Annotated in this window: 54 protein-coding genes and 2 pseudogenes (2 of these 56 cut by a window edge); 20 read left to right on the top strand and 36 right to left on the bottom strand. The window is 60.1% G+C overall.

Annotated features, from left to right (window positions below; translation table 11 throughout):
- Positions 1–170, bottom strand: partial view of a succinate dehydrogenase, cytochrome b556 subunit gene (gene sdhC, locus ACIOVD_RS16910; protein ID WP_095167532.1) — the 5' portion only. It extends 205 nt beyond the left edge of the window; 170 of the gene's 375 nt are visible here — the first part of the coding sequence; it begins with the start codon at positions 168–170; its stop codon lies off the left edge, out of view.
- A 363-nt stretch (positions 171–533) separates the two neighbouring features.
- On the opposite strand from sdhC, the gene gltA reads away from it, so the two are divergent.
- Positions 534–1,823, top strand: coding sequence for a citrate synthase (gltA, locus tag ACIOVD_RS16905; protein ID WP_401129168.1), 1,290 nt, complete (start codon positions 534–536; stop codon positions 1,821–1,823).
- A gap of 714 nt (positions 1,824–2,537) precedes the next feature.
- On the opposite strand, the gene ACIOVD_RS16900 is transcribed toward gltA, so the two are convergent.
- The 3 genes from ACIOVD_RS16900 to ACIOVD_RS16890 form a co-directional block, all read right to left on the bottom strand.
- A complete protein-coding gene (locus tag ACIOVD_RS16900; RefSeq protein WP_095172029.1) occupies positions 2,538–4,196 on the bottom strand; it encodes a cation acetate symporter in 1,659 nt (552 codons plus the stop codon).
- Positions 4,193–4,504 carry a DUF485 domain-containing protein gene (locus ACIOVD_RS16895; RefSeq protein ID WP_095143815.1) on the bottom strand — a complete coding sequence of 104 codons (312 nt, stop codon included), beginning with the start codon at positions 4,502–4,504 and terminating at the stop codon, positions 4,193–4,195. Before ACIOVD_RS16895 ends, ACIOVD_RS16900 begins: the two co-directional genes overlap by 4 nt.
- A gap of 218 nt (positions 4,505–4,722) precedes the next feature.
- Positions 4,723–5,571 (bottom strand): glycine betaine ABC transporter substrate-binding protein, encoded by an 849-nt coding sequence (locus ACIOVD_RS16890; protein ID WP_095172027.1) that lies wholly within the window; start codon positions 5,569–5,571, stop codon positions 4,723–4,725.
- Between the two features lie 287 nt (positions 5,572–5,858).
- Here ACIOVD_RS16890 and ACIOVD_RS16885 point away from each other — a divergent pair, with 287 nt between their 5' ends.
- Positions 5,859–7,454, top strand: a complete 1,596-nt coding sequence (locus ACIOVD_RS16885; RefSeq protein WP_401129165.1) for a glycosyl hydrolase family 17 protein — start codon at positions 5,859–5,861, stop codon at positions 7,452–7,454.
- Between the two features lie 33 nt (positions 7,455–7,487).
- Here the strand turns inward: ACIOVD_RS16885 and ACIOVD_RS16880 are convergent, their stop codons facing one another.
- Positions 7,488–7,856 (bottom strand): hypothetical protein, encoded by a 369-nt coding sequence (locus ACIOVD_RS16880; protein WP_401129163.1) that lies wholly within the window; start codon positions 7,854–7,856, stop codon positions 7,488–7,490.
- Positions 7,857–8,079: 223 nt separating this feature from the next.
- Here ACIOVD_RS16880 and ACIOVD_RS16875 point away from each other — a divergent pair, with 223 nt between their 5' ends.
- Positions 8,080–9,378 (top strand): serine/threonine protein kinase, encoded by a 1,299-nt coding sequence (locus ACIOVD_RS16875; protein ID WP_401129161.1) that lies wholly within the window; start codon positions 8,080–8,082, stop codon positions 9,376–9,378.
- A complete protein-coding gene (locus ACIOVD_RS16870; protein ID WP_095172020.1) occupies positions 9,371–10,159 on the top strand; it encodes a VacJ family lipoprotein in 789 nt (262 codons plus the stop codon). The genes ACIOVD_RS16875 and ACIOVD_RS16870 overlap by 8 nt, the downstream gene beginning before the upstream one ends.
- Positions 10,160–10,227: 68 nt before the next feature.
- On the opposite strand, the gene ACIOVD_RS16865 is transcribed toward ACIOVD_RS16870, so the two are convergent.
- On the bottom strand, positions 10,228–11,142 hold the full coding sequence (locus ACIOVD_RS16865; protein WP_095172018.1) for a DUF808 domain-containing protein: 915 nt from the start codon (positions 11,140–11,142) through the stop codon (positions 10,228–10,230).
- A gap of 133 nt (positions 11,143–11,275) precedes the next feature.
- Between ACIOVD_RS16865 and ACIOVD_RS16860 the strand changes: the two genes are divergently transcribed.
- Positions 11,276–11,881: a TetR/AcrR family transcriptional regulator gene (locus ACIOVD_RS16860; RefSeq protein ID WP_320333923.1), complete on the top strand. Its 606-nt coding sequence runs from the start codon at positions 11,276–11,278 to the stop codon at positions 11,879–11,881.
- A 127-nt stretch (positions 11,882–12,008) separates the two neighbouring features.
- On the opposite strand, the gene ACIOVD_RS16855 is transcribed toward ACIOVD_RS16860, so the two are convergent.
- Both ACIOVD_RS16855 and ACIOVD_RS16850 read right to left on the bottom strand, forming a co-directional pair.
- Positions 12,009–12,467, bottom strand: coding sequence for an REP-associated tyrosine transposase (locus ACIOVD_RS16855; protein ID WP_401129158.1), 459 nt, complete (start codon positions 12,465–12,467; stop codon positions 12,009–12,011).
- 279 nt (positions 12,468–12,746) lie between these two features.
- Entirely contained in the window at positions 12,747–13,187 is a 441-nt protein-coding gene (locus ACIOVD_RS16850) for a heme-binding protein (protein WP_095169937.1), read from the bottom strand.
- A gap of 268 nt (positions 13,188–13,455) precedes the next feature.
- Here ACIOVD_RS16850 and gcl point away from each other — a divergent pair, with 268 nt between their 5' ends.
- From gcl to ACIOVD_RS16810, 8 genes are all read left to right on the top strand, one after another.
- A complete protein-coding gene (gene gcl / locus ACIOVD_RS16845) occupies positions 13,456–15,231 on the top strand; it encodes a glyoxylate carboligase (RefSeq protein ID WP_095169938.1) in 1,776 nt (591 codons plus the stop codon).
- Positions 15,232–15,385: 154 nt separating this feature from the next.
- On the top strand, positions 15,386–16,168 hold the full coding sequence (hyi, locus tag ACIOVD_RS16840) for a hydroxypyruvate isomerase (protein WP_182343913.1): 783 nt from the start codon (positions 15,386–15,388) through the stop codon (positions 16,166–16,168).
- A gap of 164 nt (positions 16,169–16,332) precedes the next feature.
- On the top strand, positions 16,333–17,223 hold the full coding sequence (locus tag ACIOVD_RS16835; RefSeq protein WP_320333922.1) for a 2-hydroxy-3-oxopropionate reductase: 891 nt from the start codon (positions 16,333–16,335) through the stop codon (positions 17,221–17,223).
- Between the two features lie 173 nt (positions 17,224–17,396).
- A complete protein-coding gene (locus ACIOVD_RS16830) occupies positions 17,397–18,677 on the top strand; it encodes a glycerate kinase (RefSeq protein ID WP_095169941.1) in 1,281 nt (426 codons plus the stop codon).
- A complete protein-coding gene (gene pyk, locus ACIOVD_RS16825) occupies positions 18,667–20,082 on the top strand; it encodes a pyruvate kinase (RefSeq protein WP_095169942.1) in 1,416 nt (471 codons plus the stop codon). Before ACIOVD_RS16830 ends, pyk begins: the two co-directional genes overlap by 11 nt.
- A gap of 163 nt (positions 20,083–20,245) precedes the next feature.
- Positions 20,246–21,160, top strand: a complete 915-nt coding sequence (locus tag ACIOVD_RS16820; protein WP_159994430.1) for an urea transporter — start codon at positions 20,246–20,248, stop codon at positions 21,158–21,160.
- Between the two features lie 21 nt (positions 21,161–21,181).
- Entirely contained in the window at positions 21,182–22,006 is an 825-nt protein-coding gene (locus ACIOVD_RS16815; protein WP_095169944.1) for an ion transporter, read from the top strand.
- 92 nt (positions 22,007–22,098) lie between these two features.
- On the top strand, positions 22,099–23,097 hold the full coding sequence (locus ACIOVD_RS16810; RefSeq protein ID WP_095169945.1) for a sulfate ABC transporter substrate-binding protein: 999 nt from the start codon (positions 22,099–22,101) through the stop codon (positions 23,095–23,097).
- A 58-nt stretch (positions 23,098–23,155) separates the two neighbouring features.
- Here the strand turns inward: ACIOVD_RS16810 and ACIOVD_RS16805 are convergent, their stop codons facing one another.
- From ACIOVD_RS16805 to ccmA, 11 genes are all read right to left on the bottom strand, one after another.
- Positions 23,156–23,554: a RidA family protein gene (locus tag ACIOVD_RS16805; RefSeq protein WP_401129153.1), complete on the bottom strand. Its 399-nt coding sequence runs from the start codon at positions 23,552–23,554 to the stop codon at positions 23,156–23,158.
- A 108-nt stretch (positions 23,555–23,662) separates the two neighbouring features.
- Positions 23,663–24,073 carry a hypothetical protein gene (locus tag ACIOVD_RS16800; RefSeq protein ID WP_095169947.1) on the bottom strand — a complete coding sequence of 137 codons (411 nt, stop codon included), beginning with the start codon at positions 24,071–24,073 and terminating at the stop codon, positions 23,663–23,665.
- 15 nt (positions 24,074–24,088) lie between these two features.
- On the bottom strand, positions 24,089–25,297 hold the full coding sequence (gene ccmI, locus ACIOVD_RS16795) for a c-type cytochrome biogenesis protein CcmI (RefSeq protein WP_401129151.1): 1,209 nt from the start codon (positions 25,295–25,297) through the stop codon (positions 24,089–24,091).
- Positions 25,290–25,763, bottom strand: coding sequence for a cytochrome c-type biogenesis protein (locus tag ACIOVD_RS16790; protein WP_095169949.1), 474 nt, complete (start codon positions 25,761–25,763; stop codon positions 25,290–25,292). The genes ccmI and ACIOVD_RS16790 overlap by 8 nt, the downstream gene beginning before the upstream one ends.
- Positions 25,760–26,296, bottom strand: a complete 537-nt coding sequence (locus ACIOVD_RS16785) for a DsbE family thiol:disulfide interchange protein (protein ID WP_095169950.1) — start codon at positions 26,294–26,296, stop codon at positions 25,760–25,762. Before ACIOVD_RS16785 ends, ACIOVD_RS16790 begins: the two co-directional genes overlap by 4 nt.
- Positions 26,293–28,281 carry a heme lyase CcmF/NrfE family subunit gene (locus ACIOVD_RS16780; RefSeq protein WP_159994422.1) on the bottom strand — a complete coding sequence of 663 codons (1,989 nt, stop codon included), beginning with the start codon at positions 28,279–28,281 and terminating at the stop codon, positions 26,293–26,295. Before ACIOVD_RS16780 ends, ACIOVD_RS16785 begins: the two co-directional genes overlap by 4 nt.
- A gap of 3 nt (positions 28,282–28,284) precedes the next feature.
- Positions 28,285–28,740, bottom strand: a complete 456-nt coding sequence (gene ccmE, locus ACIOVD_RS16775; protein WP_159994420.1) for a cytochrome c maturation protein CcmE — start codon at positions 28,738–28,740, stop codon at positions 28,285–28,287.
- On the bottom strand, positions 28,737–28,913 hold the full coding sequence (ccmD, locus tag ACIOVD_RS16770) for a heme exporter protein CcmD (protein WP_095169953.1): 177 nt from the start codon (positions 28,911–28,913) through the stop codon (positions 28,737–28,739). Before ccmD ends, ccmE begins: the two co-directional genes overlap by 4 nt.
- Positions 28,910–29,665, bottom strand: coding sequence for a heme ABC transporter permease (locus tag ACIOVD_RS16765; protein ID WP_095169954.1), 756 nt, complete (start codon positions 29,663–29,665; stop codon positions 28,910–28,912). Before ACIOVD_RS16765 ends, ccmD begins: the two co-directional genes overlap by 4 nt.
- Positions 29,666–29,742: 77 nt before the next feature.
- The gene (ccmB, locus tag ACIOVD_RS16760; RefSeq protein ID WP_095169955.1) at positions 29,743–30,411 is read right to left on the bottom strand and encodes a heme exporter protein CcmB; all 669 of its coding nucleotides are present in this window, start codon (positions 30,409–30,411) and stop codon (positions 29,743–29,745) included.
- Entirely contained in the window at positions 30,408–30,989 is a 582-nt protein-coding gene (gene ccmA / locus ACIOVD_RS16755) for a cytochrome c biogenesis heme-transporting ATPase CcmA (RefSeq protein WP_237234965.1), read from the bottom strand. The genes ccmB and ccmA overlap by 4 nt, the downstream gene beginning before the upstream one ends.
- A 261-nt stretch (positions 30,990–31,250) precedes the next feature.
- On the opposite strand from ccmA, the gene ACIOVD_RS16750 reads away from it, so the two are divergent.
- Complete coding sequence (locus tag ACIOVD_RS16750; RefSeq protein ID WP_401129146.1) at positions 31,251–32,816, top strand: flagellar hook-length control protein FliK; 1,566 nt, start codon at positions 31,251–31,253, stop codon at positions 32,814–32,816.
- Complete coding sequence (locus ACIOVD_RS16745; protein ID WP_095169958.1) at positions 32,813–33,142, top strand: EscU/YscU/HrcU family type III secretion system export apparatus switch protein; 330 nt, start codon at positions 32,813–32,815, stop codon at positions 33,140–33,142. Before ACIOVD_RS16750 ends, ACIOVD_RS16745 begins: the two co-directional genes overlap by 4 nt.
- Before the next feature lie 518 nt (positions 33,143–33,660).
- Here the strand turns inward: ACIOVD_RS16745 and ACIOVD_RS16740 are convergent.
- The 14 genes from ACIOVD_RS16740 to flhA all read right to left on the bottom strand — a co-directional run bounded on the left by ACIOVD_RS16740 (position 33,661) and on the right by flhA (position 47,859).
- Complete coding sequence (locus ACIOVD_RS16740) at positions 33,661–34,053, bottom strand: DUF2802 domain-containing protein (protein WP_095169960.1); 393 nt, start codon at positions 34,051–34,053, stop codon at positions 33,661–33,663.
- Positions 34,054–34,539: a chemotaxis protein CheW gene (locus ACIOVD_RS16735; RefSeq protein WP_095169961.1), complete on the bottom strand. Its 486-nt coding sequence runs from the start codon at positions 34,537–34,539 to the stop codon at positions 34,054–34,056.
- Positions 34,540–34,615: 76 nt separating this feature from the next.
- A complete protein-coding gene (locus ACIOVD_RS16730) occupies positions 34,616–35,458 on the bottom strand; it encodes a CheW domain-containing protein (RefSeq protein ID WP_401129143.1) in 843 nt (280 codons plus the stop codon).
- A gap of 1 nt (position 35,459) precedes the next feature.
- The gene (locus ACIOVD_RS16725) at positions 35,460–36,248 is read right to left on the bottom strand and encodes a ParA family protein (RefSeq protein WP_095169963.1); all 789 of its coding nucleotides are present in this window, start codon (positions 36,246–36,248) and stop codon (positions 35,460–35,462) included.
- 43 nt (positions 36,249–36,291) lie between these two features.
- Positions 36,292–37,185: a flagellar motor protein MotD gene (gene motD / locus ACIOVD_RS16720; protein ID WP_159994414.1), complete on the bottom strand. Its 894-nt coding sequence runs from the start codon at positions 37,183–37,185 to the stop codon at positions 36,292–36,294.
- A gap of 15 nt (positions 37,186–37,200) precedes the next feature.
- Positions 37,201–37,941: a flagellar motor protein gene (locus ACIOVD_RS16715; RefSeq protein WP_095169965.1), complete on the bottom strand. Its 741-nt coding sequence runs from the start codon at positions 37,939–37,941 to the stop codon at positions 37,201–37,203.
- Complete coding sequence (locus ACIOVD_RS16710; protein WP_401129140.1) at positions 37,941–39,107, bottom strand: chemotaxis response regulator protein-glutamate methylesterase; 1,167 nt, start codon at positions 39,105–39,107, stop codon at positions 37,941–37,943. Before ACIOVD_RS16710 ends, ACIOVD_RS16715 begins: the two co-directional genes overlap by 1 nt.
- A gap of 51 nt (positions 39,108–39,158) precedes the next feature.
- Complete coding sequence (locus tag ACIOVD_RS16705) at positions 39,159–41,348, bottom strand: chemotaxis protein CheA (RefSeq protein WP_401129138.1); 2,190 nt, start codon at positions 41,346–41,348, stop codon at positions 39,159–39,161.
- A 14-nt stretch (positions 41,349–41,362) separates the two neighbouring features.
- Complete coding sequence (locus ACIOVD_RS16700; RefSeq protein ID WP_095169968.1) at positions 41,363–42,151, bottom strand: protein phosphatase CheZ; 789 nt, start codon at positions 42,149–42,151, stop codon at positions 41,363–41,365.
- A 22-nt stretch (positions 42,152–42,173) separates the two neighbouring features.
- Entirely contained in the window at positions 42,174–42,545 is a 372-nt protein-coding gene (locus ACIOVD_RS16695) for a chemotaxis response regulator CheY (protein WP_162530195.1), read from the bottom strand.
- 165 nt (positions 42,546–42,710) lie between these two features.
- Positions 42,711–43,451 carry an RNA polymerase sigma factor FliA gene (fliA, locus tag ACIOVD_RS16690; protein WP_018925059.1) on the bottom strand — a complete coding sequence of 247 codons (741 nt, stop codon included), beginning with the start codon at positions 43,449–43,451 and terminating at the stop codon, positions 42,711–42,713.
- Complete coding sequence (fleN, locus tag ACIOVD_RS16685; protein ID WP_027621027.1) at positions 43,448–44,278, bottom strand: flagellar synthesis regulator FleN; 831 nt, start codon at positions 44,276–44,278, stop codon at positions 43,448–43,450. Before fleN ends, fliA begins: the two co-directional genes overlap by 4 nt.
- Positions 44,279–44,392: 114 nt before the next feature.
- Positions 44,393–45,718 carry a flagellar biosynthesis protein FlhF gene (gene flhF / locus ACIOVD_RS16680; protein WP_401129135.1) on the bottom strand — a complete coding sequence of 442 codons (1,326 nt, stop codon included), beginning with the start codon at positions 45,716–45,718 and terminating at the stop codon, positions 44,393–44,395.
- A gap of 11 nt (positions 45,719–45,729) precedes the next feature.
- Complete coding sequence (gene flhA / locus ACIOVD_RS16675; RefSeq protein ID WP_095169970.1) at positions 45,730–47,859, bottom strand: flagellar biosynthesis protein FlhA; 2,130 nt, start codon at positions 47,857–47,859, stop codon at positions 45,730–45,732.
- 360 nt (positions 47,860–48,219) lie between these two features.
- Here flhA and ACIOVD_RS16670 point away from each other — a divergent pair, with 360 nt between their 5' ends.
- Positions 48,220–49,302, top strand: coding sequence for an RHS repeat-associated core domain-containing protein (locus ACIOVD_RS16670; protein ID WP_401129133.1), 1,083 nt, complete (start codon positions 48,220–48,222; stop codon positions 49,300–49,302).
- Positions 49,303–49,331: 29 nt separating this feature from the next.
- On the opposite strand, the pseudogene ACIOVD_RS16665 reads toward ACIOVD_RS16670, so the two are convergent.
- Positions 49,332–49,763: pseudogene (locus ACIOVD_RS16665) on the bottom strand (FHIPEP family type III secretion protein); the annotation flags it as partial.
- Positions 49,764–50,123: 360 nt separating this feature from the next.
- Between ACIOVD_RS16665 and ACIOVD_RS16660 the strand changes: the two are divergent.
- Positions 50,124–51,215 (top strand): RHS repeat-associated core domain-containing protein, encoded by a 1,092-nt coding sequence (locus ACIOVD_RS16660; protein ID WP_401129131.1) that lies wholly within the window; start codon positions 50,124–50,126, stop codon positions 51,213–51,215.
- A gap of 324 nt (positions 51,216–51,539) precedes the next feature.
- Here ACIOVD_RS16660 and ACIOVD_RS16655 read toward each other — a convergent pair.
- Positions 51,540–51,746: pseudogene (locus tag ACIOVD_RS16655) on the bottom strand (FHIPEP family type III secretion protein); the annotation flags it as partial.
- A gap of 360 nt (positions 51,747–52,106) precedes the next feature.
- On the opposite strand from ACIOVD_RS16655, the gene ACIOVD_RS16650 reads away from it, so the two are divergent.
- The 3 genes from ACIOVD_RS16650 (at position 52,107) to ACIOVD_RS16640 (ending at position 55,298) form a co-directional block, all read left to right on the top strand.
- Positions 52,107–53,189: an RHS repeat-associated core domain-containing protein gene (locus ACIOVD_RS16650; RefSeq protein WP_401129129.1), complete on the top strand. Its 1,083-nt coding sequence runs from the start codon at positions 52,107–52,109 to the stop codon at positions 53,187–53,189.
- A 264-nt stretch (positions 53,190–53,453) separates the two neighbouring features.
- Complete coding sequence (locus tag ACIOVD_RS16645; protein WP_401129127.1) at positions 53,454–54,032, top strand: cytochrome b; 579 nt, start codon at positions 53,454–53,456, stop codon at positions 54,030–54,032.
- A gap of 213 nt (positions 54,033–54,245) precedes the next feature.
- Entirely contained in the window at positions 54,246–55,298 is a 1,053-nt protein-coding gene (locus ACIOVD_RS16640; RefSeq protein ID WP_401129125.1) for an RHS repeat-associated core domain-containing protein, read from the top strand.
- A gap of 139 nt (positions 55,299–55,437) precedes the next feature.
- Here ACIOVD_RS16640 and flhB read toward each other — a convergent pair whose 3' ends face one another.
- Positions 55,438–56,546, bottom strand: partial view of a flagellar biosynthesis protein FlhB gene (gene flhB, locus ACIOVD_RS16635; protein ID WP_401129123.1) — the 3' portion only. Its footprint extends 31 nt past the window's final position; 1,109 of the gene's 1,140 nt are visible here — the last part of the coding sequence; its start codon lies off the right edge, out of view; the stop codon is at positions 55,438–55,440.

Genomic DNA, 56,546 nt, shown 5'->3' with positions numbered 1-56,546 from the left:
ACCTCGGCGAAACCTTCCTCGGAACCCAGGGATTTGCCCAATGCATACAGCATGAAGCCAAGGCCCAGGAAGAGGATGATGCCGGAAACACGGTGAAGAAACGACGTAACGCCGGTGATGGGGAGTTTGATGGTCCTTAGGTCTAGGTTTACAGGTCGTTGGCTATTCACGGCTTTTTTTTCACACTGAAGAGCCCCTAACAATCAGGGCAAAGTTGTTGGGGAGTGCACTGGTCAGGTAACCACCACCCAGGGATGCGACCCCCATCAAAACAGGCCCAAAAGCCCTTGGCGGTCGGCTGCCGAGTATAGACAGTTAGGTTACTAATGACAACGCAAACACCTTCCCCTAATAGCTGATTGCGCAAGCAGGATAAAAGGCGTAAATGGCAGGCAATTTCGAGGAAAAAGTGTGGTTAAAGCCTTCTGGGGCAAGACTTTAGGCAAATTGACATTCGAATTTATCTCACTATAGTGGTGCGGGCCCTGCGTGGGGGGTCTGTCTGATGATTTCAAGCATAAATAGGAGGCCACATGGCTGACAAAAAAGCGCAGTTGATCATCGAGGGCGCAGCCCCCGTCGAGCTGCCCATTTTAACCGGCACCGTTGGTCCCGATGTTATCGACGTCCGGGGCTTGACCGCCACGGGCCGCTTCACCTTTGACCCGGGTTTCATGTCGACCGCTTCTTGCGAGTCGAAGATTACCTATATTGACGGCGATAACGGCATCCTGCTGCACCGCGGCTACCCGATCGAACAACTGGCTGAAAAGTCGGACTACCTGGAAACCTGCTACCTGCTGCTCAACGGCGAACTGCCGACCGCAGAGCAAAAGGCCCAGTTCGTCGGCACCGTGAAGAACCACACCATGGTTCACGAGCAGCTGAAGACCTTCTTCAACGGCTTCCGTCGCGACGCCCACCCGATGGCGGTCATGTGCGGCGTAGTCGGCGCTCTTTCGGCCTTCTACCACGACTCCCTGGACATCAATAACCCGCAGCATCGCGAAATCTCCGCGATCCGCCTGGTTGCCAAGATGCCAACCCTGGCAGCGATGGTTTACAAGTACTCCATGGGCCAACCCATGAAGTACCCGCGCAACGACCTGTCGTACGCGGAAAACTTCCTGCACATGATGTTCAACACCCCGTGCGAGATCAAACCGATCAGCCCGGTACTCGCCAAGGCCATGGACCGGATCTTCATCCTCCACGCCGACCACGAGCAGAACGCATCGACTTCCACCGTCCGCCTGGCAGGCTCCTCGGGTGCCAACCCGTTTGCCTGTATCGCTGCCGGCATCGCCGCACTCTGGGGCCCGGCTCACGGCGGCGCCAACGAAGCGGTACTGACCATGCTTGACGAAATTGGCGATGTCTCGAACATCGACAAGTTCATCGCCAAGGCCAAGGACAAGAACGATCCGTTCAAACTGATGGGCTTCGGTCACCGCGTTTACAAGAACCGCGATCCTCGCGCGACTGTAATGAAGCAGACCTGCGACGAAGTACTGAAGGAACTGGGGATCAACAACGATCCGCAACTCGAACTGGCCATGCGCCTGGAAGAGATCGCCCTGACCGACCCGTACTTCATCGAACGCTCGCTGTACCCGAACGTCGACTTCTACTCGGGGATCATCCTCAAGGCGATCGGCATTCCAACCAGCATGTTCACCGTGATCTTCGCCCTGGCACGTACTGTCGGCTGGATCTCGCACTGGAAAGAAATGCTCTCCAGCCCGTACAAGATTGGCCGCCCGCGCCAGTTGTACACCGGCTACGAGTCGCGTGACATTACCAAGCTGGAAGACCGCAAATAAGATTTGTCTTGCGATGAAGTCTTAAGTTGTACCGGGAACGGCCTCTATTTATATAGGGGCCGTTTTTGTTTGTGCTGGGGTTGGTATTTTTTGGGGTTGGGGGCATATCCGTTTCTTAGGGTGCTGCCGCTGGCGGTTTCGCTCTTACAGCGACTCACTTTTCCAAACGCCGAAAAGTAAGCAAAAGGCTTTGCCCCTGGCGTACGGCACTTCGCTGAGGCTCAGTGTTCCCTCGCTACGGTGTCCATCCGGGGGCATCGCCTACGGTTTGCTTCGCTGCACCTCCTCTCGATGAATGCGGCTACGCCGCACGGCGCTGCGCGCCTACCCCCTGATGAACACCTTCGCTCGGCCTGCCGATGGGGCAAAAGATCAAAAGCCGAAGCCAAAGCAAGATCACAAGCCAGATCAAGAGCCCCTCACCACTCAATAGGCCGAGTGTCAGCTCGCCTGCTAGTTAAAAACTGTTGCCTATGTGCGTGAACTGATTTGTAACCCATGTGGGTGAGTCATACCGCAAGCGTTTTTTGCTTACTTTTTTTGGCGTTTGAAAAAAAGTGAGTCGCCGTAAGGGCGAAACCCTAAGCAGCCCTAACCGCAGCAACGGATATACACCCAATAAAAAACACACCAAAGCCCGATAACCGCCCACAAAAAAACGCCCCGATCTCTCAACCGGGGCATTCAGCACAACATTACAAAACCATCAAACCATCAATGCGAAACCGCCCCGCTCGCCCCCAACCCAGTCTGCGACCGCACAAATTGCGGGAAGAACAGCGCCCGCTCATTGTCCGCAGCCGCCGACTTGTCAGTGATCGAGAAGAACCAGATCCCGACAAACGCAATAATCATCGAGAACAACGCCGGGTACTCGTAAGGGAAGATCGCCTTCTCGTGATGCAGGATCTGCACCCAGATGGTCGGCCCAAGCACCATCAAGCCAACGGCACTGATCAGACCCAACCAGCCACCAATCATCGCCCCACGAGTGGTCAGCTTCTTCCAGTACATGGAAAGCAGCAGCACCGGGAAGTTACAGCTGGCCGCAATGGAGAAGGCCAGGCCCACCATGAACGCAATGTTCTGGCTTTCGAACAGAATACCCAGGCCAATCGCCAGCACCGCCAAAGCGATAGTGGTGATCTTCGAAACACGAATCTCATCCTTCTCGTTGGCCTTGCCCTTCTTGATCACACTGGCATACAGGTCATGGGACACCGCCGAAGCACCGGCCAGGGTCAGACCCGCCACAACCGCCAGAATGGTCGCGAACGCCACTGCCGAGATGAAGCCCAGGAAGATGCTACCGCCAACCGCGTTGGCCAAATGCACCGCCGCCATGTTGTTGCCGCCCAACAGCGCGCCAGCAGCATCTTTGAAGGCCGGGTTGGTGCTCACCAGCAAGATCGCGCCGAAGCCGATGATGAAGGTCAGGATGTAGAAGTAACCAATGAAGCCAGTCGCGTACAGCACGCTCTTACGCGCTTCTTTTGCGTCGCTCACTGTGAAGAAACGCATCAGGATGTGCGGCAGGCCAGCAGTACCGAACATCAGAGCCAGACCCAGCGAGAACGCCGAAATCGGATCTTTCACCAGGCCGCCCGGGCTCATGATCGCTTCACCTTTAGGGTGAACCTTGATCGCCTCGGAGAACAGCATGTTGAAGTCGAAGTTGACGTGTTTCATCACCATCAGCGCCATAAATGAGGCACCGGACAGCAGTAGCACCGCCTTGATGATCTGCACCCAGGTAGTCGCCAGCATGCCGCCGAACAGCACGTACATACACATCAGCACACCGACCAGGATCACCGCAACGTGGTAGTCCAGGCCGAACAGCAACTGGATCAGCTTACCGGCACCGACCATCTGTGCGATCAGGTAGAACGCCACCACCACCAGCGAACCGCAGGCAGACAGGGTGCGGATCTGGGTTTGCCCAAGGCGGTAGGACGCCACGTCGGCAAACGTGTACTTACCCAGGTTACGCAGACGCTCGGCGATCAGGAACAGAATGATCGGCCAGCCCACCAGGAAGCCGATCGAATAGATCAGGCCGTCGTAGCCGGAGGTGAACACCAGCGCGGAAATCCCCAGGAAGGACGCTGCCGACATGTAGTCGCCGGCAATCGCCAGGCCGTTCTGAAAACCGGTGATCTTGCCGCCCGCCGCATAGTAGTCGGCCGCCGAGTTGTTTTTCTTCGAGGCCCAGTAGGTGATGCACAACGTAGCGCCGACAAAGGCCACGAACATCAGGATTGCGGGAATGTTCAGCGGCTGTTTGGCCACCTCACCGGTCAGGGCGTCAGCCGCCCAGGCACCCGGCGCGAACGCTGCAACGCTCAATAGAGCCAATAGACGCCGGATCATTGCTTGGCCTCCTTCAGAATTGCATTGTTCAGATCGTCGAACTCGCCGTTGGCGCGTCGCACATAGATACCGGTCAGGATGAAGGCCGACACAATCAGCCCCACACCAATCGGAATGCCCCAGGTGATCGACGACTCAGGGCTGATTTTTGCCCCCAGTACGTGCGGCCCGTAAGCGATCAGAAGAATGAATCCGGAGTACAGCCCAAGCATGATCGCCGAGAGAATCCAGGCGAACTTTTCTCGTTTGCGAACCAGCTCCTTGAAGCGCGGGCTGTTTTGAATCGAGAGGTAAATGCTGTCGTTCATTGTTTTTATCCTCGCAGCACAGATTTTAGTTGGAACGTTATCCACTCTATGCGGCTCAAGGAGAGGTTCCAGACGACCTTAGTCTTAGAACCAGATGTCGCTTTCGCCAATTTGCCCCGCAGATAAAAACCACTGCTTTAGCGCCAGAAACACAAAGGCCCGCTTGGCAAAAATGCCAAACGGGCCTGGAAGATGCTGACTAGACGCGTCGAATCAAATCACTTGATCCACTCGGCGACGCGCTCAGGGTGTTTCGCGACCCAATCCTTGGCCGCTGCGTCAGGCTTGGCACCATCCTGAATCGCCAACATTACTTCACCAATTTCGTCCTTCGAAGCCCATTGGAAGTTGTGCAGGAACTTGGCCACTTCCGGCGCCTTGGCTTCCAGGCCCTTGCTGCCGATGCTGTTGACGGTTTCCGCCGCGCCATACACGCCTTTTGGATCTTCAAGGAAACGCAGTTTCCACTTGGCGAACATCCAGTGCGGCACCCAGCCGGTCACGGCAATCGAGTCTTTCTTGTCTTCGGCGCGAGTCAGCTCGGCAATCATTGCGGCGCCGGAACTGGCTTGCAGTTTGTAATCGAGGCCGTAGTCCTTGATGGCCTGGTCGGTCTTGAGCATTACCCCTGAACCGGCATCGATGCCCACGATCTTGTTCTTGAAGGTAGTGTCGGTCTTGAGGTCGGCAATCGAGACAGCCTTGACGTACTCCGGCACGATCAGACCGATTTTCGCGTCCTTGAAGTTGGGGCCGTAGTCGACCACCTTGTCCTTGTTCTTGGCCCAGTACTCACCATGGGTCACTGGCAACCAGGCCGAAAGCATGGCATCGAGCTTGCCGGTGGCCACACCCTGCCACATGATCCCGGTCGCCACGGCCTGCAGTTTCACGTCGTAGCCCAGCTTCTGCTTGATCACTTCCGCCGCCACATGAGTGGTCGCCACGCTGTCGGACCAACCGTCGACATAGCCGATGCTCAGGGTTTTGCTGTCGGCTGTCGCCAGAGTAGAGCCCATCGCCAATGCCAGAACGGCACCGGCGCCTAAGAGTCGTCGCATCTTCATCGTTACTTCCCCGAAAGTGCTGCGCCCGACGGATGCCGAGCGGCGTCAACGTATTGTTATGGTGCACAGCGCCCCCATCACGCTTCACCGCAAACTCGTTCGAACATCAGCGGAGTACTGATGCTTCGATCATCAACCTCGCGCCCAAGGGGACCTGCTCTGTCAGCGACCTCAAGGCAGCGAGAAACGACATCAGAAAGCCAGTAACGTCAGCTATCGGTAAAACCCCGGCCGATCCCGCCCGAACCTTGCATGGCAAAACCACCTAACGCCCAGACCGCCGGTAAATGCAGGTAAGATGCGCGGCTTTGCTCCCAGACGGTCTGACCATGCCCGCCACCGCGCGTTTTCCTTTTTTAGCTTATGCATTTGCCTGCCTGCTCGGCCTGTTTGCCCTCGGCGGCTACTGGTACGGCCTTGGCCAACCGGTGCTGCTGCCGGACGTTGCCAGCGCCACGCACAAACTGCAGTGCGCCTCCTATACCCCCTTCGACAAGGACCAGTCGCCGTTCGATCAGCCGTTCAACCTGCGCCCCGAGCGCATGGACGCCGACCTGGCCCTGCTGGCAACCCGCTTTGAATGCATTCGTACCTACTCGGTGACTGGCCTTGAAGCGCTGCCGGCACTGGCGCGCAAACATGGCCTGAAGCTGATGATCGGCGCCTGGGTCAACAGTAACCCGGTGGACACCGCCAAGGAAATCGAGCTGCTGATTGCCGAGGCCAATGCCAACCCGGACGTGGTTTCGGCGGTGATCGTCGGTAACGAAGCGCTGCTGCGCAAGGAAATCACCGGCCCGCAACTGGCCAAGCTGATCAAGCACGTCAAGCAGAACGTCAAGCAACCGGTGACCTACGCCGACGTCTGGGAATTCTGGCTCCAGCACCCGCAGATCGCCCCCGAAGTAGACTTCCTGACTATCCACTTGCTGCCGTACTGGGAGGATGACCCTTCCAATATCGATGCCGCCTTGCAGCATGTTGCCCAAGTGCGCCAGGTGTTCGGCAACCGCTTCGCGCCCAAGGACGTGATGATCGGCGAAACCGGCTGGCCCAGCGAAGGTCGCCAGCGTGAGACTGCCCTGCCCAGCCGCGTCAACGAAGCGCGCTTCATCCGCGGTTTTGTCGCCATGGCCGAGCAGCAAGGCTGGCACTACAACCTGATCGAAGCCTTCGACCAGCCGTGGAAACGTGGCAGCGAAGGCGCGGTGGGCGGCTATTGGGGTCTGTTCGATGCCGATCGCCAGGACAAGAATGTCCTCGCAGGCCCGGTCAGCAACCTGCCACTCTGGCCACAATGGCTGGCGGTGGGCGGGCTGATCTTCCTCGCCACGCTGTTGCTCGGTGGTCGCGTACGCAGCACCCGTGCAGCCTTGGTGCTGCCGCTGCTGGGCGCCGTGGCGGCCTGTTCTATCGGTACCTGGGGGGAACTGGCGCGAGTCACCGGCCGCTCGCTCGATGAATGGCTGTGGGCCGGCCTGCTGGTCGCGCTGAACCTGCTCGTCCTGGCCCACGCGGCGCTGAGCCTGAGCACCCGCACCGGTTGGCGCGAGCGCGCGTTTGAGGCAGTGCAACGACGTGCAGGCTGGTTACTGGCTGCTACCGGCTTTGCGGGCGCGGTAATGATGCTGGGGCTGGTGTTCGAACCCCGCTATCGCAGCTTCCCCAGCGCCGCCTTGCTGTTGCCGGCACTGGTCTACCTGATTCGCCCGGTGAGCGCACCGCGCCGCGAAATCGCCTTGCTGGCGTTCATCATCGGTGCCGGCATCGCCCCACAGCTGTACCGTGAAGGCCTGCTCAACCAGCAGGCCTGGGGCTGGGCGCTGGTCAGCGGCTTGCTGGTGGCTGCACTGTGGCGCAGCCTGCGGGTACGCCGCGGTTGATTTTCAGCAGTCCTGTGCCCGCGATTCGATTAGTCAGGCGCCACGCGGCGCCCTGACCAACCGCAACCCCGCAATCACCACCGCAAACACCGCCAGGCCGGTGTTGTACAAGGCCAGTGCGGGAAAGCCCAGTACCAGCGCCAACACCGCCAGCCACCAGCCAGCACGACCCGGCAGCACAAACCCCAGCACTGCCGCCGCCAATGCGCCCCAGCCCATGACCTTGAAGTGAATCAGCAGCCCCAGGTTTGCGCGTAACTGGCATTGCCAGCGATTCGCCTCGTCGACACAAATCCCCACCCACTGGGCATCTTCCATAAAGCCATAACGCACGCCATAACTGGCGGCCAGCCACAACGGCAGGACAATGAGCAGCAAAATCACGGGCAAACGGCTGGACATGAAGCACTCCGATAGGCAAAAACGGCGCCCAGCTTAATCCCCCCGCGAAACGACGCAAGGAAGATCAACAGATATCTGGTCATCAAATACCGGCAAAGTGTATCGTCCAGCTACTATTACCCACCATAAGGCCTGTTTGGTGCCGATCCATGGCACTTTGGCGCATAACCTGTGGTCATAGCCTGCGAACTTCATTAGGCACCTTCCTCTAAGGGATTTAGTCATGCTCCGTTCCTTGCGCTTCGCTGCCGTATTCGGCGGCCTTATCCTGAGTGCGTCCGCACTGGCGGCAGATATCGATGCCGCCAGTTATGGCTACCCGCTTACCAACCCGTTTGAAGCGACTATTGCCACGACACCTCCGGACCTTAGGCCAGAGCTGCCCCTGGACGAAGACATCAACCAATCGGATCACAGCCTGACCCTGCGCCCGGAACGCCAGTTCCAACTGCCGGACAACTTCTGGGCCGTGAAGAAACTCACCTATCGCATGGCCACCCAGGATCACGCGGCACCGCTGATCTTCCTGATCGCCGGCACCGGCGCCCGCTACGACAGCAGCCTCAACGAATACCTCAAGCGCCTGTACTACAAGGCCGGCTACCACGTCGTCCAACTGTCCTCGCCCACCAGCTTCGACTTCATCAGCGCAGCGTCGCGCTTCGCCACCCCGGGCGTAACCAAGGAAGATGCCGAAGACCTGTACCGCGTGATGCAAGCGGTACGCGCGCAGAATCCGAAACTACCGGTGACCGACTATTACCTCACCGGCTACAGCCTCGGCGCCCTGGACGCGGCATTTGTTGCTCATCTGGACGAAACCCGACGCAGCTTCAACTTCAAGAAAGTCCTGCTGCTCAATCCGCCGGTCAACCTCTACACCTCCGTCACCAACCTGGACAAGTTGGTGCAAACCGAGGTCAAGGGCATCAACACCAGCACCACCTTCTATGAACTGGTGCTCAACAAGTTGACCCGCTACTTCCAGCAAAAAGGCTACATCGACCTCAACGACGCCCTGCTCTACGACTTCCAGCAATCCAAGCAGCACCTGACCAACGAACAGATGGCCATGCTGATCGGCACCTCGTTCCGCTTCTCCGCGGCCGACATCGCCTACACCTCGGACCTGGTCAACCGTCGTGGCCTGATCACTCCGCCCAAGTACCCGATCACCGAAGGCACCAGCCTCACGCCGTTCCTCAAGCGTGCACTGCAATGCGACTTCGACTGCTACCTCACCGAGCAGGTGATCCCGATGTGGCGCGCCCGCACCGACGGTGGCAGCCTGCTGCAACTGATCGACCAGGTCAGCCTCTACGCGCTCAAGGATTACCTGCAAGCCAGCCCGAAAATCGCCGTCATGCACAACGCCGACGACGTGATCCTCGGCCCTGGCGACCTCGGCTTCCTGCGCAAGACTTTTGGTGACCGCCTGACGGTCTACCCTCACGGCGGCCATTGCGGCAACCTCAACTACCGCGTCAACGCCGACGCCATGCTGGAGTTTTTCCGTGGCTAAACCTCTCCTGCTTCTCGCCGCGTTACTGTGCGCAGGCTATGCCAATGCCGACAACAGCAAGGCCAACGAACCCACAGTGGTCGACCCGGATGGCTTTACCGAGCCATTGACCAAACTCAAGTTCAACCCGGGGCTGGACCAGCGCGAATTCGAGCGCTCGACCCTCAGTGCGCTGAACGTCTATGACCCGCTGGAGTCGTGGAACCGTCGGGTCTACCACTTCAACTACCGCTTCGATCAGTGGGTATTCCTGCCCGTGGTCGACGGCTACCGCTACATCACCCCAAGCTTCCTGCGCACCGGCGTCAGCAACTTCTTCAACAACCTGGGCGACGTGCCCAACCTGGTGAACAGCCTGCTGCAACTCAAGGGCCAGCGCTCGCTGGAGACCACCGGCCGCCTGCTGCTCAACACCACCATCGGCATCGCCGGGCTGTGGGACCCGGCGACCGCCATGGGCCTGCCGCGCCAGAGCGAAGACTTCGGCCAGACCCTGGGCTTCTACGGCGTTCCGGGTGGCGCCTACTTCATGCTGCCGATCCTCGGCCCTTCCAACCTGCGCGACACCGGCGGGCTGGTGGTGGACTACAGCGCAGAGTCGGCGATCAACTTCCTCAACGTGGCTGAAGTCAGCTCCAACCACCCGGAAGTCTGGATCCTGCGCGGCGTCGACAAACGCTACCAGACCAACTTCCGCTACGGTCAGATGAACTCGCCGTTCGAGTACGAGAAGGTCCGCTACGTGTACACCGAAGCACGCAAGCTGCAGATCGCCGAGTAACGTTTGCGGTGATAAAAAAGGCCATTCGATGCAGATCGAATGGCCTTTTTGATTTTCCAGCCACAGCATCAGCTTTTGACAGATTTCCAGATCTTGCTCACCACCATCACCCCCGCCAACACCACCGCCCCCGCGACAATCCCGGCCACCGCATTGAGCAGGCTCGGCACGATCCACGACCAGCCGCCAACGCTCTGGCTCACGCCTTCGATCCAGTGATGCACGACCGGTACGCCGTGGGTCAGGATCCCGCCACCGACCAGGAACATCGCCGCAGTGCCGATCACCGACAGGCTTTTCATCATGTACGGCGCAGCCCGCAGGATCGCGCCGCCGATGCCCTTGGCAATCTGCGAAGGCTTCTGGGTCAGCCACAGGCCCAGGTCGTCGAGCTTGACGATACCCGCCACCAGGCCGTAGACGCCGATGGTCATGACCAGGGCAATGCCCGACAGCACGATCACCTGCTGGGTCAGCGGCGCATCCGCCACGGTGCCCAGGGTAATGGCGATGATCTCCGCCGAGAGAATGAAGTCGGTACGCACTGCGCCCTTGATTTTGTCCTTCTCGAACGCCACCAGGTCGACCGCCGGGTCCGCGACCGCCTCGACCAACTGCGCATGCTCGGCCTGATCCTGCGCCGGGCTGTGGAGAAACTTGTGCGCCAGCTTTTCAAAGCCCTCGAAACACAGGTAGGCGCCGCCGAGCATCAACAGCGGCGTCACCAGCCAGGGCACGAACGCACTGATGGCCAGCGCCGAGGGCACCAGGATCAACTTGTTGATGAACGAGCCCTTGGCCACCGCCCAGACCACCGGGATTTCCCGCTCGGCCCGCACGCCGCTGACCTGCTGGGCATTGAGCGCCAGGTCGTCGCCAAGCACGCCCGCAGTCTTTTTCGCGGCCATCTTGGTCATCAGCGCGACGTCATCGAGCACGGCGGCGATATCGTCGATCAGCAACAACAAACTACTTCCTGCCATGGCTCATGGTTTCCTTCGGGAATGGATGTTGCGCAGCATAGCCTGCCATCGGGGCAATGGGCATTCTTGAGCGCTGCGCAAGGCCGGTGCTACCATGCGCGACCGCCAGTATCGGCAAGGAACACCTTGGTTTATGAGTACTATCCGCGAGCGCAACAAAGAACTGATCCTGCGTGCCGCCAGTGAAGAGTTTGCCGACAAAGGCTTCGCTGCGACCAAAACCAGTGACATCGCGGCCAAGGCGGGTTTGCCCAAGCCCAACGTCTATTACTACTTCAAGTCCAAGGAAAACCTCTACCGCGAGGTTCTGGAAAGCATCATCGAGCCGATCCTGCAGGCCTCGACGCCGTTCAACGCCGATGGCGTACCCAGCGAGGTGCTCAGCGGCTACATCCGCTCCAAGATCCGCATCTCCCGCGACCTGCCATTTGCCTCCAAGGTGTTTGCCAGCGAGATCATGCACGGCGCACCGCACCTGAGCACCGACCTGGTCGAACAGCTCAACGGCCAGGCCAAGCACAATATCGAGTGCATCCAGACCTGGATCGACCGCGGCCAGATCGCCCCGATCGACCCCAATCACCTGATGTTCAGCATTTGGGCAGCAACCCAGACCTACGCCGACTTCGACTGGCAGATCTCCGCCGTAACCGGCAAGGCCAAGCTCGACGAAGAAGACTACGAAGCCGCCGCGCAGACCATCATCCGCCTGGTGCTCAAGGGCTGCGAGCCGGACTGATAGACCGCTGCGCGGCCTTCGCTGGCAAGCCAGCTCCCACAGGTTTCCCTGTAGAATTCAAATTCTGTGAGCCACACATATCCCTGTGGGAGCGGGCTTGCCCGCGATGGCGGCAACTGGGAGTGGATCAGACCCAAATCGCATCCCACAAAGGATAGTCGCCAAGACGCTTTACAAGCCCAGCGCGCAACGGGTTGGCAACGACATACCGCGCCATCTTCACCAGATCCTCATCTCGCCTCAGTGCTCGATCGTGATAGCCCTGCTGCCAGAGTGGCCCGTGCCTGGCTGTGGAAAGGTTCACCTCCCGCGTAGTCAGTGATTTGGTGTGCCGCATCAGACTACTGAGTGAGCATTTCTCCAATTCCACCAACCAGTGGAAATGGTCAGGCATGACAACCCAAGCCAATGAGTTTGCCAATCCCAGGCTTTGCGCCTTCCGAAATTGATGCACTACCAATCTGCCCAAAGCGTAATCGGCGAAAACCGGTTCTCGGCCAAGCGTATTGGTGGTCAGTAAATAGATTCGATTGGGTTCGGCATAGCGACCCATGCGTAGACGATGTGAAGCAGGTGAATCCGGCATTCCTTTGCCACTCTCATGATGAAGTCATGAGAAGGCTAGCCCCGGAAGCGCTGGATGATCATGCGGACCTTTAGCTGGATGTGTCCCGTCGATAGCCATCGCGGGCAAGCCCGCTCCCACAGGGTCTGATGGTGTACATAAAATATGTGAGCACCTTCGACCATTGTGGGAGCAGGCTCACTCCTACAGGAGATTCTGGCATTCAGACAATCTTGTGTCCGACCACAAACCCTGTGGGAGCGGGCTTGCCCGCGATAGCGATCGATCAGCCGCCGCAGATCAAGCCGCTACCCCCGCATCCGCCCGCAACCCCAGCGCCTCGATCGCATTGATCGCGCACTGCTCGTCGATATCCGACAGATCCCCGCTGATGCCCACGGCTCCCAGCACATTGCCCTGCTGATCACGAATCAGCACCCCGCCCGGCGCCGGCACCACACTGCCCTGCCCCAGGCTATTAAGCGCGGCGATGAAGGCGGGGCGTTGCTGGGCGTCCAGTGCCAACAGGCGCGAGCCCTTGCCCAGCGCGATCGCGCCCCAGGCCTTGCCGATGGCGATCTGCGGGCGCAGCAGGCTGGCGCCGTCCTCACGCTGTAGGGTGATCAAATGCCCACCGGCATCCAGTACCGCGATGGTCAGGGGCGCTGCCGTAATGGCACGTCCCGCGGCAATGGCCTGACTGGCCAGGTTAACTGCGACTTTCAAGGTTAGAGCGCTCATGGTGCCGTCCTCATATTGTTTTTCACAAAGCCGTGGGACGCGGGTGGGTGCCGCAGTCCGATGCAACAAATAGAACACAATGAAGTATTTTTTTGTATACAATAATTTTCGAAAAGCGCCTCATGCGACGAAACGCCACAGTGTTTATGGGCTTTAGCCGAATGAAACAAGCGCTTGAGAAAATGGATTGACCTGCGCCATCCGCCGTGAATACACTCTGCGCAAAGCCACTTGTATACAATTACAAAACGTAAAGAGGCACAAAACCATGAGCAAAATGAGAGCAATCGAAGCCGCCGTTCTGGTGATGCGCCGTGAAGGGGTTGATACCGCTTTTGGCATCCCGGGAGCCGCAATCAACCCGCTGTACTCCGCCTTGCAAAAGGTCGGCGGCATCGATCACGTCCTCGCTCGCCACGTTGAAGGCGCCTCGCACATGGCCGAGGGCTACACCCGCACCAAGGCCGGCAACATCGGCGTGTGCATCGGCACCTCCGGCCCTGCCGGTACCGACATGGTCACCGGGCTCTACAGCGCCTCGGCCGACTCGATCCCGATTCTGTGCATCACCGGGCAAGCACCCCGCGCCCGCATGCACAAGGAAGACTTCCAGGCTGTCGACATCACCACCATCGTCAAGCCGGTGACCAAGTGGTCGACCACCGTCATGGAACCGGGCCAGGTGCCTTACGCGTTCCAGAAGGCCTTTTATGAAATGCGCTCCGGCCGTCCAGGCCCAGTGCTGATCGACCTGCCGTTCGACGTGCAGATGGCCGAGATCGAATTCGACATCGATGCCTACCAACCGCTGCCGTTGGCCAAGCCGAGCGCGACCCGCGTGCAGGTGGAAAAAGCCCTGGCCATGCTCGATCAAGCCGAGCGTCCATTGTTGGTGGCCGGTGGTGGCATCATCAATGCCGACGCCAGCGAGCTGCTGGTAGAGTTCGCCGAACTGACCGGTATTCCAGTCATTCCGACCCTGATGGGCTGGGGCACGATCCCCGATGATCACCCATTGATGGTCGGCATGGTTGGCCTGCAGACGTCGCACCGCTACGGCAACGCCACCCTGCTCAAGTCCGACGTGGTGCTGGGCGTCGGTAACCGTTGGGCCAACCGCCACACCGGTTCGGTCGACGTGTACACCGAAGGTCGCAAGTTCATTCACGTCGACATCGAACCGACCCAGATCGGCCGTGTGTTCACCCCGGACCTGGGCATCGTCTCCGACGCCGCCGCCGCGCTGACCGTGTTCATCGAGGTTGCTCGTGAGTGGCACGCAGCCGGCAAACTGAAAAACCGCAGCGCCTGGCTGCAGGACTGCCAGCAGCGCAAGGCCAGCCTGCACCGCAAGACTCACTTCGACAACGTGCCGGTCAAGCCACAGCGCGTCTACGAAGAGATGAACCAGGTGTTCGGCAAAGACACCTGCTACGTCAGCACCATTGGCCTGTCGCAGATTGCCGGCGCGCAGTTCCTGCACGTCTACAAGCCGCGCCACTGGATCAACTGCGGCCAGGCCGGCCCACTGGGCTGGACCATTCCGGCAGCGCTGGGGGTGGTCAAGGCTGACCCGAGCCGCAAGGTTGTGGCACTCTCGGGCGACTACGACTTCCAGTTCATGATCGAAGAACTGGCGGTGGGCGCGCAGTTCAAACTGCCGTACATCCACGTGGTAGTGAACAACTCGTACCTGGGCCTGATCCGTCAGGCGCAGCGCGGTTTCGACATGGACTACTGCGTGCAGCTGTCCTTCGATAACCTCAACGCACCGGAGCTCAACGGCTACGGCGTAGACCACGTCGCGGTTGCCGAAGGCCTGGGTTGCAAGGCCCTGCGGGTCTTCGAACCCGCCGAAATCGCCCCTGCCCTGCGCAAGGCGCAAGCGCTGATCGAGGAGTTCAAGGTGCCGGTGATCGTCGAGATTATCCTGGAACGCGTGACCAACATTTCCATGGGCACCGAGATCAACGCCGTCAACGAATTCGAAGACCTGGCGCTGGTCGGCAACGACGCGCCGACCGCGATTTCGATGCTCGATTAATTTGTAGGATCGTTCTCGCATCCTGTGGGAGCGAGCTCGCTCGCGATTGCGTACTGCCATTCAGTATCCATGTCGACTGACACACCGCTATCGCGAGCAAGCTCGCTCCCACAGGGATCCGGGAACGCTCACCAGAGATTTACAGGAGTCCACCATGCCGCGTTTTGCAGCCAACCTGTCCATGCTGTTCACTGAACAGGATTTTCTTGCCCGCTTCGAAGCGGCCGCCAAGGCCGGTTTCAGTGGCGTCGAATACCTGTTCCCGTACGACTTCAGCTCCGCCGAAATCAAGGCCCAGCTGGAGGCCCACGGCCTGACCCAAGTGCTGTTCAACCTGCCCGCCGGTGACTGGGCCAAGGGTGAACGCGGGATCGCCTGCCACCCCGATCGCGTGGAAGAGTTCCGCGCCGGTGTCGACCTGGCCATCGCCTACGCCAAAGTGCTGGGCAACACCCAGGTCAACTGCCTGGCCGGCATTCGCCCACAGGGCGTCGACGATGCCACGGTGCAAGCAACCTTCGTCGCCAACCTCAAGTTCGCCGCCGACAAGCTGCAAGCAGCCGGCCTAAAGCTGGTGATGGAAGCCATCAACACCCGTGACATCCCGGGTTTCTACCTGAACAACACCGCGCAGGCGTTGTCGATTCGCGAACAAGTGGGCAGTGCCAACCTGTTCCTGCAATACGACATCTATCACATGCAAATCATGGAGGGCGACCTGGCCCGCACCATGGCGGCGCACCTGGGCGAGATCAACCACATCCAGCTGGCCGACAACCCGGGCCGCAACGAGCCGGGCACCGGTGAGATCAACTACCGCTTCCTGTTCGAACACCTGGACCGCATCGGCTACCAGGGTTGGGTTGGCTGTGAATACAAGCCGCTGACCACCACTGAAGCAGGCCTGGGTTGGCTGAAAACCCACAACGCAATCTGACACTGAACCCTGTAGGAGTGAGCCTGCTCGCGATGAGGCCAGCACATTCGACATTGATGTTGCCTGACATACCGCTATCGCGAGCAAGCCGCAAGCGGGCACTCGCTCCTACAAAAAGCTACGCCCCTATTTGCTTGAGCAAGACAAAACAAGAGGATTTTCTCATGGCTAAAATCGGATTTATCGGCACCGGCATCATGGGCCACCCAATGGCGGCAAACCTGCAGAAAGCCGGGCACAGCCTGTTCCTTTCGCAACACCACGACGCAGCCCCTGCCGATCTGATCGCTGCTGGCGCCGTTGCCCTGGCGAACCCGAAAGAAGTCGCCCAGGAAGCCGAATTCATCATCGTCATGGTCCCCGATACCCCTCAGGTCGAGGACGTGCTGTTCCGTGCTGATGGCATTGCAGCCGGTGTTGGCAAAGGCAAAGTAGTGATCGACATGAGCTCGATCTCGCCAACCGCAACCAAAGCCTTCGCTGCACGGATCAATGAAAAAGGCGCGCAGTACCTCGACGCCCCGGTGTCCGGCGGTGAAGTGGGTGCCAAGGCTGCGACCCTGAGCATCATGGTCGGTGGCGATGCCGATGCCTTTGAACGCGCCCTCGCGCTGTTCCAGGCCATGGGCAAGAACATCACCCTGGTCGGCGGCAATGGCGACGGTCAAACCGCCAAGGTAGCGAACCAGATCATCGTTGCGCTGAATATCCAGGCCGTGGCCGAGGCCCTGCTGTTCGCCTCGAAGAACGGCGCCGACCCAGCCAAGGTTCGCGAAGCACTGATGGGTGGCTTTGCCTCCTCGAAGATCCTTGAGGTCCACGGCGATCGCATGATCAAGGGCACCTTCGATCCAGGCTTCCGCATCAGCCTGCACCAGAAGGACCTGAACCTGGCCCTGCAAGGCGCCAAGGAACTGAACATCAACCTGCCCAACACCGCCAATACCCAGCAAGTGTTCAGCACCTGCGCGGCCATCGGTGGCAGCAACTGGGACCACTCGGCGCTGATCAAGGGCCTGGAGCACATGGCGAATTTCTCGATTCGCGATAAATAAGCCTTTGGTGCCACCCGCTCTCCCTGTGGGAGCGGGCTTGCCCGCGATCGAATCGCCGCGGTGTACCTGATAAACCGCGTCGCCTGAATCGCAGGCAAGCCAGCTCCCACCAGGGCCCGAGTTGCCCACACATGTTCGCTCTATCCCAATAACAAGAATTCCGGGAGCCCGCCATGTCGGTCGATCCGCAACAATTCCTGCGCGACCTGTTCGCCACCGCCATCGACGCGGCCCATCCGCAACAGGTCCTCGAAGCTCATCTACCCAAAGACCGCAGCGGTCGAGTCATCGTCATCGGTGCCGGCAAAGCCGCGGCCGCCATGGCCCAGGTGGTCGAGCGCTGCTGGCAGGGTGAAGTGTCCGGGCTGGTCGTCACCCGCTACGGTCACGGCGCGCCCTGCGAAAAAATCGAAGTGGTCGAAGCCGCCCACCCGGTGCCCGATGCCGCCGGCCTGGCCGTGGCCAAGCGTGTACTCGAACTGGTCAGCAACCTGAATGAAGACGACCGGGTGATCTTCCTGCTCTCCGGCGGCGGCTCGGCATTGCTGGCATTGCCCGCAGCCGGCATCACCCTCGCCGACAAGCAGGCCATCAACAAGGCCCTGCTCAAGTGCGGCGCGACCATTGGCGAGATGAACTGCGTGCGCAAGCACCTCTCCGCCATCAAGGGTGGCCGCCTGGGCAAAGCCTGCTGGCCGGCCACGGTGTACACCTATGCCATTTCCGATGTCCCGGGCGACCTCGCCACCGTGATCGCCTCCGGCCCGACCGTGGCCGACCCGAGCACCTCCGGCCAGGCCCTGGACATTCTCAAGCGTTACGCCATCGAGGTTCCGGCTTCGGTGCGCAGCTGGTTGCAAAGCCCCGAATCGGAAACGGTAAAACCCGGTGATCCGAGCCTGGCCCGCAGCCATTTCCAACTGATCGCCCGCCCCCAGCAATCCCTTGAAGCCGCGGCAGTGAAAGCCCGCCAGGCCGGTTTCAGCCCACTGATCCTCGGAGACCTGGAAGGCGAGTCGCGCGAGGTGGCAAAGGTCCACGCCGGCATCGCCCGCCAAGTGGTGCTGCACGGCCAGCCGCTGGCCGCACCCTGCGTGATCCTGTCCGGTGGCGAAACCACCGTGACCGTGCGCGGCAATGGCCGTGGCGGACGCAACGCCGAATTCCTGCTGAGCTTGACCGACAGCCTCAAGGGCCTGCCAGGCGTCTACGCACTGGCCGGTGATACCGACGGCATCGACGGCTCCGAAGACAACGCCGGCGCCCTGATGACCCCGGACAGCTACGCCCGCGCCGCCGCCCTGGGCCTGAGCGCCAGCGCCGAGCTGGACAACAACAATGGCTACGGTTACTTCGCCGCGCTCGACGCCCTGATCGTCACCGAGCCGACGCGCACCAACGTCAATGACTTCCGCGCCATCCTGATCCTCGAGAACCCAAAACATGACGCCTGACAAAAAGGTCAAAATCCTCGCCACCCTGGGGCCTGCCACCGACGGCATCGAAGACATCCGCGAACTGGTACTGGCTGGGGTCAACATCTTTCGCCTGAACTTCAGCCATGGCGATCATGCCGACCACGCCCAGCGCTACCAGTGGATCCGCGAAGTCGAGCGCCAGCTCAATTACCCACTGGGGATCCTGATGGACCTGCAAGGTCCGAAGCTGCGGGTCGGCAAGTTCGCCGAAGGCAAGGTGCAACTGGTGCGTGGCCAGGCCCTGCGCCTGGATCTCGATCCGACGCCGGGCGATGCCCGCCGGGTCAACCTGCCCCACCCGGAAATCATCGCGGCGCTGGAGCCGGGCATGGACCTGCTGCTGGACGACGGCAAACTGCGCCTGCGGGTGGTCAGTAAATACGCCGACGCCATCGACACCACGGTGCTCAACGGCGGCGAGCTGTCGGATCGCAAAGGCGTCAACGTGCCGCAAGCGGTGCTCGACCTCAGCCCGCTGACCGCCAAGGACCGTCGTGACCTGAGCTTCGGCCTGGAACTGGGGGTGGACTGGGTGGCCCTTTCCTTTGTCCAGCGTCCCGAGGACATCCGCGAGGCCCGCGCCCTGATCGGCGACAAGGCGTTCCTGATGGCGAAAATCGAGAAGCCTTCGGCAGTCGAGCAACTGCGCGAAATCGCCGAGCTGAGTGACGCGATCATGGTCGCCCGCGGCGACCTGGGAGTGGAAGTGCCGGCCGAAAGCGTGCCGCAGATCCAGAAAGACATCATCAGCACCTGCCGCCAGTTGGGCAAACCGGTGGTGGTGGCGACCCAGATGCTCGAGTCCATGCGCTTCTCCCCGGCACCGACCCGCGCCGAAGTCACCGATGTCGCGACCGCCGTGGCCGAAGGCACCGACGCGGTGATGCTGTCGGCGGAAACCGCCTCCGGTGAATACCCGCTCGAAGCCGTGCAGATGATGAGCAAGATCATCCGTCAGGTCGAAGCCGGCCCGGACTATCAGGCGCAACTCGACGTCAGCCGACCGAAAGCCGAAGCCACCACCTCGGACGCCATCAGCTGCGCCATCCGCCGCATCAGCAACATCCTGCCGGTGGCGGTGCTGGTGAACTACAGCGAGTCGGGCAGCTCGAGCTTGCGCGCGGCGCGGGAGCGGCCGGCGGTGCCGATCCTCAACCTGACCCCGAACCTGTCGACGGCGCGGCGCCTGAGCGTGGCCTGGGGCGTGCACTCGGTGGTCAACGACCGCTTGCGCCAAGTCGACGAGGTCTGCTCCACCGCTCTGGAAATCGCCCAGGCCCAAGGCATGGCCCAGCGCGGCGACACCTTGTTGATCACCGCCGGTGTGCCTTTCGGCCAGCCGGGATCGACTAACTCGTTGCGTATCGAGACGTTGATCTAGAGCGCCCATACCGGCTCCATCGCCAGCAGGCTGGCTCCCACATTTGTTTTGGGTCGATCTCAGAATCAAGACTGAACCAAGATTCAGTGTGGGAGCCAGCCTGCTGGCGATCAGCCGGGGTCACGCTCGACCAATTCGCTCCCTTTGATCTTGCAGAACTGCCATGCCTGCCAACCACTTCAACAGCCACTGCCCCGACTGGGCGACTGCGCTGCTCAACGGCTTCAGCCAGATCTTCCTTCAGCGCAATCCGCTGTGCGGCCTGCTGTGCCTCTGCGCCATCCTGTTTACCGCGCCGGCCTTGCTGGGCGGTGCGTTACTGGGCGGGGTCGCGGGACTGCTCACCGCGCAACGCCGCAACTATGCCAAGGCCGATCGCCAGGCCGGGCTTTTCAGTTACAACGGGGTCTTGCTCGGCTTGCTGCTGAGCCTGTATTTCCCCTGGTCGGCGCTGCTGCCACCACTGATCCTGGCCGCCGGCGGCCTGAGCGCAATGATCACGCAACAGTGGCTCAAACGGGTGCGAGTCAGCCAATACCTGCCGGCCTACACCACACCCTTCGTCGTGCTGAGCTGGCTGCTGCTGTGTTTCGCCACGCCCCCGACAACCGCGCACTTGATCGAAGTCAACTCGCTGAACATGCTCGCAGCCCCCTTCAAAGGAATCGGCCAGGTGATGTTCCTCGGGCATCCGCTGGCCGGTGCGCTGATTGCCGGCGGATTGCTGATCGCCGACCGCCGCGCCTTCTGCTGGGCGTTGCTGGCCTCTGTCGCAGGCATGGGCTGGAGCATGCTGCACCACGACTTCTACAGCGCATTGCTCGGCCTCGGAGGCTACAACGCCGTGCTCGCCGCCCTCGCCCTCAGCTCGCAACGCCAGCAACCGTGGTTGCCGCTGCTCGGCATAACCTTGGCCTTGTTGCTGACACCGCTGTTTGCCGCCATCGGCCTGCCCACGTTGACCGCGCCGTTCATTGTTGCCTGCTGGCTGCTGCGCAGCGCCGTGCAAATGTTTGCGAAGACCGCTGTCGCCCATACGCCTTGCACTCTGGAGGAGAATCAACCTAGGCTGCGCTGATCATCGATTCAGGCGTTTTCCATGGACAGCAGCAAAAACTGGCGCGAAGAACTTCACGTCATCGTGTTCCAGAGCGACACCCAGGCCGGACGGCGCTTCGACGGCATCCTGCTGTTGATCATCCTCGCCAGCCTGGTGATTGTGATGCTCGACAGCATCGACAGCATCCACCGCGACTATGCCAACGTGCTGGCCTACATCGAGTGGGGCTTCACCTTGATCTTCGCCATCGAGTACGGCTTGCGCCTGTACTGCTCGCCCAAGCCGTTGCGCTATGCGTTCAGCTTCTATGGACTGGTCGACCTGCTGGCGATCGTGCCGGGGATACTCGCCCTGTACTACAGCGACGCCCAGTACCTGCTGATTATCCGCATCATCCGTATGCTGCGGATCTTCCGCGTACTCAAGCTCAGCCCCTACCTCAAGCAAGCCAACTACCTGATGGCGGCGCTGCGCGGCAGCAAGCAGAAGATCGTGGTGTTCCTGGTCAGCGTGTGCACCCTGGTGACGGTGTTCGGCACCCTCATGTACGTGATCGAAGGCCCGCAGAACGGCTTCACCAGCATCCCCAAGGGCATCTACTGGGCGATCGTCACCCTGACCACCGTGGGCTTCGGCGATATCGTGCCCAAGACGCCCCTGGGCCAGGTGATCTCCTCGCTGGTGATGATCACCGGTTACTCGATCATTGCCGTGCCGACGGGCATCTTTACCGCAGAACTGGCCAACGCCATGCGCGGCGAGCAACTGCAACACGACTGCCCGGTGTGCAAGAAAAACAGCCATGAGCACGGCGCAGCGTTCTGCTCACGTTGTGGTAATGCGCTATTTAAGAAAATCGAATAAGCAAAGTACTTTTTAATCTTTAAAGAGCTATAGAGCCCCGGCTATAGTCGACGGCAAAATGCCTTCACTCTCTCGAACAAAAGGAATGTGCAGTGAAAAAGATCTTTGGCGCCTCACTCCTGGCCGCTGGCCTGACCCTCGCTAGCGTGGCTCAAGCCGCACCAACCCTGCTTAACGTTTCCTACGACGTGATGCGCGATTTCTACAAGGACTACAACACTGCCTTCCAGAAACACTGGCAAGCCGAGCACAACGAAACCATCACCCTGCAGATGTCTTTCGGCGGCTCCAGCAAACAGGCACGTTCGGTGATCGACGGCCTGCCGGCTGACGTCATTACCATGAACATGGCCACCGATATCAATGCCCTGGCCGACAACGGCAAACTGGTCCCGGAAAACTGGGTTACCCGCCTGCCGAACAACAGCGCACCGTTTACCTCGGCCACCGTATTCATCGTCCGCAAGGGCAACCCCAAGGCCCTGAAAGACTGGCCCGACCTGCTCAAGGACGGCGTGCAGGTGATTGTGCCCAACCCGAAAACCTCGGGTAACGGCCGCTACACCTACCTGTCTGCCTGGGGCTACGTGCTGAAAAACGGCGGCGATGAGAACAAGGCCAAGGACTTCGTCGGCAAACTGTTCAAACAAGCCCCGGTCCTCGACACCGGCGGCCGTGCGGCCACTACCACCTTCATGACCAACCAGATCGGCGACGTGCTGGTGACCTTCGAGAACGAAGCGGAAATGATTGCCCGCGAATTCGGTCGCGACCAGTTCGAAGTGATCTACCCAAGCGTCTCCGCCGAAGCCGAGCCACCGGTCAGCGTGGTCGACAAAGTCGTCGACAGGAAAGGCAGCCGTGCCGCTGCCGAGGAATACCTGAAGTACCTGTGGTCCCCAGAAGGTCAGGAAATTGCGGCCGCCAACTACCTGCGCCCACGTGACCCGGCGGTGCTGGCCAAGTACACCGACCGTTTCCCGAAAGTCGACTTCCTGTCGGTAGAAAAAACCTTCGGTGACTGGCGTACCGTGCAGAAGACCCACTTCAACGACGGTGGGATTTTCGACAAGATCTACAGCGGCCAATAAGCTGCACTGAAACGAAAAAAGGCGACCTGCGGGTCGCCTTTTTTTGTCGCTGCCCGTCCTAGGGCAACATCGCTTCCACTTCCACTTCGATCAGCCACTGCGGCAACGAAAGCCCACTGACAATCACCCAGGAAGACGCTGGCGGATTGCTCGGGAAGCGCTCCAGCAACACCTGGGTGATCTGCTCTTGTTCATCGCGCGCGGTCTCGGCGATGTAAATCCGCATCACCACCACATGGGACAGGTCCCCGCCCGCCTCGCGCAATATCGCCTCGATGTTATCGAACGCCTTGTCAGTCTGCTCGCGCAAGCCAGGCGCTACCGTACGCTCATGCTCGTCGACACCGACCTGACCGGACAACAACAACCGACGCCCGCCACTGACCTCAACCGCCTGGCTGAATCCGTACTGCAGCGAGTTGAAAACACTGGAGGGATTTAACACCGACTTGTGCATGAAGACTCCTGACTCCCTGGAATGACCGGGAAATCTAAATCAACCGGCAGCAGGGTTCCAGTGACCGCAACATTCGGAAACTCACCAATCAAGCCGAAAGGGTCTTATCTACTGCCCGAACTGCCTGCCCAATCCCGAAGGCACGCCGTGGATATCGGTGTCTTCCCACGGCCCTTGGGGGCTGATGCTGCGGCTCCAGCCGTTATCCCAGCGGTAATAGGTGCGCTGGCGGTAGAAGACGTTGCTCTGGTCGTCGAGGACGTAGACCCCCAGTTTCGCATCCCAATGACTGTTGCCACCTGGTGGCGGAGCGAAACTGGCGGAGGTGCGTGGCAAGGGTTTGGCCGGCTTGTTCGGCGTCACCGGCTTGCCGGGAGCCGTCGTGGGCTTGGGCTTGGTGGTCGGGCCCGACGGCGGGATCGGTGGCAACGGGCTGGTGTCTGGAGTGGGCTGCTGGACCGTACAGGCGCTTAACCCTAGAACCAGGCTGAGCAGGGTAATTCGAGCGAGTACGGTCATAGCGGCATTTCCTGATTATTGGTCCGGGCTGTCGATGGTCAACGATTGCGGCGCGGTGGTGCTGCTGGCCATTGGCTGGCTGCGTCCGACCCACTCGCCGGCAGTCGGTTGGCCGGCGCGGGATACCCGTGCAACCAGTTGGACTTCAGGGAAGTTCGACAGTTTCAACTGCGGCATCATTGCATCCGCGTCGCCCAGTTCCACGGTCACCGGCAGGTCGGCAACCGTCAAGCGCTTGGCTGCCAGCGGGGCCGGCGGGCCGGAAACGGCGCGAGCGAAGATGAACACGCTGTCACCTGGCAGGACCTTGGCCTTGACCTCGGCCGACAGGTCGACCGAAACCTTGAGCAAGGCCACCGGCTTGGCCGCGACGGCTGGGGCCTTGGCGACAGTCACGCCGCTTTCCTGGAGTTTTTCCGTGGCCCGCTGAATACCGCCTTGCAGCGCGGCACGGGAAGCGTCCTCGGTCGGCAGTTGGGCCAACAGGCGGTTCCAGTAGTCGATAGCGTCCTGGTAGCGCTCGCTTTCGAAGGCGGCGATACCCAGCAGGCCCAGGCTGGTGACTTCCTTTGGATCGGCCTTGAGTGCTTCGTCGGTCAGCGCCTGGACCTTGTCCGACCATTTCTTGTTGTCGGCAAAGTACTGGGCCTGGGCCCATTGACCCAGCAGTTCGGGCTGGCGACCCGCCAGGGCCACGGTGCGCTCGAAGATCTTCGCCGCGTCGGCTGGACGGTCCTGGGCCATGTAGGTACGGCCAAGGAAGTACAGGCCCTCGGCGGAATCCGGTTGTGCCGCTACGGCACGCTCCAGGCGCAAGGTCATTTCTTCCATCGACTGCGGCGCCTGGGCGAACTCGCGGGTCAGCTCAACCTTGTCGCTGGCACCAAAGTGCAGGTACAGGCCCAGGCCCAGCACCGGCACCAGGATTGCCGCCAGCAGCGGCAACGGCTTGCCCAGGCGGGATACCCGGCCGGCGTCGGCGCCTTCGGTGTCGGCCAGCAGCTCGCGAGCGGCTTCGTCGCGCCCTGCGGTCATTTGTGTAGCATCGAGCACGCCTTCAGCCTGCTGCGTCTGCAACTCGGCCACGCGCTCTTGATAAAGCGCCACGTTCAGCGCGGTACGATCCTCTTCACACTGGGCACGACGGCCACGCAGAACCGGGATCAACAGAAAACTCAGGGCAACCAGGAGCAGCAGACCTGCGGCAAGCCAGAAATCAATCATCAGTGTTTTTGTCCAGCAGTTGGTCGAGGCGCTCGCGCTCCTCGGCAGAAAGCGTGTCCTTGCCAGCCGCGCGTTCAACGCGCCGACGACGGACGATCAGGGCAATCACCACCACGCCACCCAGCAACAGCCCGGCCGGGCCAAACCACAACAGGGCGGTCTTGCCGGTCAGGGCGGGCTTGTAGCGGACGAAGTCGCCATAACGGTCGACCATGAAGTCGATGATCTGCTGGTTGTCCTTGCCCTCGCCGAGCATGCGGAAAATCTCTTTGCGCAGGTCAGCGGCAATCGGTGCATTGGAATCGGCAATGTCCTGATTCTGGCACTTGGGGCAACGCAGTTCCTTGGTCAGTTCGCGAAAACGCTCGCGATCCCCGTCCTTGGCGAACTCGTAGGTGTCGATGGCGGCATGCGCCACGCCGGCCAGGCTCAAGCCCAGGACCACAGCGGCAAACCAGCGCTTCATGGTTTGGCCTCATCCACCAGCGCCTGATACTTGGCCGCCAGTTGTTCACGCCAGACCACCTCGTCGATCACCCCCACGTACTTGTCGCGGATGATCCCCTTGGCGTCGATGAAGAAGGTTTCCGGCGCCCCGTAGACGCCCAGATTCAGGCCCAGGGAGCCCTCCTCGTCACGAATGTCCAGCAGGTACGGATTGTGGAACTCGGCCAGCCACTTCAAGGCATCGGCATTCACGTCCTTGTAGTTCACCCCGTAGATCACCACGCCCTGCTCGGCCAGCTTGTTCAACACCGGGTGCTCGACCCGGCAGGAAATGCACCAGGTGCCCCAGACGTTGACCAGCGCCGGCTTGCCCAGCAGATCAGCGCGGGTCAGGGTCTTGTCACCCTGCACGTTGACCAGACTGAACTCCGGGAACGGCTTGCCGATCATTGCCGAAGGCAACTCGGACGGATTGAGGTACAACCCGCGGTACAGAAACACCGCCACCAGCAGAAACAGCGCCAGTGGCAACACCATCAACCAACGTCTCATGCAGCCGCTCCCGACATGCCCAGCGCTTCACGCACCCGGCTTTTCACCTTGACCCGATAGCGCCGATCCATCGCTGCCAGCAACCCGCCAAAGCCGGTCAGCAGGCCGCCGAACCAGATCCAGCGTACGAACGGCTTGACGTGCACCCGCACGGCCCAGGCACCTTCGCCCAATGGCTCGCCAAGGGCGACGTAGATATCACGGGTGAAACCAGCGTCGATCCCGGCCTCGGTCATCACCGAGTTCTGCACGGTGTACAGGCGTTTTTCCGGGTGCAGCACGCTGACTTCCTTGCCGCCCTTGATCACCCGCACGGTGCCCTTGTCGGAGGTGAAGTTCGGCCCTTCGTAATGCTTGGCCCCCTCGAACACAAAGTGATAGCCGGCCAGTTCCATCGACTCGCCCGGCTCCAGGCGCAGGTCGCGCTCAGCGCTGTTCTGGCTGGAAAGGACCACGCCCAAGGCGCACACGGCGATCCCCAGGTGCGCGACCTGCATGCCCCAGTAACTGCGGGTCAGGGTCGGCAGGCCCTTGATCAGGCCTTTGTGGCGGGTCTTGTCGAGGATGTCGCGGACCCCGGCCAACAGCACCCAGGCGGCGAGCATGAAGGTCGCCAGCACGGCCCAGTTGAAGTCGCCATAGGCGATCCCGGCCACCACTGCCAGCGCAGCACTGCCCAGCAAGACCGGCGTGAGCATGCCCACCAGCCACTTCACCGGGGTGTCCTTCCAGCGCACCAGCACGCCGACGGCCATCACCACCATCAACAACGCCATCAACGGAATGAACAGGGCGTTGAAGTAGGGCGGGCCGACCGACAGCTTGGCCCCGGTCATGGCGTCGAGGATCAGCGGGTACAGGGTACCGAGCAGGATCATCGAGGCCGCCACCACCAGCACCAGGTTGTTGCCCAGCAGCAGGGTTTCCCGCGACCACAGGTTGAAGCCCACATGGCTCTTGACCACCGGCGCGCGCAGGGCGAACAGGGTCAGCGAGCCACCCACCACAAACAGCAGGAAGATCAGGATGAACACGCCACGCTCAGGGTCCGAGGCAAAGGCGTGGACCGAAGTCAGGACCCCGGAACGCACGAGGAAGGTCCCCAGCAGGCTCAGGGAGAAGGCAGCGATCGCCAGCAGTACGGTCCAGCTTTTGAACACGCCACGTTTTTCGGTCACGGCCAGGGAGTGAATCAGCGCCGTGCCGACCAGCCAAGGCATGAACGAGGCATTTTCTACCGGGTCCCAGAACCACCAGCCGCCCCAGCCGAGTTCGTAGTAGGCCCACCACGAACCGAGGGTGATGCCGATGCCCAGGAACGCCCAGGCGACGATGGTCCACGGACGAGACCAACGGGCCCATGCGGCATCCAGGCGACCGCCCATCAAGGCGGCGATGGCGAAGGCGAAGGCCACCGAGAAGCCGACGTAGCCCATGTACAGCATCGGCGGGTGAACGATCAGGCCGATGTCCTGCAGCAACGGGTTGAGGTCGGCGCCATCGGTAGGCATCTGCGGCAGGATGCGCTCGAACGGGTTCGAGGTGAGGATCAGGAACAGCAGGAAGCCGATGCTGATCATCCCCATCACCGACAGCACCCGCGCCAGCATGACCTGCGGCAATTGCCGCGAGAACACCGACACGGCGAAGGTCCAGCCACCCAGAATCATCGCCCACAACAGCAGCGAACCTTCGTGGGCGCCCCACACGGCGCTGAACTTGTAGTACCACGGCAAGGCGCTGTTGGAGTTGTTGGCCACATAGGCGACGGAGAAGTCGTCGACCATGAAGGCGTAGGTCAGGCAGCCGAAGGAGAATGCCAGGAAGGCGAACTGCCCCCAGGCGGCAGGCTGGGCCAGGCCCATCCACATGCGGTCACCGCGCCAGGCACCGAACAACGGCACGATCGCCTGGACGATGGCAAAACACAGGGCGAGGATCATCGCCAGGTGGCCCAACTCGGGAATAAAGATGCCGGACGTCATGGATCAACCCTCCTTCACGGGTGTCGGGGCGGATTGACCACTGTCTTTGAGCGCCTTGGTCACTTCCGGCGGCATGTACTTCTCGTCGTGCTTGGCCAGCACTTCGTCAGCCACCACCACGCCCTCGGCATTCAACTTGCCCAGGGCGACGATGCCCTGCCCTTCGCGGAACAGGTCCGGGAGGATGCCACGGTAGGTGATGGTCACGGATTTGTTGAAGTCGGTGACGACGAACCTCACGTCCAGCGAATCGCCGGAACGTTTCAGGGAACCGGCCTCGACCATGCCACCGGCGCGGATGCGCGTATCTTGCGGGGCTTCGCCATTGGCGATCTGGGTCGGGGTGTAGAACAGGTTGATGTTTTGCTGCAAGGCACTCAAGGCCAGGCCGACAGCAGCGCCAACCCCCACCAGGATCGCGAGAATGATGAGCAGACGTTTTTTACGCAGCGGATTCACTTGCTGTTCTCCCGGCGCAGACGACGCGCCTCTTGTTGCAGATAACGCTTGCGGGCCAGGATCGGCGCGACCACGTTGAGGGCCAGTACCGCCAGGCAGATGCCATAGGCCGACCAGACATATAGACCGTGATGGCCCATGGCGAGGAAGTCGCCCAATGAAGCAAAACTCATGAGGCGGCCTCCAGGCTGTTTTGCACTTCGGCTTTGACCCAACTGGCCCGGGCTTCGCGCTTGAGCACTTCAAGGCGCATGCGCAGCAACAGCACCGCGCCGAAGAAACAGTAGAAACCCAACACCGTCAGCAGCAATGGCAGCCACATCTCCACCGGCATCGCCGGTTTTTCGGTGAGGGTGAAGGTCGCGCCCTGGTGCAGGGTGTTCCACCACTCCACCGAATACTTGATGATCGGGATGTTGATCACCCCGACAATCGCCAGCACCGCGCACGCCTTGGCGGCGCTGTCACGATTGCTGATGGCGTTGCCCAGCGCAATGAGACCGAAGTACAGGAACAGCAGGATCAGCATCGACGTTAGTCGCGCATCCCAGACCCACCACGAACCCCAGGTCGGCTTGCCCCAGATCGCCCCGGTGACCAGCGCCACGGCGGTCATCCAGGCACCAATCGGGGCCGCGCATTGCAGGGCGACGTCGGCCAGCTTCATCTTCCACACCAGCCCGACGATGCCGCAGACCGCCAGCATCACATACACCGACTGCGCCAGCATGGCCGCCGGCACGTGGATGTAGATGATCCTGAAGCTGTTGCCTTGCTGGTAGTCCGGCGGAGCGAACGCCAGGCCCCAGACCACTCCAATGCCGATCAGCAACACGGCGGCGATACTCAGCCAGGGCAGCATTTTGCCGCTGATGCCGTAAAACCACTTGGGCGAGCCGAGCTTGTGAAACCAGGTCCAGTTCATTGCTGTTTCCATCACGGTTGCTTTTCGTCAACACGAAAAGCCAGGGTCTTTACTGGTCGTTTTTTGACCAGACCTCATTATTCGCCGACGCTGATCTTCAGGCCAGCAGCTATTGCAAAGGGTGTCAGGGTAACTGCCAGGGCGGTCAGGCTCCCAAGCCACAGCAGATACCCGGTCGCCGGCATGCCCTGAAGTGCCGCCTGCAAGGCGCCACTGCCCAGGATCAACACCGGGATATACAACGGCAGAATCAACAGCGCCAGCAGCAAGCCGCCACGCTTCAAACCCACCGTCAGCGCCGCGCCGACCGCACCGAGCAGGCTCAGCACCGGTGTACCCAGCAACAGCGACAAGAGCAAAACCGGCAGACAGGCGGCAGGCAAACCGAGCATCAAGGCCAGCAACGGCGCAAGCAATACCAATGCCAGGCCGGAAAACGCCCAGTGTGCCAGTACCTTGGCCAAAACCAGAAGAGCCAGGGGGTGCGACGAAAGGACCCACTGCTCAAGGGATCCGTCCTCGAAATCGCTGCGGAAAAGCCCGTCCAGCGAGAGCAAAACCGATAAAAGGGCAGCTACCCAGACCAGGCCCGGAGACAAGGTTTGCAACAATTGAGTCTCAGGTCCCACTGCCAATGGAAACAATGCGACAACAATTGCGAAAAATACCAAGGGGTTGGCCAGCTCCGCCGGACGGCGACACAACAACCGGGCCTCGCGGGCCACCAACAGCGCAAAAACACTCATACGGCCCACTGCCCCAGGTCGATATCACGGTAACCGGCCGGCATCCGGGTCATGGTGTGGTGGGTGGTCAGGATCACCATGCCGCCCTGTTCACAATGGGCGGCCAGGTGCTCTTCCAACTGGGCGACACCTTGCTTGTCCAGGGCGGTGAACGGCTCGTCGAGGATCCACAGCGCCGGACTCTCGAGGTACAACCGCGCCAGAGCGACCCGGCGTTGCTGGCCGGCGGACAGGGTATGGCACGGCACATCTTCAAAACCGCGCAGCCCGACGGCCGCCAGCGCCTGCCAGATAGCCTCGCGGTTGGCCGGCTGGTGCAGGGCGCAGAGCCAACTGAGGTTCTCTTCGGCGCTCAGCAGGTCCTTGATGCCGGCGGCATGGCCGATCCACAACAAATTGTGGGCCAACTCTATCCGCTGGCTGTGCAGCGGCTCGCCATTGAGCAACACCTGGCCGCTGGTCGGCTGCATCAGGCCGGCCAACAGGCGCAGCAGGCTGGTCTTGCCGCTGCCGTTGGGGCCGCTGATCTGCAGCATGTCGCCGCGATCCAGACGCAATGCGAGGTTTTCGAAGAGCATCCGCCAGTCTCGCTCACAGGCGAGCGCTACGGCTTCTAGTAGAGGGATGGTCAAGAGATCGCGGGCCTTTACGGTTCAAGTCGGCAGTGGATCGGCCGTTAAAGTGGTGCAGCATAGATGCATTGACGGCCTGTTCCAGAGAGCTGGGTCAATATTTATGCTGGTTTTGCTGCGCGATGGCGCCGCGCGTCCTTGGAGACGGGCGGCATTATACATGTCATGTCCTACTCTCAAGAGGGCAATTTCGACAGGGTGTGACCGATGACCGCTGAGATCAACCTTCCTCCCCTGCCCCCCGCGGCACCTGCCACGCCGCGCGTGCAGGCCAGTGGCGAGTTGCTCAAGCTGCTGACCCCGGTGGACGGCCTGATCGGTGCCGGGCAGAGCGCCAAGGCCGAAGTCCTGTCACTCAAGCAGGACCAGCAGATGTTCCAGCTGCTGCTCAAGATCACCCTGGCGGGCGGGCGCCAGACCACCGTATCGGCCACCAGCAGCCTGCCATTGGCCCTGGGTGCCAGCCTGGCCATTACCCAGCCCTCGGCCGGCAGCCTGGCGATCAGCCCACAATCCAGCCTGACCGGCAACGCCGCGGCCCTGTCGCGCATTGACACCACACAACTACCGGTGGGCACGCTGTTGCAGGGCAAGGTGCTGACCACCCAGTTACAGCCGCAGGCACCGGGGCAACCGGCGGTATACCGCTCTATGGTCAGCCTGCTCAACAGCGCGCTCAGCGGCACCACTCTGAACATCGACAGCCCGCAGCCGCTGCGCATCGGCACCCTGCTCAGCGCGCAAGTCCAGGACGCGCACACCCTCAGCTTCGTGCCCCTGAGCACTCGCCAGGAACAATTGGCGATCAGCCAACAATTGCACACCCAGCAGAGTCGCCAGGGTTCCCTGGACGCGGTGTTCAAGGCGTTGCAGAACCTGCCGGCCGATGAGCAATCTCCTGAGGTTCGCGCCAGCGTCGACAAACTGCTTGCCAGCCTGCCCGAGGTCCAGCACCTGAGCAGCGCCAAGGGGCTGGCGCAAGCGCTGGCCAACAGCGGGCTGTTTCTCGAAAGTCGACTCCTGGCCGGGCAAAATCCCGCGTCGGCAGACGACCTCAAGGGCAACCTGTTGCGTCTGATCGCCCAACTGGCCCCCGGCCTGCCGGCCAACCCCAGCTTCAATGCCGCGTTGGCCGCCAACACCCTGGCCCAGGCTTTGCCAAGCTTCGTGCGTAACGCCCTCGGCACCCTCGGCCAGGTCAGCGCCAAACCCGCACCGGGTGGCTTCCCCCTGCCCTCGCGGCTGCTGCAGAACCTGACCGAGGAAGGCGACCTGGAACACCTGCTGCGCCTGGCCGCCGCCGCGATCTCGCGCCTGCAAAGCCACCAATTGTCGAGCCTGGAGCAGACCGGCATGACCGAGGACGGCCGCCTGCAAACCACCTGGCAGCTGGAAATCCCCATGCGCAACCTGCAAGACATCGTGCCACTGCAGGTCAAGGTGCAGCGCGAAGACCCTCCGCCCAGGGATCCCAAGGAAAAACCCACCGAACGCGAAGCCCGCCAACACTTGTGGCGGGTCGACCTGGCATTCGACCTTGAGCCCCTGGGACCACTGCAGGTACAGGCACAACTGGTACGCGGCAGCCTGTCCAGCCAACTTTGGGCCGAACGCCCCTACACCGCCAGCCTGATTGAACAGCACCTGGACCATTTGCGCGCGCAACTGCATGCCTGCGGCCTGAACGTCGGCGACCTCGACTGTCACCTCGGCATTCCCCCCCAAGGCCCACAAACCCGTCTCGAACAACGCTGGGTGGACGACACCGCATGAACCACCACAACCTGCCCCGCCAGGCCATCGCCCTCAAATACGACGGCCAGCACGCCCCCACGCTCACCGGCAAAGGCGACGACGCCCTGGCCGAAGCCATCCTGAAAATCGCCCGCGAGCATGAGGTACCGATCTACGAAAACGCCGAGCTGGTGCGGTTGTTGGCGCGGATGGAATTGGGCGATAGCATCCCCGAAGAGCTGTATCGGACCATTGCCGAGATCATTGCGTTTGCCTGGAACCTGAAGGGCAAGTTTGCCCAGACACAGGACCTGGACACGACGCAGCTGGAGAAAGACATCACCCATCGCGGGGATGATTATTGAAGTGTCAGCGCCCACAGATTGGATGGGGGCTGGCAAAGCCGACAATGGTGGCGCCTGGTATGCCGCTATCGCGGGCAAGCCCGCTCCCACAGGTTCAGTTGGTGTATGCGAGATCTGCACGCACCGCAAATTACTGTGGGAGCGGGCTTGCCCGCGATGGTCGTCAACGATGACGCATACAGCCTGACACCCAGCAGCGCCCTCAGGCCTTTCGCGGGCAAGCCCGCTCCCACAGGTTCAGTCGGTGTATGCGAGATCTGCAAGCACCGCAAATTACTGTGGGTGTATCCAAGATCTGCAAGCACCGCAAATTACTGTGGGAGCGGGCTTGCCCGCGATAGTCGTCAACGATGACGCATACAGCCTGACACCCAGCAGCGCCCTCAGGCCTTTCGCGGGCAAGCCCGCTCCCACAGGTTCTGTGGGGGTATGCAGAATCTGCAAGCACCGCAAATTACTGTGGGAGCGGGCTTGCCCGCGATGGGGCCGGGGCCGGCAACATGCATAGCGCCTGGCAATCAGCCCTTGTGCATCTTGCTCATCAACTCCGCCTCGGCCTGGGTCAAGCCGCAGGAGTGGGTCAGTTCGTCGACGCTGGCGCCCATGCCCACCAGGCGCGCGGCCTGGGCGAATGACAGGCTGGTCGGGTCGCGCTGTTCGATCCGGGTCAGTTTGTCCGGCAACGGCTCGACCAGCACGCGCAACTCTTGCAGTTCTTCACCCATGCGCACCGTACCGTCCTGGTAATGATCGACGCGCCGGGCCAGTTCCTTGATCCGTTGGTCACGCTGCGCATCGGCTTGTGCCGCGACCACGGCCAGTGCTCGCTGCTTGCGGGTATAGGCGAGAAAAATCGCCAGGCTGCCGATCCACAGCAGCCCCAGGACAGTAACAGCCGCTTCGAGAATCAATCAGATACTCTCCAGGTCCGACCACTCTTCCTCGCTCATCATCTTGTCCAGCTCGACCAGGATCAGCAGTTCGTTGTTCTTGTTGCACACGCCCTGGATGAACTTGGCCGACTCGTCGTTGCCGACGTTGGGCGCGGTCTCGATTTCCGACTGACGCAGGTAAACCACTTCCGCCACGCTGTCGACCATGATCCCGACCACTTGCTTGTCGGCCTCGATGATCACGATCCGGGTGTTGTCGCTGATCTCGGCATTCATCAGGCCGAAGCGCTGGCGGGTGTCGATCACGGTGACTACGTTGCCGCGCAGGTTGATGATGCCCAGCACGTAGCTGGGTGCACCCGGCACCGGCGCGATCTCGGTGTAGCGCAGGACTTCCTGGACGCGCATCACGTTGATCCCGTAGGTTTCATTGTCCAGCTTGAAGGTTACCCATTGCAGGATCGGATCTTCGGAACCCTTTGCTGACGACGCCTTATCATTCATACCCTGACCCCTTAAAAAAACCGCCGATGGCGGTGTGTGTTCTGCCTGGCCGCCACGACGGGCGGCCAGTGGCTTGTTATGTCAGTGAGTGCAGCGGCTTGCGCGTGCCCATGTGTTTGGCCCCGCCGCTGGCGATCAACTCGGCCAGTTGCGCGACATCGAGCAAGGCGCACATGTGTTCGATCACGGTGCCGGCCAACCATGGCCGTTGCCCGCGATGACTGCGCCATTTGATTTCGTTGGGGTTCAGGCGCAACGAGCGGCTGACCTGATGCACCGCCAGCCCCCACTCGTAGCCCTGCACCGAGATCACGTATTGCAGGCCCTGGCGAAAGTCGTCGCGGTAGCGATCGGGCATCACCCAGCGTGCGGTATCCAGCACCTTGAGGTTGCCGGCCTGGCTCGGCAGGATCCCCAGGAACCACTCCGGCTGGCCGAACAAAGGCGTCAGCTCATGCCCGGCCAGGGGATAGATCGAACCCAGGCACACCAGCGGCACCGCCAGGGTCAAACCTGCGACATCGAACAACAGGCATTCGAACGGCTCGGCGGCCCAGCTCGGCCGACCATCGCTGTCCACGGGCGGTGGTGTGGTGCTCGGCGGCAGGTGCACGTCGGCCACCGGCTCGACCAGCGTATGCAGCAACGGCAGCACCGGGGCAGCCGGTGCCGGGACCACCGCCTCGACCAAGCTCACTTGCGGCAACTCGACCACAGGAGGCTGGGCATCGCGCGCCTGCTCTTGCAGCACCGCCGCCTGGAACTCGTCCAGCGCCCCTTGGGTTTCGATCACCTCGAGCACTTCGATGACCTCGCTCACCTCCACCGGCTGCTCTTCGGTGGCGTCCTGCAGCAAGGCGTCGAGGTAGGATTGCAGCGCCAGTTGCGGGCGTGAGGTGGTTTTCAGCGGCCGGTTCATCTCAAGCCACCTGCGCGACAAGTTGTTGCGCCAGCAGGTGCTTGAGCAACGAACGATAGGCCAGCACGCCACGGCTCTTGCCGTCGAACTGCGAAGGCGTAAGACCGGCGCGGCTGGCATCGCGCAGCCTTGTGTCGACCGGGATATAGCCCTGCCAGATGTCATCCGGGTACATATCGCGCAGCACCCGCAAAGTGCTCAGGGAGGCCTGGGTGCGACGGTCGAACAGGGTCGGCACGATGCTGAACGGCAACGCCTGCTTGCGCGAGCGATTGATCATCGCCAGGGTGTTGACCATGCGTTCCAGGCCCTTGACCGCCAGGTGCTCGGTCTGCACCGGGATCACCAGTTGCTGGCTTGCCGCCAAGGCATTGACCATCAGCACGCCGAGCAACGGCGGGCTGTCGATCAGGGCGTAATCGAAATCCTGCCACAACTGCGCCAGGCTCTTGGCAATCACCAGGCCCAGGCCGCTCTTGCCCGGCGACTGGCGCTCCAGGGTGGCCAGCGCGGTGCTCGACGGTAGCAGGGAAATACGTTCGTCGCTGGTGGGCAATAACAACTGCCCGGGCAGGCCTTGCGGCACGCTGCCGCCATGCAAAAACAGGTCGTAACAGCTGTGTTCCAGGCTGTCCGGGTCGTAACCGAAGTAACTGGTCATGGAGCCGTGGGGGTCGAGATCGACCACGACCACGCGCTTGCCCGCCTCAGCCAGCAACCCGGCTAAAGCGATGGAGGAAGTGGTTTTACCAACACCACCCTTTTGATTGGCAACTGCCCAGACTCTCATTCAGTTCGTTCCTCCCGGTCGTATGGGGCAACCGAGAAATAGCTCAACGTGGCAAGCCGGGTGACGGAGAATTGACGGCACTCTGCGGTCCCGGCGACTTGACCTGGGTCGGTGCAGTTTGTGTGCCAGCCCGCTTCAATGCCGCATCCGGTTGTGCATGGGCGGTACCCGTACCGGTCAGGCTGCGTCGCACATCGAGGTTACGCGAGATCACCAGCACCACCCGCCGGTTGCGCGCCCGCCCCTCGGCGGTGGCGTTATTGGCCACCGGCTGGAACTCGCCATACCCCACCGACGCCAGGCGCTGCGGATTGACGCCCTGCATCGCGAGCATGCGCACGATACTCGCCGAGCGGGCCGAGGACAGCTCCCAGTTGGTCGGGTACTGCGCGGTGCGGATCGGCAGGTCGTCGGTAAAACCTTCGACGTGAATCGGGTTATCGAACGGCTTGAGGATGGCCGCGACCTTATCGATGATGTTGAACGCGATATCGCTGGGCATGGCATCGCCGCTGCCGAACAACAGGCTGGAGTTGAGTTCGATCTCGACCCACAACTCGTTGCCGCGGATCGTCATCTGGTTGGCACTGAGCAGGTCGCCGAATGCCGCGCTGATGTCATCGGCGATACGCTTGAGCGGGTCGTCAGCGGCCTGGGCAATGCCCGCGTCGAGCTGCTCGCTGTCCTTGACCAGCGGCTTGGCCGGGGTCACGGTCTGTGGCCGTTCATCGCCGATGGGAATCGGCTTGAGCGCCCGATCGGAGTCGGTGAACACGCCGATCAGCGCCTCGGAGATCACCTTGTACTTGCCTTCGTTGATCGAGGAAATCGAATACATCACCACAAAAAAGGCAAACAGCAAGGTAATGAAGTCGGCGTAGGACACCAGCCAGCGTTCATGGTTGACGGGTTCTTCAGTGTAGCGCCGACGTGCCATGCTCCATGCCCCCCATCAGTCCATGAAGCCCTGAAGCTTGAGTTCGATGGAACGAGGGTTTTCACCTTCGGCGATCGACAGGATGCCTTCGAGCAACATTTCCCGGTACCGCGACTGACGCAAGGCAATCGCCTTGAGTTTGCTGGCGATGGGCAGCAGCACCAGGTTGGCACTGGCCACCCCGTAGATCGTCGCGACGAAGGCCACGGCAATGCCGCTGCCCAGTTGCGACGGATCGGCCAGGTTGCCCATGACGTGAATCAGGCCCATCACCGCGCCGATGATGCCGATGGTCGGGGCGTAGCCGCCCATGCTTTCAAAGACCTTGGCGGCTTCGATGTCGCGGCTTTCCTGAGTGTAGAAATCCACTTCGAGGATGCTGCGGATCGCTTCCGGCTCGGCGCCATCGACCAGCAATTGCAGGCCCTTGCGCGAATAGTTGTCGGGCTCCGCATCCGCCACGCCTTCGAGGCCCAGCAGGCCTTCCTTGCGCGCGGTCAGGCTCCAGTTGACCACCCGATCAATCCCGCCAGCCAGGTCGACCCGTGGCGGAAACAGAATCCATACCAGAATCTGCATGGCACGTTTGAAGGCGCTCATCGGCGACTGCAGCAGCGCCGCACCGATGGTTCCGCCGAGCACGATCAGGGCGGCCGGGCCGTTGGCCAGGGCGCCCAGGTGGCCGCCTTCCAGGTAGTTGCCGCCGATAATGGCGACAAACGCCATGATGATCCCGATAAGACTCAGCACATCCATCAGAGGCACGCCTCGGCCAGGTGTTTGCCGATCTCGTCGAGGTCGTAGATGGCATCGGCCAGGTTGGCTTTGACGATGGCCATCGGCATGCCGTAGATCACGCAGCTGGCTTCATCCTGGGCCCAGATGGCACTGCCGCTCTGCTTGAGCAGGCGTGCACCTTCCCGACCATCGGCGCCCATGCCGGTGAGTACCACCGCCAGAACTTTGTCGCCGTAGGACTTGGCCGCCGAACCGAAAGTGATATCCACGCACGGCTTGTAGTTCAAACGTTCGTCGCCCGGGAGGATTTTCACCGCGCCACGGCCGTCGATCATCATCTGTTTGCCACCCGGCGCCAGCAAGGCCAGGCCCGGACGCAGGATGTCGCCGTCCTCGGCTTCCTTGACTCTGATCCGGCACAGCTTGTCCAGGCGCTCGGCGAATGCCTTGGTAAAGGCCGCCGGCATGTGCTGGACCAGCACGATGGGCGCCGGGAAGTTGGCCGGCAATTGGGTCAGCACGCGCTGCAGGGCGACCGGGCCACCCGTGGAGGTACCGATGGCGACCAGCTTGTAGGCCTTGCGCTTGGGTGCCGGCGAGGACGGCGCAGCACGGGTTGGCACAGGTGCCACCGCCGGACGTGGTGCCGGGCTGCTACCGGCAAAATTGCTGACCGGTGCAGGGGCTGGGGTCGGGGTCGGGGTCGGGGTCGGGGTCGGGGTCGGGGTCGGGGTCGGGGTCGGCGCCGCTGCTGGTGCCGGCGCCCGATAGGCACTGAAGCGCCGGTTACTGCGCGAAATACTGTGGACCTTCTCGCACAGTAGTTGCTTGACCTTCTCCGGGTTGCGCGAGATGTCTTCGAAATTCTTCGGCAGGAAGTCCACCGCACCGGCGTCCAGCGCATCGAGGGTGACCCGCGCGCCTTCATGAGTCAGCGAGGAGAACATCAACACCGGGGTCGGGCAGCGCTGCATGATATGCCGCACCGCCGTGATGCCATCCATCATCGGCATCTCGTAGTCCATGGTGATCACGTCGGGCTTGAGGGCCAGCGCCTGATCAATCGCCTCCTTGCCATTGGTCGCGGTCCCGACCACCTGGATATTCGGGTCCGCCGAAAGGATTTCCGAGACGCGGCGGCGGAAAAAACCGGAATCATCCACCACCAGGACTTTGACTGCCATAAACACTCCATATAGGCGCAACAGGGCGCCAGGCGCCCCGCTCCACCAGAATCAAATACGCCGCGTGGCGTAACGCTTGAGCATGCTCGGGACATCGAGAATCAACGCGATGCGACCGTCACCGGTAATGGTGGCGCCCGACATGCCCGGCGTTCCCTGGAGCATTTTGCCCAATGGCTTGATGACCACTTCTTCCTGGCCAACCAGTTGATCGACGACAAAGCCGATCCGCTGGGTGCCCACCGAAAGGATCACCACATGGCCCTCGCGCTGCTCTTCATGAGCGGCGGAGGCGACCAGCCAGCGCTTGAGATAAAACAGCGGCAAGGCCTTGTCCCGCACGATCACCACTTCCTGGCCGTCGACCACGTTGGTGCGCGACAGGTCGAGGTGGAAGATCTCGTTGACGTTGACCAGTGGGAACGCAAAGGCCTGGTTGCCCAGCATCACCATCAGGGTCGGCATGATCGCCAGGGTCAACGGCACCTTGATCACGATCTTCGAACCCTGGCCCTTGGTCGAGTAGATGTTGATCGAGCCATTGAGCTGGGAAATCTTGGTTTTCACCACGTCCATGCCCACGCCACGCCCGGACACATCGGAGATCTCGGTCTTGGTCGAGAAACCCGGAGCGAAGATCAGGTTGTAGCATTCGGTGTCGCTCAGGCGCTCGGCCGCATCCTTGTCCATCACCCCGCGTTTCACCGCGATGGCGCGCAGGACGTTGGGGTCCATGCCTTTGCCGTCATCGGAGATCGACAGCAGGATGTGATCACCCTCCTGTTCGGCCGCCAGCACCACTTTGCCGCCCCGGGACTTGCCCGCGTCTTCGCGCTCTTGCGGCGATTCGATGCCGTGGTCGACCGCGTTGCGCACCAAGTGCACCAGCGGGTCGGCCAGGGCCTCGACGAGGTTCTTGTCCAGATCGGTTTCTTCGCCGACCAGCTCCAGGTTGATCTCTTTCTTGAGCTGGCGGGCCAGGTCGCGAACCAGGCGCGGGAAGCGCCCGAAGACCTTCTTGATCGGCTGCATGCGGGTCTTCATGACCGCGGTCTGCAGGTCCGCGGTGACCACGTCGAGGTTCGACACGGCCTTGGACATGGCCTCGTCGCCGCTGTTGAGCCCCAGGCGTACCAGGCGGTTACGCACCAGTACCAGCTCGCCCACCATGTTCATGATTTCGTCCAGGCGCGCGGTATCTACCCGTACGGTGGTCTCGGCTTCGCTGGCCGGTTTTTCCGCTGGTGGCGCCGACTGGGCGCGGGCCGGAGCCGGCTTGGCGACCGGGGCCACGGCTTTGGCCGCGACTGGCGCGGCGCTGGCCGCAACGGTCTCGGCATTGCCGGCGACGTGGCTGAACTTGCCCTTGCCGTGCAGCTCGTCGAGCAGCGATTCGAACTCGTGATCGGAGATCAGGTCGCCGCCAACCGCCGCCGCTTCGGCAACGATGGCGGCCGGCACCGAGGCAATCGCCGACTCGAGCGCTTCAACGGCAAAGTTGCCCTTGCCGTGCAACTGGTCGAGCAAGGCTTCGAATTCGTCGTCGGTTATGTCGCTGCTTTCAGCCGCGACCACCGGGGCGACCGGCTCGACCGGGGTCGCCAGGTTGTCCACGGCGAACTGGCCTTTGCCGTGCAACTGATCGAGCAACGACTCGAACTCGGCATCGCTGATTTCATCACTGCCGTTCGCCGCCGCTGGCGCCTGGATCACAGGTGCCTCGGCTTGCGCCTTGACCGCATTCAGCGAGTCGAGCAGCAGTTCAAATTCGTTATCGGTGATATCGCCGCTGTCGCTGGCAACAACCGGCGCCGCGGGTGCTGGCGCAAGCGCTGCCACCTCGTCGGCCGATTGCGGTTCCGCCAGGCGCGCCAGGGCCGCCAGCAGCTCGGCCGTGGCAGCAGTGACCGGTGCGCGCTCGCGCACTTCGCTGAACATGCCGTTGACCGCATCCAACGCTTCGAGCACCACGTCCATCAGCTCCGAGTCGACGCGCCGCTCACCCTTGCGCAGGATGTCGAAGACGTTCTCGGCGATGTGGCAGCACTCCACCAGTTCGTTGAGCTGGAGGAAGCCGGCGCCCCCTTTTACAGTGTGAAAACCGCGAAAAATTGCATTGAGCAGGTCCGCATCATCCGGTCGGCTTTCCAGCTCGACCAGTTGTTCGGACAGTTGCTCCAGAATCTCGCCGGCCTCAACCAGAAAATCCTGAAGGATCTCTTCATCGGCGCCGAAGCTCATGTGTAGGGGTGCTCCTAGAATCCAAGGCTGGAAAGCAAATCGTCGACATCGTCCTGACCGGACATCACGTCATCACGTTTATCGGCATGAATCTGCGGACCTTCACCCTGCGCCAGATGTTTTTGCGGATTTTTTTCCGCGAGGATCGCTGCACGGTCATGTTCGATGCCGGCAAAGCGGTCGACCTGGCTGGCCATCAGCACCAGTTTCAGCAGATTGCTTTCCACTTCCGTGACCAGTTGCGTCACGCGCTTGATCACCTGGCCGGTCAGGTCCTGGTAATCCTGGGCCAGCAAAATGTCGTTGAGGTTGCCCGCCACGACCTGGCTGTGGCTGGCGCTGCGGCTCAGGAAACCATCGACGCGCCGGGCCAGTTCACGGAACTCTTCAGCTCCGACTTCACGGCGCATGAAACGCCCCCAGTCTGCGCTCAACGCCTGGGCATCGGTCCCCAGGGCATTGACCAGCGGCGTGCTGTTCTCCACCAGGTCCATGGTGCGATTGGCCGCCGCCTCGGTCAGCTTGACCACATACCCCAGGCGCTCGGTGGCGTCGGTGATCTGCGAGACTTCCTCGGCTTGCGGCATGTTCGGGTCAATCTGGAAATTGACGATCGCGCTATGCAGCTCACGGGTGAGCTTGCCCACTTCCTGGTACAGGCCACGGTCACGGGTCTGGTTAAGCTCATGGATCAGTTGCACGGCCTCGCCGAACTTGCCCTTTTCCAGGCTGTCGACCAATTCGACCGCGTGTTTTTTCAGGGTCGATTCAAAATCGCCCTGTGAAATCTCTCGTTGTTCCATAGCTCCCCCGTGGCGCCAGACATCAACCGATGCGTTCGAAGATCTTCTCGATCTTTTCTTTCAACGCCTGGGCGGTGAACGGCTTGACCACATAGCCGTTGACGCCGGCCTGGGCCGCTTCGATGATCTGCTCGCGCTTGGCTTCAGCGGTCACCATCAACACTGGCAAGTGCTTGAGCTTTTCGTTGGCGCGCACGTGGCGCAGCAGATCGATACCGGTCATGCCCGGCATGTTCCAGTCCGTGACTAGAAAATCGATGCTGCCACTGTTGAGCATTGGGATGGCTGTAGTGCCGTCGTCTGCCTCGACCGTGTTGGTGAACCCGAGGTCACGCAACAGGTTTTTGATGATCCGCCGCATCGTTGAGAAGTCATCAACGATGAGGATTTTCATGTTCTTGTCCAATTCGACCTCCAAGCAGTCTTAAACGCGCCCAGCACCTGGGCACGCCATTCAATCAACAGGCAGAGCACTCAACGACGGTTTGGAGCACAACGGATGATGACCGCGCCAGCGCGAGGCTGTAGCGGTGTCGTTCGCAGTGTCCCCACACTGCTGTCAGCGCGCTCGCCACTCTCCCAAACGCCCCCGCAAACGGGCTGCGCACTGGCTGTGTAACTGGCTGACCCGCGATTCGCTGACCCCCAGGACCTCACCGATTTCCTTGAGGTTCAGCTCCTCGTCGTAGTACAGCGCCAAGACCAGTCGCTCACGCTCCGGCAAATTGGCAATCGCGTCCGCCAGCGCAGCCTGGAAGCGTTCATCCTCCAGGTCACGCGACGGCTCGAGATGAGCACTCGCGCCATCCTCATGCAGCCCTTCATGCTCGCCGTCCTGCAACAGGTCGTCGAAACTGAACAGGCGACTGCCCAAGGTGTCATTCAAAATCCCGTAATAATCGTCGAGACTCAATTGGAGTTCGGCCGCAACCTCGTGATCTTTAGCGTCACGTCCGGTTTTAGCTTCAATTGAGCGAATCGCGTCGCTGACCATGCGGGTATTGCGGTGCACCGAGCGTGGCGCCCAGTCACCTTTACGGACCTCGTCGAGCATTGCCCCGCGGATGCGGATCCCGGCGTAGGTTTCGAAACTCGCGCCTTTGCTGGCGTCGTACTTGGTCGAGACTTCCAGCAGGCCGATCATCCCGGCCTGGATCAGGTCTTCGACCTGGACACTGGCCGGCAGACGCGCCAGCAAGTGATAGGCAATGCGTTTTACCAGTGGCGCGTAACGCTCGATCAGCTCGTACTGCGCGTCACGCGCCGATTGCTTGTACAGGTTGTAACCGCTGGCTGTCATAGCACCGGACCCGCAGTCTGTTGCACCAGGCGCTCCACAAAAAACTCCAGATGCCCACGCGGATTGGCGGGCAATGGCCAGGTATCGACTTTCTGCGCAATGGCGCGGAAGGCCAGGGCGCACTTGGAACGAGGAAAGGCTTCGTACACCGCGCGCTGCTTCTGCACTGCCTTGCGTACGCTTTCGTCGTAGGGCACCGCACCGACGTATTGTAGGGCGACATCCAGGAAGCGGTCCGTGACCTTGGTCAACTTGGCGAACAGGTTGCGCCCTTCCTGCGGGCTTTGCGCCATGTTGGCCAGCACGCGGAAGCGGTTCATGCCGTAGTCACGGTTGAGCAGCTTGATCAGGGCGTAGGCGTCGGTGATCGAAGTCGGCTCGTCGCAGACCACCAGCAGCACTTCCTGCGCGGCACGGACAAAACTGACCACCGACTCGCCGATCCCGGCCGCGGTGTCGATCACCAGCACATCGAGGTTGTCGCCGATATCGCTGAACGCCTGGATCAGGCCCGCGTGCTGGGCCGGGCTCAAGTGCACCATGCTCTGGGTACCGGAGGCGGCCGGCACGATACGAATCCCGCCGGGCCCCTGCAGCAGCACGTCGCGCAATTCGCAGCGGCCCTCGATCACGTCGGCCAGGGTGCGCTTGGGCGTCAGCCCCAGCAACACATCGACGTTCGCCAGCCCCAGGTCGGCGTCCAGCAACATAACGCGCCGGCCGAGCTCTGCCAGAGCCAGGGACAAGTTCACTGAAACGTTAGTCTTACCGACGCCACCCTTGCCGCCGGTCACCGCGATCACCTGTACGGGATGCATGCTGCCCATGTGCTTTCTATACCTTGTCTTGCTTAGACGCGGGCTACATGACTGGCTGCGCGTTCCCTGGGGAACAATGCACGGCAGGCCATCGATGTAGATACAAATCTAGTCATTAATACCTCAGCCGACCCGTTTGGTCGGGCTGTGGTAGAGATCAGCGAACATATCAGCCATGGCTTCTTCGCTGGGTTCTTCCTGCATTTGTACACTCACGGCGCGACTGACCAACTGATGGCGGCGCGGCAGATGCAGGTCATCCGGGATACGCGGTCCATCGGTCAGATAGGCCACCGGTAATTCGTGACTGATCGCCAGGCTCAAGACCTCGCCCAGACTTGCCGTTTCGTCCAGTTTAGTCAGGATGCAGCCGGCCAGCCCGCAACGTTTATAACTGTGATAGGCGGCCGTCAGCACCTGCTTCTGGCTGGTGGTGGCCAGGACCAGATAATTCTTCGATTTGATCCCGCGTCCCGCCAGGCTTTCCAGCTGCATGCGCAAGGCCGGGTCGCTGGCCTGCAGGCCCGCGGTGTCGATCAACACCACACGCTTGCGCAGCAGTGGGTCCAGGGCCTGGGCCAGGGACTGACCCGGATCCAGGTGTGTCACCGACACGTTGAGGATCCGCCCCAGGGTCTTGAGTTGCTCCTGGGCGCCGATGCGGTAGCTGTCCATGCTCACCAGGGCGATGTTCTGCGCGCCGTACTTGAGCACATAACGCGCCGCCAGCTTGGCCAGGGTGGTGGTCTTGCCCATGCCGGCCGGGCCGACCATGGCAATCACTCCGCCCTCTTCCAGGGGTTCGATCTCGGGGGTGACGATCATCCGCGCCAGGTGGGCCAACAGCATGCGCCAGGCCTGGCGAGGTTCTTCAATACTGGTGGTCAGCTCCAGCAGGTCGCGGGACAACGGACCGGACAGGCCGATGCGTTGCAACCGACGCCAGAGGTTGGCCTGCTGCGGATGGCGGCCCTGCAGCTGGTTCCAGGCCAGGGAGCCGAGTTGCACTTCGAGCAACTCGCGCAAGCCGTTGAGCTCCGAGCGCATCGAATCGTAGGCACGCGGGTCGATGGCGGCCGCCGGTGCTGGCACCGGGGCAGGACGCGGAGGTTCGGACAGGGTCGGTTCGATCAAGGGTTCGGCGGCGGTCAGCGGCAGGCCGGCAAACAGCTGGCGACTGGCGTGTTCGCCCGCCTCGCCTTCGCCACGCAAGCTCAGTTCGGCCTGGGCGGTGACAATGCGCGACTGGGTCTTGCGCAGCTCGTCCTCGAGCTCAATGTTCGGCACCCGCGGCGCCAGGGCCGACAGCTTGTAATCCAGGGCCGCCATCAGCTCGACACCGCCAGCGATGCGGCGGTTGCCGATGATTGCGGCATCGGCGCCCAGCTCATCACGAACCAGCTTCATGGCCTGACGCATATCGGCGGCGAAAAAACGCTTAACTTGCATAAACCACTACCTCAGCCGTTGGGCCCTACTGTCGCAACGATGGTCACTTGCTTGTTGTCAGGAATTTCCTGATAGGCCAACACATGCAACCCCGGGACTGCCAGGCGGCCGAACCGCGAGAGCATCGCGCGGACCGGACTTGCGACCAGCAGAATCACCGGGTGACCTTGCATTTCCTGACGCTGGGCCGCGTCGATCAACGAACGCTGCAGCTTCTCGGCCATGCTTGGCTCAAGCAAGACACCCTCATCGGCGCCCTGCCCGGCCTTTTGAATACTATTGAGCAATATTTGTTCCAACCTTGGCTCCAAGGTGATCACAGGCAGCTCGGACTCAGTGCCTACAATGCTTTGCACGATAGCTCGGGACAAGCCGACGCGCACGGCCGCGACCAAAGCGGCAGTATCTTGACTCTTGGCGGCATTGTTGGCGATCGCCTCGGCGATGCTGCGGATGTCGCGTACCGGCACCTGTTCGGCCAGCAGCGCCTGCAGCACCTTGAGCAATTGCGACAGCGACAGCACACCTGGCACCAGCTCCTCAGCCAGTTTTGGCGAGCTTTTGGCCAGCAATTGCATGAGTTGCTGGACTTCCTCGTGACCGATCAGCTCACTGGAGTGCTTGTACAGAATCTGGTTCAGGTGCGTTGCCACCACCGTACTGGCATCGACCACGGTGTAACCCAGCGATTGCGCCTGGGAACGCTGGCTGACTTCGATCCACACCGCCTCCAGGCCAAAGGCCGGATCTTTGGCGGTAATCCCGTTGAGGGTACCGAACACCTGCCCCGGGTTGATCGCCAACTCGCGGTCCGGATAAATCTCCGCCTCGGCCAGGATCACCCCCATCAGGGTCAAGCGATAGGCGCTGGGCGCCAGGTCGAGGTTGTCGCGAATGTGCACGGTGGGCATCAGGAAGCCCAGGTCCTGGGACAACTTCTTGCGCACGCCCTTGATCCGCGCCAGCAACTGCCCACCCTGGTTGCGATCCACCAGGGGAATCAGGCGGTAGCCGACTTCCAGGCCAATCATGTCGATCGGCGTCACGTCGTCCCAGCCCAGCTCCTTGGTTTCCATGGCCCGCGCCGGCGAAGGCAGCAGCTCCTGCTGGCGCTGGACCTCTTCCAGGGCCTTGACCTTGAGGGTGTTCTGCTTCTTCCAGAACAGGTAGGCGCCGCCCGCGGCGAGGGCCGCCATGCTGAGGAAGGCGAAGTGTGGCATGCCCGGGACAATACCCATCACCGCCATCAGGCCGGCCGAAACGGCCAGGGCCTTGGGCGAGGCGAACATCTGCCGATTGATCTGCTTGCCCATGTCTTCGGAGCCCGAGGCACGGGTCACCATGATCGCCGCAGCGGTGGACAACAGCAGTGATGGCAATTGCGCCACCAAACCGTCACCGATGGTCAACAAGGCGTATACCCGGCCGGCATCGCCAAAGGTCATGCCGTGCTGGAAGATCCCCACCGCCATGCCGCCGATCAGGTTGATAAACAAGATCAACAGGCCAGCGATGGCGTCGCCGCGCACAAACTTGCTGGCACCGTCCATCGAGCCGTAGAACTCGGCTTCCTGGGCGACTTCGGTACGACGGGTCTTGGCCTGGCCCTGGTCGATCAGGCCGGCGTTAAGGTCGGCGTCGATCGCCATCTGCTTACCGGGCATCGCATCGAGGGTGAAACGTGCGCTGACCTCGGAAATCCGCCCGGCGCCCTTGGTCACCACCACGAAGTTGATGATCATCAGGATCGCAAACACCACGATACCAACCACGTAGTTACCGCCGATCACCACCTCGCCAAAGGCCTGGATCACCTTGCCGGCGGCGGCGTGCCCGTCCTGGCCGTGGAGCATCACCACCCGCGTCGACGCCACGTTGAGCGCCAGACGCAGCAGCGTCGCCACCAGCAGAATGGTCGGGAACACCGCAAAATCCAGCGGCCGCAACGCGTACACACAGACCAGCAGCACCACGATCGACAGGGCAATGTTGAAGGTAAAGAACACGTCGAGCAGGAACGGCGGGATCGGCAACATCATCATTGCCAACATGACCAGCAGCAACAGCGGCACGCCCAGATTGCCTCGACTGAGGTCTGCCATGTTGCTGCGGGCATTGTTGATAAATTGAGAGCGATCCACCGGTATTCCCCGTTCCTTTGAAGCAAACTTTTGACGCCAGAAGCGGGCGCAGGGCGGCTACTGCAAGAAGCCTTCCAACTTTTGCCGAGGCTGGGAACAGAGGGTGCGGCGGTTGGCTGTGTGGCGCGAGGAGATCCCTGTGGGAGCCGGCTTGCCCGCGATGACGTCGGCACAGCAACCATTGATGTTGGCCAACCCACCGCTTTCGCGGGCAAGCCCGCTCCCACAGGGTTTGCGGTGCTTAGACTCGTACCTGACCGAGCCGTACAGGCTGCCGGACCTAGCAGTTCTGCTAGTACCTGTCTGCGATGTTTGCGCAGATACTCAAGCGCTCAATCCGAGTTAGCTGGAGCGCCTGCCATGGGGACTCAACAACCTGTAATTCTTTGCAGCTATGGGTACGACCCACTGGATCGTCTGATCAGCCAACGTCAACCAGACGCATCCAACCGCCAACGCTTTTATTGCAAAAGTCGCCTGGCCACTGAAATACAGGGGACGATCGCCAACACCATTTTTCAGAAAGACGGTCTGCTGCTTGCGCAATTGCAGAATCAAAACAAGGAAATCACAAGCACTCTGCTGTCCACCGATCAGCAGCGCTCCGTGCTGTACACACTCAAGGCTGGCAACCAGCGACAACCCATCGCCTATTCATCCTACGGCCACCATCACGCTGAAAGCGGCTTGACCAGCTTGCTGGGTTTCAACGGCGAACGGCCGGATCCGGTGACCGGGCATTATTTACTGGGGAATGGCTATCGGGCGTTTAATCCGGTGCTGATGCGGTTCAATAGTCCGGACAGCTGGAGTCCGTTTGGGGAGGGAGGGATTAACTCGTATATGTATTGCAAGGGAGATCCGGTAAATCGTAGTGATGCCACCGGTCACATGCCCACTGGGGCCTTAGCAACAGCACTTACAATACTTGCCTCGAAAAAAACACCAACAATAATCAAAACCATCAATGCAAAAACATTCAGCTCAGCCACCACGGAAACCTCTACCTACTTGACAACCTACAAACACACAAACAGCCTCGGTCATAAAAACATACTAGCCTATGCACACTCAGCCCCAATGAACACACCCCACAAACTTCCGAACATGACCCTAACCGACATAAATTTCACAAACACTCCAGAAGCGCTTAAAAAAGAACTACCATCGCAACTCCTCAACAAATACACCGGATTCGACATAGACATAATGATAAATGAAAACATCAAAAAACTAATCAATAGCAACCCACAAACGCAAATCGCCATGAAAATAGATACATACAATATGGCTCTTAGAGGAAATATTCCATATATAAGTGTACGAAACGCAATTGCCTCATTAAACGCTCTACCCCGCACGCCTCAAAACGCCCCTATTCTAAGGGCGTTCGGCTATATCGATCCGACACAAACCCGAGAAAACATTCGTCACGGATATTAAAAACAAAGTAAAGGGGACAGATCTATTTTTCCCTTGGTCACCACCACGAAGTTGATGATCATCAGGATCGCAAACACCACGATACCGACCACGTAGTTACCGCCGATCACCACCTCGCCAAAGGCCTGGATCACCTTGCCGGCGGCGGCGTGCCCGTCCTGGCCGTGGAGCATCACCACCCGCGTCGACGCCACGTTGAGCGCCAGACGCAGCAGCGTCGCCACCAGCAGAATGGTCGGGAACACCGCAAAATCCAGCGGCCGCAACGCGTACACACAGACCAGCAGCACCACGATCGACAGGGCAATGTTGAAGGTAAAGAACACGTCGAGCAGGAACGGCGGGATCGGCAACATCATCATTGCCAACATGACCAGCAGCAACAGCGGCACGCCCAGATTGCCTCGACTGAGGTCTGCCATGTTGCTGCGGGCATTGTTGATAAATTGAGAGCGATCCACCGGTATTCCCCGTTCCTTTGAAGCAAACTTTTGACACCAGAAGCGGGCGCAGGGCGGCTACCGCAAGAAACCTTCCAGCTTTTGCCGAGGCAGGGAATAGAGAGTGCGGCGGTTGGCTGTGTGGCGCGAGGAGATCCCTGTGGGAGCGGGCTTGCCCGCGATGACGTCGGCACAGCAACCATTGATGTTGGCCAACCCACCGCTTTCGCGGGCAAGCCCGCTCCCACAGGGTTTGCGGTGCTTAGACTCGTACCTGACCGAGCCGTACAGGCTGCCGGACCTAGCAGTTCTGCTAGTACCTGTCTGCGATGTTTGCGCAGATACTCAAGCGCTCAATCCGAGTTAGCTGGAGCGTCTGCCATGGGGACTCAACAACTTGTAATACTTTGCAGCTATGGGTACGACCCACTGGATCGTCTGATCAGCCAACGTCAACCAGACGCATCCAACCGCCAACGCTTTTATTGCAAAAGTCGCCTGGCCACTGAAATACAGGGGACGATCGCCAACATCATTTTTCAGAAAGACGGTCTGCTGCTTGCGCAATTGCAGAATCAAAACAAGGAAGACACAAGCACTCTGCTGTCCACCGATCAGCAGCGCTCCGTGCTGTACACACTCAAGGCTGGCAACCAGCGACAACCCATCGCCTATTCATCCTACGGCCACCATCACGCTGATAGCGGCTTGACCAGCTTGCTGGGTTTCAACGGCGAACGGCCGGATCCGGTGACCGGGCATTATTTACTGGGGAATGGTTATCGGGCGTTTAATCCGGTGCTGATGCGGTTTAATAGTCCGGATAGCTGGAGTCCGTTTGGAGAAGGAGGATTGAACTGTTATTCGTATTGCTTCGGAGACCCGATAAACCTATCAGATCAAAACGGTCACGCACCTATACCTCCAAAGGCAATTCAAAACTTAGCAAGAAAACCATTAACACGAACCAAAAGCACGCCAGAAATCATATTCAAGAGCGGCCCAGAGACCACTAAAGAAATCACAACCTACAGAACACTTCACACCCTAAGAACTGAAAACACACGCAACGCCAACGGCACCTGGCAGGAGCGCACCTATGAAAATGACAGACTGTTAAAAAGTGTGTATTCAGGAATTGATGACACAGCAGTTTTTGCGACTGGGCAGCCAGCAAGATACTACAAAAATAATGCAACCCTGCAAGAGCTAAGTTACTCAAAAATTCCTGGCACTACAATAATAAATCTACCAAAGCTCATTAGCGAGGCAATTGACCCTTTGAACAATACATTAAACAATTTAACTGCCTTCCAAAAAATCATCCACCAGCACAGACTCCATAAACTATCAGTAGCTGCGCAAGATAGAAAACTCCATGAACTTTATAAGCTATTTGACGACGAAATTGAAAAAGGCAACGTCATGGGAGTTCATCCGAATCACGTGAAGAAAATAAGAGAGCGCCTCTGATACCAGGAAAGGAGACACTTTCAGAAAATCAGAAAAGGGGACAGATCTGAATGGCACTTACTTAGCAGCTAACTAGCTGATGTGGCTGCAAGAAAATGAAAAAAGGCTGGCCTTGGTCTACGGTGATAGTTGCGAACACACACCAATAGAGCAAGGACACAGCCCGAGTGAGTCGTAGACGTCAAATCGTCCGGCATCAACCGCAACGCATCCGTCAGCACGCCATCCACAGTAATGCTCACGCTTTCTTCAAGCTGCTCAGTGATCCAGAGCTTCTGCAGCGTGTTGAATCAACGATACCCAAGCATCGTCAGCGGTTGTTCCCAACGGCCGCAACGCGTACACACAGACCAGCAGCACCACGATCGACAGGGCAATGTTGAAGGTAAAGAACACGTCGAGCAGGAACGGCGGGATCGGCAACATCATCATTGCCAACATGACCAGCAGCAACAGCGGCACGCCCAGATTGCCTCGACTGAGGTCTGCCATGTTGCTGCGGGCATTGTTGATAAATTGAGAGCGATCCACCGGTATTCCCCGTTCCTTTGAAGCAAACTTTTGACGCCAGAAGCGGGCGCAGGGCGGCTACTGCAAGAAGCCTTCCAACTTTTGCCGAGGCCGGGAACAGAGGGTGCGGCGGTTGGCTGTGTGGCGCGAGGAGATCCCTGTGGGAGCGGGCTTGCCCGCGATGACGTCGGCACAGCAACCATTGATGTTGGCCAACCCACCGCTTTCGCGGGCAAGCCCGCTCCCACAGGATTTGCGGTGCTTAGACTCGTACCTGACCGAGCCGTACAGGCTGCCGAACCTAGCAGTTCTGCTAGTACCTGTCTGCGATGCTTGCGCAGATACTCAAGCGCTCAATCCGAGTTAGCTGGAGCGCCTGCCATGGGGACTCAACAACCTGTAATTCTTTGCAGCTATGGGTACGACCCACTGGATCGTCTGATCAGCCAACGTCAACCAGACGCATCCAACCGCCAACGCTTTTATTGCAAAAGTCGCCTGGCCACTGAAATACAAGGGACGATCGCCAACACCATTTTTCAGAAAGACGGTCTGCTGCTTGCGCAATTGCAGAATCAAAACAAGGAAATCACAAGCACTCTGCTGTCCACCGATCAGCAGCGCTCCGTGCTGTACACACTCAAGGCTGGCAACCAGCGACAACCCATCGCCTATTCATCCTACGGCCACCATCACGCTGATAGCGGCTTGACCAGCTTGCTGGGTTTCAACGGCGAACGGCCGGATCCAGTGACGGGGTGTTATTTATTGGGGAATGGCTATCGGGCATTTAATCCAGTGTTGATGCGGTTTAATAGTCCGGATAGCTTGAGTCCGTTTGGGGAGGGAGGGATTAACTCGTATATGTATTGCAAGGGAGATCCGGTAAATCGTAGTGATGCCACCGGTCACATGCCCACTGGGGCCTTAGCAACAGCACTTACAATACTTGCCTCGAAAAAAACACCAACAATAATCAAAACCATCAATGCAAAAACATTCAGCTCAGCCACCACGAAAACCTCCACCTACTTGACAACCTACGAATACACAAACAGCCTCGATCATAAAAACATACTAGCCTATGCACACTCAGCCCCAATGAACACACCCCACAAACTTCCGAACATGACCCTAACCGACATAAATTTCACAAACACTCCAGAAGCGCTTAAAAAAGAACTACCATCGCAACTCCTCAACAAATACACCGGATTCGACATAGACATAATGATAAATGAAAACATCAAAAAACTAATCAATAGCAACCCACAAACGCAAATCGCCATGAAAATAGATACATACAATATGGCTCTTAGAGGAAATATTCCATATATAAGTGTACGAAACGCAATTGCCTCATTAAACGCTCTACCCCGCACACCTCAAAACGCCCCTATTCTAAGGGCGTTCGGCTATATCGATCCGACACAAACCCGAGAAAACATTCGTCACGGATATTAAAAACAAAGTAAAGGGGACAGATCTATTTCTCCATCAGCGTGCTCTACAGCAAAATCACAACCGTCAAGTCCCTTTCGCCAATGCAAGAGATCTTGAATACAGCCATCCCGATTGCGCGCAAGCCTTAAGCGCATCACTGCCCTCAGCAAGGACAACCCGGCGAGCACCTAATGCTGACTTAATAAAGCGCCTTCAGTTTGCAACTCGATAACGAATCGCCAAACGGATTCACTACGCGTCTCAGCACATCGAGCTTTGAAAAACATGAAGAAAGCGGCAATGCAGAAAACAGAAACAATTGAATACACCAGTACCGCCAAGTGGCTGCACTGGGGCATGGCGCTGGCGTGGCTAACCAGTTGGGGCCTGGGCATACTGGCCACGCATTGGCGAGATGAGCTAAACCCTCAGCATGAACTGACCTTCTTGCACAAGGCACTGGCAAGTACGCTGCTGTTTGTCATCGTAGCGCGCGTTGCCTGGCGGTTAAAAAACCGTCCACCATCCCTCCCCGAAAGCATGTCTGCGCGAATGAAGCGCGCAGCAATAACCGGACATGTTTTGCTCTACATCATTGCCCTGATTGCCTTACCCCTTTCAGGCTGGTACTGGAGTTCGGTTGCGGACAAACCCATTCTGGTGGCAGGCCTGTTCCTTCTGCCGCCATTGGTCGATGCCGATCCCGATCTTTATGACCTGGCCAAGTACATTCATACCTGGACATCATGGTTCTGTGGCGCATTGGTTGGCGGGCATTTGTTGGCAGCGCTAAAACATCATTTTATCGACCAGGACAACATCCTGACCTCAATGCTGCCCAGAATTAAACGGCGGGCGAAGTAGAGGGTTGTCACAGGAAAAAGATCGGAGCCATGGCAACACCTATATGGAACGGTGCACACCTACGGGGTCTGCCATTGCCCCGAACTTTCGCTCAAAAAAATAATGCGCCCCCCCCCCTTTTTTCCATCCCCTAGCAGTTCTGCTAGTTCCCGCCCCCACCAATCGCGCAGATACTCAAGCCATCACGGACGCTAAAAGCATGGAGTCGCCCCAATGCCTAGCCCACAGCACACCCTGCTCTGCAGCTATCGCTACGATCCACTGGATCGCCTGATCAGCCATAGCCAACTACATATGCAAATGGGTCAGCGCTTCTATTGCAAAAGCCGCCTGGCTACCGAGATACAGGGCGCAATCGAGCACTCGATCTTCCAGCACGACGACCTGCTGTTAGCGCAGCAGCAGCGTCAGGACGCTGCACTCGACACCACACTACTGGCCACCGACCTGCAACGCTCGGTGCTGCACACCCTCAAGCACAACCATCAACGACAGTCCATCGCCCATTCCCCCTACGGCCATCGTCCCGCGGAAAGTGGCCTGCTCAGCCTGCTTGGCTTCAACGGCGAACGGCCGGATCCGCTGACCGGGCATTATTTGTTGGGGAATGGGTATCGGGCGTTTAATCCGGTGTTGATGCGGTTCAATAGTCCGGATAATTTGAGCCCATTTGGGTGGGGTGGGCTGAATCCATATGCCTACTGCGATGGAGAGCCAGTACTTGGGAGCGATGCTACAGGCCACTGGAAACTTAATAGCTTGTGGAAGGGCATTAAAAATTTTTTTGGTAGAACACCAAGTAAACTTAGAACACCCGCTCCCTCTAATGCACCGAGTTCCGCCAACCTCGCTAGCACTCCGGTATCGTCAAACGCTGCTCGCAGATACAGTAGCGCCAGCAATAATACTAGCAGCAGCTCCCTGGGCGAACACTCAATGCAGCACAAGATCCCGCGAAGAGAACTGGATATGTTCAAGCTGAAACCAGAACAACCCGTAAGACAAAAATACGGCAGAGCCACGCAGAAGAAAGTATTGCAGGCACGCGGTACGTCTTCACCAAAGCCCCCCTCACAGCGAAATGGTATAATTTCACAACGACAATCACAACAACTTCAGACTCTGTATCCGATAAAAAACGGGGAAAAATATCCTTCATTTTTAATATTGGAACGTGATTTAAGAACAATACATGCAGTAATAAACCCAGGAATAGAATTTAATATATCGCATTATGCGGAAATAATTCGCTCAGAAGGTTTCTAGGCTCTACACGAAATCCGCCGAAAACATTTGACCCCCACCATTTAAAGGAAAAAAGAAGAGATGAAAGGGGACACCCATTTACATAGTGAGGGGGGGGGCAAATCACTCGCCCCTACTAAACTTCCGCTACATATAGCACTCAAGAATCGCGCCGCAAATCCTCCGGAATCGGCACCTCATCCTTGAACGGCTCCGGCCGCTTGCCCTTGCCCGCGCGGTACTGGCGGATCTGGTAGACGTACGCCAGCACCTGGGCCACTGCCAGGTACAGCCCGCCCGGAATTTCCTGATCCATCTCGGTGGAGTAGTAGATCGAACGCGCCAACGCCGGTGACTCCAGCAGCAACACATTGTTGCTCACGGCGATTTCGCGGATTTTCAGGGCCAGGAAGTCGCTGCCCTTGGCGACGAGCATTGGCGCGCCGCCTTTGTCCGGATCGTACTTGAGCGCCACCGCATAGTGGGTCGGGTTGGTGATGACCACGTCGGCGTCGGGAATGGCCGCCATCATCCGCCGCTGGGACATGTCGTGCTGCAACTGGCGGATGCGCTGCTTGACCTCGGGGCGGCCTTCCTGGTCCTTGTGCTCGTCGCGGATTTCCTGCTTGGTCATCAGCAACTTCTTGTGGCTCTGGTACAACTGCACCGGCACGTCGACGGCGGCAATCAGGATTAGCCCGCAAGCCATCCAGAGTGTGCTCCAGCCCACCAGTTGCACGCTGTGGATAATCGCCTGCTCCAGTGGTTCATGGGCGATGCGCAGCAGGTCGTCGATGTCTGACTTCAACACCGTCAACGCGACGAACAGGATCAACAGGAACTTGGCCAGCGCCTTGAGCAGCTCGATCACCGCGGTCGAGGAGAACATGCGCTTGAGGCCGTTGGCCGGGTTCATCCGGCTGAATTTGGGTGCCAGGCTACTGCCGGCAAACAACCAACCACCCAGGGAAATCGGGCCGATCAGCGCGGCCAGGAGCAAGGTGATCAACACCGGTTGCACGGCGATGATCGCAATCTTGCCCGAGTGCAACAGGTACTGGCCCATGGCACCGGGGCTGAGCAGTACCTCGCGGGGCAAGCTGAAATTCAGCCGCATGATGTCCAGCAGATCCAGGGCCAGGCCACCGCCATAGACCAGCAAGCCGCCGGCCCCGGCGAGCATCACCGCCAGGGTGTTGAGCTCCTTGGAGCGGGCGATTTCACCCTTCTCGCGGGCGTCCTTTTTCTTTTTGTCCGTGGGCTCTTCGG

Source organism: Pseudomonas sp. NPDC087626 (genome assembly GCF_044743405.1).
Taxonomy (GTDB): domain Bacteria; phylum Pseudomonadota; class Gammaproteobacteria; order Pseudomonadales; family Pseudomonadaceae; genus Aquipseudomonas.
This window is presented reverse-complemented; position numbering and strand designations above follow the sequence as displayed.

Coding starts and splice junctions, on each gene's coding strand:
- gltA (WP_401129168.1), top strand. CDS start 534: ATGGCTGACAAAAAAGCGCAGTTGATCATCGAGGGCGCAGCCCCCGTC.
- ACIOVD_RS16900 (WP_095172029.1), bottom strand. CDS start 4,196: ATGATCCGGCGTCTATTGGCTCTATTGAGCGTTGCAGCGTTCGCGCCG.
- ACIOVD_RS16895 (WP_095143815.1), bottom strand. CDS start 4,504: ATGAACGACAGCATTTACCTCTCGATTCAAAACAGCCCGCGCTTCAAG.
- ACIOVD_RS16890 (WP_095172027.1), bottom strand. CDS start 5,571: ATGAAGATGCGACGACTCTTAGGCGCCGGTGCCGTTCTGGCATTGGCG.
- ACIOVD_RS16885 (WP_401129165.1), top strand. CDS start 5,859: ATGCAGGTAAGATGCGCGGCTTTGCTCCCAGACGGTCTGACCATGCCC.
- ACIOVD_RS16880 (WP_401129163.1), bottom strand. CDS start 7,856: ATGTCCAGCCGTTTGCCCGTGATTTTGCTGCTCATTGTCCTGCCGTTG.
- ACIOVD_RS16875 (WP_401129161.1), top strand. CDS start 8,080: ATGCTCCGTTCCTTGCGCTTCGCTGCCGTATTCGGCGGCCTTATCCTG.
- ACIOVD_RS16865 (WP_095172018.1), bottom strand. CDS start 11,142: ATGGCAGGAAGTAGTTTGTTGTTGCTGATCGACGATATCGCCGCCGTG.
- ACIOVD_RS16860 (WP_320333923.1), top strand. CDS start 11,276: ATGAGTACTATCCGCGAGCGCAACAAAGAACTGATCCTGCGTGCCGCC.
- ACIOVD_RS16855 (WP_401129158.1), bottom strand. CDS start 12,467: ATGCCGGATTCACCTGCTTCACATCGTCTACGCATGGGTCGCTATGCC.
- ACIOVD_RS16850 (WP_095169937.1), bottom strand. CDS start 13,187: ATGAGCGCTCTAACCTTGAAAGTCGCAGTTAACCTGGCCAGTCAGGCC.
- gcl (WP_095169938.1), top strand. CDS start 13,456: ATGAGCAAAATGAGAGCAATCGAAGCCGCCGTTCTGGTGATGCGCCGT.
- hyi (WP_182343913.1), top strand. CDS start 15,386: ATGCCGCGTTTTGCAGCCAACCTGTCCATGCTGTTCACTGAACAGGAT.
- ACIOVD_RS16835 (WP_320333922.1), top strand. CDS start 16,333: ATGGCTAAAATCGGATTTATCGGCACCGGCATCATGGGCCACCCAATG.
- ACIOVD_RS16830 (WP_095169941.1), top strand. CDS start 17,397: ATGTCGGTCGATCCGCAACAATTCCTGCGCGACCTGTTCGCCACCGCC.
- pyk (WP_095169942.1), top strand. CDS start 18,667: ATGACGCCTGACAAAAAGGTCAAAATCCTCGCCACCCTGGGGCCTGCC.
- ACIOVD_RS16820 (WP_159994430.1), top strand. CDS start 20,246: ATGCCTGCCAACCACTTCAACAGCCACTGCCCCGACTGGGCGACTGCG.
- ACIOVD_RS16815 (WP_095169944.1), top strand. CDS start 21,182: ATGGACAGCAGCAAAAACTGGCGCGAAGAACTTCACGTCATCGTGTTC.
- ACIOVD_RS16805 (WP_401129153.1), bottom strand. CDS start 23,554: ATGCACAAGTCGGTGTTAAATCCCTCCAGTGTTTTCAACTCGCTGCAG.
- ACIOVD_RS16800 (WP_095169947.1), bottom strand. CDS start 24,073: ATGACCGTACTCGCTCGAATTACCCTGCTCAGCCTGGTTCTAGGGTTA.
- ccmI (WP_401129151.1), bottom strand. CDS start 25,297: ATGATTGATTTCTGGCTTGCCGCAGGTCTGCTGCTCCTGGTTGCCCTG.
- ACIOVD_RS16790 (WP_095169949.1), bottom strand. CDS start 25,763: ATGAAGCGCTGGTTTGCCGCTGTGGTCCTGGGCTTGAGCCTGGCCGGC.
- ACIOVD_RS16785 (WP_095169950.1), bottom strand. CDS start 26,296: ATGAGACGTTGGTTGATGGTGTTGCCACTGGCGCTGTTTCTGCTGGTG.
- ACIOVD_RS16780 (WP_159994422.1), bottom strand. CDS start 28,281: ATGACGTCCGGCATCTTTATTCCCGAGTTGGGCCACCTGGCGATGATC.
- ccmD (WP_095169953.1), bottom strand. CDS start 28,913: ATGAGTTTTGCTTCATTGGGCGACTTCCTCGCCATGGGCCATCACGGT.
- ACIOVD_RS16765 (WP_095169954.1), bottom strand. CDS start 29,665: ATGAACTGGACCTGGTTTCACAAGCTCGGCTCGCCCAAGTGGTTTTAC.
- ccmB (WP_095169955.1), bottom strand. CDS start 30,411: ATGAGTGTTTTTGCGCTGTTGGTGGCCCGCGAGGCCCGGTTGTTGTGT.
- ccmA (WP_237234965.1), bottom strand. CDS start 30,989: ATGCTCTTCGAAAACCTCGCATTGCGTCTGGATCGCGGCGACATGCTG.
- ACIOVD_RS16750 (WP_401129146.1), top strand. CDS start 31,251: ATGACCGCTGAGATCAACCTTCCTCCCCTGCCCCCCGCGGCACCTGCC.
- ACIOVD_RS16745 (WP_095169958.1), top strand. CDS start 32,813: ATGAACCACCACAACCTGCCCCGCCAGGCCATCGCCCTCAAATACGAC.
- ACIOVD_RS16735 (WP_095169961.1), bottom strand. CDS start 34,539: ATGAATGATAAGGCGTCGTCAGCAAAGGGTTCCGAAGATCCGATCCTG.
- ACIOVD_RS16730 (WP_401129143.1), bottom strand. CDS start 35,458: ATGAACCGGCCGCTGAAAACCACCTCACGCCCGCAACTGGCGCTGCAA.
- ACIOVD_RS16725 (WP_095169963.1), bottom strand. CDS start 36,248: ATGAGAGTCTGGGCAGTTGCCAATCAAAAGGGTGGTGTTGGTAAAACC.
- motD (WP_159994414.1), bottom strand. CDS start 37,185: ATGGCACGTCGGCGCTACACTGAAGAACCCGTCAACCATGAACGCTGG.
- ACIOVD_RS16715 (WP_095169965.1), bottom strand. CDS start 37,941: ATGGATGTGCTGAGTCTTATCGGGATCATCATGGCGTTTGTCGCCATT.
- ACIOVD_RS16710 (WP_401129140.1), bottom strand. CDS start 39,107: ATGGCAGTCAAAGTCCTGGTGGTGGATGATTCCGGTTTTTTCCGCCGC.
- ACIOVD_RS16705 (WP_401129138.1), bottom strand. CDS start 41,348: ATGAGCTTCGGCGCCGATGAAGAGATCCTTCAGGATTTTCTGGTTGAG.
- ACIOVD_RS16700 (WP_095169968.1), bottom strand. CDS start 42,151: ATGGAACAACGAGAGATTTCACAGGGCGATTTTGAATCGACCCTGAAA.
- ACIOVD_RS16695 (WP_162530195.1), bottom strand. CDS start 42,545: ATGAAAATCCTCATCGTTGATGACTTCTCAACGATGCGGCGGATCATC.
- fliA (WP_018925059.1), bottom strand. CDS start 43,451: ATGACAGCCAGCGGTTACAACCTGTACAAGCAATCGGCGCGTGACGCG.
- fleN (WP_027621027.1), bottom strand. CDS start 44,278: ATGGGCAGCATGCATCCCGTACAGGTGATCGCGGTGACCGGCGGCAAG.
- flhF (WP_401129135.1), bottom strand. CDS start 45,718: ATGCAAGTTAAGCGTTTTTTCGCCGCCGATATGCGTCAGGCCATGAAG.
- ACIOVD_RS16670 (WP_401129133.1), top strand. CDS start 48,220: ATGGGGACTCAACAACCTGTAATTCTTTGCAGCTATGGGTACGACCCA.
- ACIOVD_RS16660 (WP_401129131.1), top strand. CDS start 50,124: ATGGGGACTCAACAACTTGTAATACTTTGCAGCTATGGGTACGACCCA.
- ACIOVD_RS16650 (WP_401129129.1), top strand. CDS start 52,107: ATGGGGACTCAACAACCTGTAATTCTTTGCAGCTATGGGTACGACCCA.
- ACIOVD_RS16645 (WP_401129127.1), top strand. CDS start 53,454: ATGAAGAAAGCGGCAATGCAGAAAACAGAAACAATTGAATACACCAGT.
- ACIOVD_RS16640 (WP_401129125.1), top strand. CDS start 54,246: ATGCCTAGCCCACAGCACACCCTGCTCTGCAGCTATCGCTACGATCCA.